47 protein-coding genes and 5 pseudogenes (2 of these 52 cut by a window edge) are annotated in these 57,234 nt (G+C 67.0%); 35 read left to right on the top strand and 17 right to left on the bottom strand.

The annotated features are described in order from the left end of the window. Positions 1–201: pseudogene (locus Atro_RS01355) on the top strand (transposase); its annotated part reaches 63 nt to the left of the window's first position; the annotation flags it as partial. A 23-nt stretch (positions 202–224) separates the two neighbouring features. Here the strand turns inward: Atro_RS01355 and Atro_RS01360 are convergent. Next, positions 225–1,363 (bottom strand): annotated as a pseudogene (locus Atro_RS01360) (IS3 family transposase). A 1,075-nt stretch (positions 1,364–2,438) separates the two neighbouring features. Continuing rightward, the gene (locus Atro_RS01365; protein ID WP_497926110.1) at positions 2,439–3,251 is read right to left on the bottom strand and encodes an IS5 family transposase; all 813 of its coding nucleotides are present in this window, start codon (positions 3,249–3,251) and stop codon (positions 2,439–2,441) included. Positions 3,252–3,465: 214 nt separating this feature from the next. On the opposite strand from Atro_RS01365, the gene Atro_RS01370 reads away from it, so the two are divergent. Both Atro_RS01370 and Atro_RS01375 read left to right on the top strand, forming a co-directional pair. After that, the gene (locus tag Atro_RS01370) at positions 3,466–4,581 is read left to right on the top strand and encodes an AraC family transcriptional regulator (RefSeq protein ID WP_497926111.1); all 1,116 of its coding nucleotides are present in this window, start codon (positions 3,466–3,468) and stop codon (positions 4,579–4,581) included. Positions 4,582–4,883: 302 nt separating this feature from the next. Further along, positions 4,884–5,444 (top strand): phasin family protein, encoded by a 561-nt coding sequence (locus Atro_RS01375; protein ID WP_497926112.1) that lies wholly within the window; start codon positions 4,884–4,886, stop codon positions 5,442–5,444. 66 nt (positions 5,445–5,510) lie between these two features. On the opposite strand, the gene phaR is transcribed toward Atro_RS01375, so the two are convergent. From phaR to Atro_RS01415, 8 genes are all read right to left on the bottom strand, one after another. Then, positions 5,511–6,035: a polyhydroxyalkanoate synthesis repressor PhaR gene (gene phaR / locus Atro_RS01380; protein ID WP_497926113.1), complete on the bottom strand. Its 525-nt coding sequence runs from the start codon at positions 6,033–6,035 to the stop codon at positions 5,511–5,513. Between the two features lie 112 nt (positions 6,036–6,147). After that, on the bottom strand, positions 6,148–7,659 hold the full coding sequence (gene tnpC, locus Atro_RS01385) for an IS66 family transposase (protein WP_497927609.1): 1,512 nt from the start codon (positions 7,657–7,659) through the stop codon (positions 6,148–6,150). Between the two features lie 81 nt (positions 7,660–7,740). Further along, positions 7,741–8,076: an IS66 family insertion sequence element accessory protein TnpB gene (gene tnpB / locus Atro_RS01390; protein WP_497923359.1), complete on the bottom strand. Its 336-nt coding sequence runs from the start codon at positions 8,074–8,076 to the stop codon at positions 7,741–7,743. Further along, a complete protein-coding gene (gene tnpA, locus Atro_RS01395) occupies positions 8,073–8,399 on the bottom strand; it encodes an IS66-like element accessory protein TnpA (RefSeq protein WP_497923361.1) in 327 nt (108 codons plus the stop codon). The genes tnpB and tnpA overlap by 4 nt, the downstream gene beginning before the upstream one ends. Before the next feature lie 180 nt (positions 8,400–8,579). Further along, positions 8,580–9,125, bottom strand: coding sequence for a GTP cyclohydrolase I FolE (gene folE / locus Atro_RS01400; RefSeq protein WP_039804438.1), 546 nt, complete (start codon positions 9,123–9,125; stop codon positions 8,580–8,582). Between the two features lie 98 nt (positions 9,126–9,223). Then, on the bottom strand, positions 9,224–9,784 hold the full coding sequence (locus tag Atro_RS01405; protein WP_497926114.1) for a Smr/MutS family protein: 561 nt from the start codon (positions 9,782–9,784) through the stop codon (positions 9,224–9,226). A 52-nt stretch (positions 9,785–9,836) separates the two neighbouring features. Next, the gene (locus Atro_RS01410; protein ID WP_497927734.1) at positions 9,837–10,118 is read right to left on the bottom strand and encodes a hypothetical protein; all 282 of its coding nucleotides are present in this window, start codon (positions 10,116–10,118) and stop codon (positions 9,837–9,839) included. 171 nt (positions 10,119–10,289) lie between these two features. Further along, positions 10,290–10,883 (bottom strand): cysteine hydrolase family protein, encoded by a 594-nt coding sequence (locus tag Atro_RS01415; protein ID WP_497926115.1) that lies wholly within the window; start codon positions 10,881–10,883, stop codon positions 10,290–10,292. 256 nt (positions 10,884–11,139) lie between these two features. Between Atro_RS01415 and prmB the strand changes: the two genes are divergently transcribed. Continuing rightward, positions 11,140–12,060: a 50S ribosomal protein L3 N(5)-glutamine methyltransferase gene (gene prmB / locus Atro_RS01420; protein WP_497926116.1), complete on the top strand. Its 921-nt coding sequence runs from the start codon at positions 11,140–11,142 to the stop codon at positions 12,058–12,060. A 44-nt stretch (positions 12,061–12,104) separates the two neighbouring features. Here prmB and Atro_RS01425 read toward each other — a convergent pair whose 3' ends face one another. Beyond that, positions 12,105–13,049: an alpha/beta hydrolase gene (locus tag Atro_RS01425; RefSeq protein WP_497926117.1), complete on the bottom strand. Its 945-nt coding sequence runs from the start codon at positions 13,047–13,049 to the stop codon at positions 12,105–12,107. Between the two features lie 114 nt (positions 13,050–13,163). On the opposite strand from Atro_RS01425, the gene aroC reads away from it, so the two are divergent. The 8 genes and pseudogenes from aroC to Atro_RS01465 all read left to right on the top strand — a co-directional run bounded on the left by aroC (position 13,164) and on the right by Atro_RS01465 (position 19,335). Continuing rightward, positions 13,164–14,255, top strand: coding sequence for a chorismate synthase (gene aroC, locus Atro_RS01430; protein WP_497926118.1), 1,092 nt, complete (start codon positions 13,164–13,166; stop codon positions 14,253–14,255). A gap of 85 nt (positions 14,256–14,340) precedes the next feature. After that, positions 14,341–15,492: an MFS transporter gene (locus tag Atro_RS01435; RefSeq protein WP_497926119.1), complete on the top strand. Its 1,152-nt coding sequence runs from the start codon at positions 14,341–14,343 to the stop codon at positions 15,490–15,492. Beyond that, positions 15,489–16,109 carry a methylthioribulose 1-phosphate dehydratase gene (locus tag Atro_RS01440; RefSeq protein WP_497926120.1) on the top strand — a complete coding sequence of 207 codons (621 nt, stop codon included), beginning with the start codon at positions 15,489–15,491 and terminating at the stop codon, positions 16,107–16,109. The genes Atro_RS01435 and Atro_RS01440 overlap by 4 nt, the downstream gene beginning before the upstream one ends. 58 nt (positions 16,110–16,167) lie before the next feature. After that, a complete protein-coding gene (locus Atro_RS01445) occupies positions 16,168–16,713 on the top strand; it encodes a 1,2-dihydroxy-3-keto-5-methylthiopentene dioxygenase (protein WP_497926121.1) in 546 nt (181 codons plus the stop codon). Between the two features lies 1 nt (position 16,714). Then, entirely contained in the window at positions 16,715–17,398 is a 684-nt protein-coding gene (gene mtnC, locus Atro_RS01450; protein WP_497926122.1) for an acireductone synthase, read from the top strand. Positions 17,399–17,468: 70 nt separating this feature from the next. After that, positions 17,469–17,669 carry a PLDc N-terminal domain-containing protein gene (locus tag Atro_RS01455; protein WP_497926123.1) on the top strand — a complete coding sequence of 67 codons (201 nt, stop codon included), beginning with the start codon at positions 17,469–17,471 and terminating at the stop codon, positions 17,667–17,669. 249 nt (positions 17,670–17,918) lie between these two features. Further along, positions 17,919–18,764 (top strand): annotated as a pseudogene (gene speE, locus Atro_RS01460) (polyamine aminopropyltransferase); the annotation flags it as partial. A gap of 232 nt (positions 18,765–18,996) precedes the next feature. Further along, the gene (locus Atro_RS01465) at positions 18,997–19,335 is read left to right on the top strand and encodes a ribonuclease E inhibitor RraB (protein ID WP_497926124.1); all 339 of its coding nucleotides are present in this window, start codon (positions 18,997–18,999) and stop codon (positions 19,333–19,335) included. A gap of 75 nt (positions 19,336–19,410) precedes the next feature. Here the strand turns inward: Atro_RS01465 and Atro_RS01470 are convergent, their stop codons facing one another. After that, positions 19,411–20,217, bottom strand: coding sequence for a c-type cytochrome (locus tag Atro_RS01470; RefSeq protein ID WP_497926125.1), 807 nt, complete (start codon positions 20,215–20,217; stop codon positions 19,411–19,413). Between the two features lie 207 nt (positions 20,218–20,424). Between Atro_RS01470 and Atro_RS01475 the strand changes: the two genes are divergently transcribed. Then, positions 20,425–22,032 (top strand): VRR-NUC domain-containing protein, encoded by a 1,608-nt coding sequence (locus Atro_RS01475; protein WP_497927735.1) that lies wholly within the window; start codon positions 20,425–20,427, stop codon positions 22,030–22,032. Between the two features lie 288 nt (positions 22,033–22,320). Beyond that, positions 22,321–23,151: an NAD(+) diphosphatase gene (nudC, locus tag Atro_RS01480; RefSeq protein WP_497927736.1), complete on the top strand. Its 831-nt coding sequence runs from the start codon at positions 22,321–22,323 to the stop codon at positions 23,149–23,151. An 89-nt stretch (positions 23,152–23,240) separates the two neighbouring features. Here the strand turns inward: nudC and Atro_RS01485 are convergent, their stop codons facing one another. Together Atro_RS01485 and metH are read right to left on the bottom strand one after the other, a co-directional pair. After that, on the bottom strand, positions 23,241–23,561 hold the full coding sequence (locus Atro_RS01485; protein ID WP_497926126.1) for a DUF5629 family protein: 321 nt from the start codon (positions 23,559–23,561) through the stop codon (positions 23,241–23,243). 40 nt (positions 23,562–23,601) lie between these two features. Further along, entirely contained in the window at positions 23,602–27,294 is a 3,693-nt protein-coding gene (gene metH / locus Atro_RS01490; RefSeq protein ID WP_497926127.1) for a methionine synthase, read from the bottom strand. A gap of 438 nt (positions 27,295–27,732) precedes the next feature. Here metH and mnxG point away from each other — a divergent pair. The 5 genes and pseudogenes from mnxG to Atro_RS01515 all read left to right on the top strand — a co-directional run bounded on the left by mnxG (position 27,733) and on the right by Atro_RS01515 (position 38,295). Then, a pseudogene (gene mnxG / locus Atro_RS01495) lies at positions 27,733–33,511 on the top strand (manganese-oxidizing multicopper oxidase MnxG). Positions 33,512–33,599: 88 nt separating this feature from the next. After that, positions 33,600–35,488, top strand: a pseudogene (locus tag Atro_RS01500) (cytochrome D1 domain-containing protein). 2 nt (positions 35,489–35,490) lie between these two features. Next, complete coding sequence (locus tag Atro_RS01505; RefSeq protein WP_497926128.1) at positions 35,491–36,153, top strand: SCO family protein; 663 nt, start codon at positions 35,491–35,493, stop codon at positions 36,151–36,153. Then, positions 36,150–36,764 carry an SCO family protein gene (locus Atro_RS01510; RefSeq protein WP_497926129.1) on the top strand — a complete coding sequence of 205 codons (615 nt, stop codon included), beginning with the start codon at positions 36,150–36,152 and terminating at the stop codon, positions 36,762–36,764. Before Atro_RS01505 ends, Atro_RS01510 begins: the two co-directional genes overlap by 4 nt. Positions 36,765–36,960: 196 nt before the next feature. Beyond that, positions 36,961–38,295, top strand: coding sequence for an ABC transporter substrate-binding protein (locus Atro_RS01515; protein ID WP_497927737.1), 1,335 nt, complete (start codon positions 36,961–36,963; stop codon positions 38,293–38,295). Positions 38,296–38,311: 16 nt separating this feature from the next. Here the strand turns inward: Atro_RS01515 and Atro_RS01520 are convergent, their stop codons facing one another. Beyond that, positions 38,312–39,301, bottom strand: coding sequence for a ribonuclease Z (locus tag Atro_RS01520; protein WP_497926130.1), 990 nt, complete (start codon positions 39,299–39,301; stop codon positions 38,312–38,314). Positions 39,302–39,541: 240 nt separating this feature from the next. Here Atro_RS01520 and Atro_RS01525 point away from each other — a divergent pair, with 240 nt between their 5' ends. The 11 genes from Atro_RS01525 (at position 39,542) to Atro_RS01575 (ending at position 49,002) form a co-directional block, all read left to right on the top strand. Then, positions 39,542–41,020, top strand: a complete 1,479-nt coding sequence (locus Atro_RS01525; RefSeq protein ID WP_497926131.1) for an erythromycin esterase family protein — start codon at positions 39,542–39,544, stop codon at positions 41,018–41,020. A gap of 318 nt (positions 41,021–41,338) precedes the next feature. Then, entirely contained in the window at positions 41,339–41,719 is a 381-nt protein-coding gene (locus tag Atro_RS01530) for a response regulator (RefSeq protein ID WP_497926132.1), read from the top strand. 50 nt (positions 41,720–41,769) lie between these two features. Beyond that, the gene (locus tag Atro_RS01535; protein ID WP_497926133.1) at positions 41,770–43,476 is read left to right on the top strand and encodes a GspE/PulE family protein; all 1,707 of its coding nucleotides are present in this window, start codon (positions 41,770–41,772) and stop codon (positions 43,474–43,476) included. Beyond that, positions 43,457–44,233 (top strand): hypothetical protein, encoded by a 777-nt coding sequence (locus tag Atro_RS01540; protein ID WP_497926134.1) that lies wholly within the window; start codon positions 43,457–43,459, stop codon positions 44,231–44,233. The genes Atro_RS01535 and Atro_RS01540 overlap by 20 nt, the downstream gene beginning before the upstream one ends. A 1-nt stretch (position 44,234) precedes the next feature. Further along, on the top strand, positions 44,235–44,777 hold the full coding sequence (locus Atro_RS01545; RefSeq protein WP_165891660.1) for a pilus assembly protein: 543 nt from the start codon (positions 44,235–44,237) through the stop codon (positions 44,775–44,777). Beyond that, a complete protein-coding gene (locus Atro_RS01550; protein WP_497926135.1) occupies positions 44,764–45,312 on the top strand; it encodes a GspMb/PilO family protein in 549 nt (182 codons plus the stop codon). Before Atro_RS01545 ends, Atro_RS01550 begins: the two co-directional genes overlap by 14 nt. Continuing rightward, on the top strand, positions 45,312–45,839 hold the full coding sequence (locus tag Atro_RS01555; RefSeq protein WP_497926136.1) for a hypothetical protein: 528 nt from the start codon (positions 45,312–45,314) through the stop codon (positions 45,837–45,839). The genes Atro_RS01550 and Atro_RS01555 overlap by 1 nt, the downstream gene beginning before the upstream one ends. Further along, positions 45,836–47,683 carry a secretin GspD/PilQ domain-containing protein gene (locus Atro_RS01560; protein ID WP_497926137.1) on the top strand — a complete coding sequence of 616 codons (1,848 nt, stop codon included), beginning with the start codon at positions 45,836–45,838 and terminating at the stop codon, positions 47,681–47,683. Before Atro_RS01555 ends, Atro_RS01560 begins: the two co-directional genes overlap by 4 nt. Further along, entirely contained in the window at positions 47,680–48,162 is a 483-nt protein-coding gene (locus Atro_RS01565) for a type II secretion system protein (protein ID WP_497926138.1), read from the top strand. Before Atro_RS01560 ends, Atro_RS01565 begins: the two co-directional genes overlap by 4 nt. Then, positions 48,162–48,536 (top strand): type II secretion system protein, encoded by a 375-nt coding sequence (locus Atro_RS01570; protein ID WP_497926139.1) that lies wholly within the window; start codon positions 48,162–48,164, stop codon positions 48,534–48,536. The genes Atro_RS01565 and Atro_RS01570 overlap by 1 nt, the downstream gene beginning before the upstream one ends. Further along, the gene (locus Atro_RS01575) at positions 48,511–49,002 is read left to right on the top strand and encodes a type II secretion system protein (protein ID WP_497926140.1); all 492 of its coding nucleotides are present in this window, start codon (positions 48,511–48,513) and stop codon (positions 49,000–49,002) included. Before Atro_RS01570 ends, Atro_RS01575 begins: the two co-directional genes overlap by 26 nt. Before the next feature lie 67 nt (positions 49,003–49,069). Here Atro_RS01575 and fabB read toward each other — a convergent pair whose 3' ends face one another. Then, a complete protein-coding gene (gene fabB / locus Atro_RS01580; RefSeq protein WP_497926141.1) occupies positions 49,070–50,287 on the bottom strand; it encodes a beta-ketoacyl-ACP synthase I in 1,218 nt (405 codons plus the stop codon). Positions 50,288–50,298: 11 nt separating this feature from the next. Further along, a complete protein-coding gene (gene fabA / locus Atro_RS01585; RefSeq protein WP_497926142.1) occupies positions 50,299–50,814 on the bottom strand; it encodes a 3-hydroxyacyl-[acyl-carrier-protein] dehydratase FabA in 516 nt (171 codons plus the stop codon). Between the two features lie 377 nt (positions 50,815–51,191). Here fabA and Atro_RS01590 point away from each other — a divergent pair, with 377 nt between their 5' ends. From Atro_RS01590 to Atro_RS01610, 5 genes are all read left to right on the top strand, one after another. Then, positions 51,192–52,214, top strand: a complete 1,023-nt coding sequence (locus Atro_RS01590) for an NAD(P)H-dependent glycerol-3-phosphate dehydrogenase (RefSeq protein ID WP_497926143.1) — start codon at positions 51,192–51,194, stop codon at positions 52,212–52,214. A 33-nt stretch (positions 52,215–52,247) separates the two neighbouring features. Beyond that, on the top strand, positions 52,248–52,715 hold the full coding sequence (gene sixA, locus Atro_RS01595) for a phosphohistidine phosphatase SixA (RefSeq protein ID WP_497926144.1): 468 nt from the start codon (positions 52,248–52,250) through the stop codon (positions 52,713–52,715). Between the two features lie 292 nt (positions 52,716–53,007). Further along, entirely contained in the window at positions 53,008–54,387 is a 1,380-nt protein-coding gene (locus Atro_RS01600; RefSeq protein ID WP_497926145.1) for a sensor histidine kinase, read from the top strand. 5 nt (positions 54,388–54,392) lie between these two features. After that, positions 54,393–55,811, top strand: coding sequence for a sigma-54-dependent transcriptional regulator (locus Atro_RS01605; RefSeq protein ID WP_497926146.1), 1,419 nt, complete (start codon positions 54,393–54,395; stop codon positions 55,809–55,811). A 362-nt stretch (positions 55,812–56,173) separates the two neighbouring features. Then, positions 56,174–57,234: the 5' portion of a UbiD family decarboxylase gene (locus Atro_RS01610; RefSeq protein ID WP_497926147.1), read on the top strand. The gene runs 454 nt beyond the window's last position; only the first 1,061 of its 1,515 coding nucleotides appear in the window; its start codon is at positions 56,174–56,176; its stop codon lies off the right edge, out of view.

A 57,234-nucleotide genomic window follows, 5' to 3' on the forward strand; every position in this document is an offset into this window, starting at 1 on the left:
GAAGCGCTGGCCTTGGCCGAACGGATTGGCGTCAGCAAAGCGGCCGAACAGCTTGGGCTGCACCCCTCCCAGCTCTATGGCTGGCGGAGCAGGAAACAGCAGGCCCAGACCAGCAGCGAGCGCGAGCAGTTGTTGGCCGACGAAAACGCCCGCCTCAAACGGCTGTTGGCCGAACAGTCCGCGGAGTTGGCCATCGTAAAAATTCTGGACACAGTTTTAGGAGCTCAGGCCGCCAGCGCCTCCATGGCCACCGGCGTCCTGTAGCCGTTGCTGCTGTGCAACCTGATCTGGTTGTAGTAGCAGGTCAGGTAGCGCAGTACATCGGACTCTGCTTCAGCCGGGCTGCCATAGCCGCTGGCAGGTATCCATTCGGTTTTCAGACTGCAAAAGAAGCGCTCCATCGGGGCGTTATCCCAGTAGTTGCCGCGCCGGCTCATGCTCTGGATGATGCCGTGTTTCTGCAGCGTCTGGCGGAACTGCCGGCTGCTGTAGTGACAGCCCTGATCGGAGTGAAACATCAGCTCTTTGGGTTTGTCGCGTGCCTCGAAGGCCATGTTCAGGGCGCGACTAGTCAGTGTTGAGTCCGGGCTGCTACCCAGGGCCCAGCCCACCAGACGTCTTGCGTGCAGATCCAACACTGCTGCCAGATAGATCCAGCGATTTCCACCCCAGATGTACGTCACATCACCACACCAGACCTGATTGGGGACTCTCACATCAAAGCAGCGCTGCAGATGATTGGGTGCAATCACGGACTCCTCCACAGCCAGCCGATAACGATGGCGACGCTGCTGCGTGCTGACCACACCGGCCTCTCGCATCAGGCGGGCCGCCTTGTAACGGCCAACAACCTGGCCTTCACTGCGTAGCGCGGCTGCCAGTGTGCGGGCTCCTGCCGAGCCCCGGCTACGCTCGTGCAGCACGACCAGCCTGGCCCGCAGGCGATCCCGACGGGGATTGCGCCGGGCCTACCGGCTGCGCTGCTGGTAATAGCTGCTACGTCCAACGCCGAAGGTCAGGCACTGCTCGATGACCGGGAATTGTGTGCTCAGCATGCCGATCAGGCTCACCGATCGAGCGAGTCGGACATCAAGAGCGCAGTAGCCTTTTTTAGGATTTCGTTCTCCCGCTCGACCCGGCGAATACGGGCTTCCAGCGCCTGAATGCGCTGCTGCTCCGGCGTCATCGCCTTCGATTTCGGCGTCTGGCCGTCACGTTCGAGCCGGAGCTGTTCGACCCAGCGGCGCATGGCCGTCGGTTCGACACCCATCGCCGTGCAGGCCTCGGTCACGCTGTAGTGGCGATCAAGCACGAGGGCTGCTGCTTCGTGCCTGAACTCAGTGGAGAAAGATCGTTTAGCCATATTCTGTTACCTCGCTGTGTGGCGGTAGCGTACCGCCCTATCGGGGTGTCCAGAATCATTAGGCCATTACATTTCCCTGCTGAGTAGAAGGAAAAGGATGAAAAGGAAAGAAGCAGATTTAATTAAGTCTTTGTTTAATAAGAATTTATTTCTTAATTATGCAAGATTTATCTCCCACCTTTCTCATGGTTTATCTCCCGCCTTTCTGCTATTTCATCTCCCAACCGATACGACTTACTGGGGTTTCATCTCCCGCATGGCTATGTCTCGAGCTAGGGCATAGTAGGGTTGTCGTAAGGTTTCTTGAGTTTCATCTCCCGGCTTCTTAGAACTTTTGTGGGTTTCATCTCCCACTCTGGAGGCTTTTGGGTGTGGATAACTCTGCTTCAGGGCGCTCCAACTGGTTAATTTTTGACTTATTAGTGTTTCATCTCCCATTTGGTGTCTGATCTTGCCCAGCCTATCACTGCCCTGAAAATGGTCGGTGACCGGGCCATAAAGCTGAGGCGGTTCAAAATGGAAAAACTACTAGGACCTGCAGCCGCCGTGGGAGATGAAACCGCAGAATCCCCAGGCTCCAGAACACAACTCATGCCTTGGAGGCTAGCCAGCCCTACAGAGACTCTGTGGCGGGAGATCAAAGCCTCGAAAGTGGCTCTCAGCCATGCAGACCGCTGGTGGCGGGAGACGAAACGGCAAAACCGTCAGGACCTGCGCCTGCCCTGGGAGATGAAACGGCGAAATCCCCCGGCCCCCACGGCACGACACTCGCCCTGATCCGCCCACACAGACTCTGAGCGGGAGATCAAAGCCTCGAAAGTGGCCGCAGCCTCGTAGACCGCTGGCTGCGGGAGACGAAACGGCAAAAACCGCCAGGATCTGCTCTTGCCATGGGAGATGAAACCGCAGAACCCCCCGGGCTCCAGGACACAACTCATGCCTTGGAGGCGTAGCCAGCCCTACGGGGACTCTGGGGGCGGGAGACGAAACGGCAAAAGCAACAGGGCCTGCAGCCGCCGTGGGAGATGAAATCGCAGAATCCCTAGAGCCTGTTATTAACCCGTTCGTTTCTTGATCAGCCGAGTGTTGCCAAGGCCTTGAGAGCAGTCGGCAACATCAGGCAAACAAAGGCTATGAAGTGAAAGCCCGCCAGCGTCGAGGCCAGGCGCTCGTAATCCCGACTCAGTCTTCGAAAGCGGGCCATCCAGCCGAAGCTGCGCTCGACCACCCAGCGCCGGGGCAGCAGGATGAAGCCCTTCTTCGCTTCCGTGTGCTTGATCACTTCCAGCTGGATGCCATGCGCCTCTGCCTGTCGGGCCGCCGACTCGCCGCTGTAGCCCTGGTCGGCGAAGGCAACCTCCACCGCCTCACCGGTCACCCGCTGCACCTGCTCGGCGAGGGCGGCCACCTGGGCGCGGTCCTGTTCGTTGGCGGGCGTCACCCGCAGGGCGAGCAATTGCCCCAGCGTATCCACGGCCATATGCACCTTCGAGCCCTTGCGGCGTTTGGCCCCGTCATAGCCGGCCCGTGCGCCGCTTTCCGGCGTCGACTGCAGGGTGCGGCTGTCGAGGATCACGGCGCTGGGCTGAGCCTTGCGCTTGTCCGCCACCCGGATCAACGCGCGCACATCATGCAGCAGTTCCTCGAAGACGCCGGCCTCGATCCAGCGTCGGGTCTGCTGATACACCACCTGCCACGGCGGCAGATCATGCGGCATCTGCCGCCAGAGCAGGCCGCCGCGGACGATGTAGCGCAGGGCATTGAAGACCTCGCGCAGGCTGTGGACGCGATGGGCGGAGGATTCGGGCATCAGCGCTAGATAGGGCGCCACGAAGGCCCACTCCTCATCGCTGACATCGGTGGGGTAGGGTTTTCGGGTTAACTGCAAACGATAACCAAAGCAGTGGTTAATAACAGGCTCTAAACCTATGTCCACGAATGTATGTGTGGCAAGATCAAGAGGACTGGAAGGGGCGATGAATGGTCACCCTGTCATCAGGCTCATGTGTTTTGATGTCAATCCTTCAGGCATATGATGCATGAGTATTGCTCCCAGCCTGCTCTGGAGGGAGCGAAATTTGCTGTAGGAACTAGAATGCTTGATGCATTGGTTTTACCACATGCGTTTGGTTTCTTGGCCCATGGAAGAGAGCGTGGAAAGGGATATGTTTACAGTCAGTGTGAGTTATGCACGGCTCGTCGAGGAGACGCTTAGGGCGGAGGGTTTGAAAATTGAAAATCTACTTAAGGAGTTGAATCTAAACCTCGAAATTTTTAATGACGTGGGAGGCTGCCAAGTCAAGGATCTTTCAAGGATTTTGAGTCGAGCTGTGGTGCAGACTGGCAACCCAGATTTAGGGCTCAAAGCCTATGGACTGGTCAAGCCTGGGATCTACGATGTAGTGGGCTATGTAATGATGTCTAGCCCTAACCTGAATTGCGCATTACAGCATTTTGTTCGTTACTATTCATTGATTGACAATGGCGTTGATTTATCCCTGCACCAGGAGGGCACTGTCTATCGCCTGAGCAGCAACCGTCATGGCGGCAGCAAAGGGATACCGAGGCAGTTTCATGATCTTGGAATGGCAGCTTTGATTTCCTATTTGCGTTGGCTGTACGGGAGTTCGCAGTTTACCCCTTTGTGCGTCGAGCTCATGCATCCAGAGCCAATTAATACGGCAGAATATCGTCGCATTCTGCAATGTCCCCTGCATTTCGACTCTCCTAATTATTCTATTTTATTTGACGCTGCTCAGCTGGACTCGCCCCTTAGCACGGCAGATGAAGCTTTAGCGAGTATGCACGAGCGTTTTGCTGAACAACGCTTGCATGAGCAGACGTCTCAAGTGAGTACTTGGCGCGTCCAACAGTTGATCATGGAGCGTCTGGCCGCGGGCGAACCAACGATCGAGGACATTGCGGCAGCGCTTTGTATCAGCAAGCGCACCCTGCAGCGTTGTCTGAAAAAGGAAGGTACTCAGTATAAAGACTTGCTGAATGAGACTCGCCGTGATCAGGCCCACCTGTATCTACGTCATTCCCATTTCAGCCTGCAGCAAGTGGCCTATCTCTTAGGATTCCACGAACACAGTAGCTTTTTCCGGGCCTGCTCGCGTTGGTTTGGTATGACTCCAGGACAGTACCGAGCTCATAGGAGCTTTCTCCGGGGTGACGCTCAAAATCAACAAAATCATACTGTGCCTGCATATGGATAACAAATGAAGAGAGAGCGAAGGGCTCTATCGTTTTGCGGTGCAAAATTGAGGGCTTTGTCGGGACTCTACCCATGGCGATAAGCGCTTCATGTAACCAAATGGATGATAATATTATTCTCAATTTAGCTTGGAGAAATCATTTATCAAGGAGGATTTTCTAAATCTGATCTTTTTTTGCAATGCAAAAATAAAGCTTGCACTGCTGATTTTGCGGTGCAACAATATGCTTGCCCGTTGAATCCAAGAAGTCGTTGCAGCGGCGCGCCAGGCCAGTCCGGCCGTCACTATGCAGGAGATACGTCATGTCTTTTTTTGATCTGGAAAAAATGGAAAGTGCTTCCAAATTCAACCTGGATGCCGTGCAGCAGCTGAACAGCAAGATCTTCGAGAGCGCTGAAGAGCTCTCCAAGCTGCAGTTCAAGACCATTCGGGCTGCGGCTGATGACAATTTCGAGAACCTGCGCAAGCTGCTGTCCGTGCGTGATCCGCAGGCTTTTCTGGAGCTGCAGGCTTCTTTCTTCAAACCCAACGAGCAGGCTGAGCGTCTTGTAGAGTTCAGCCGTCAGACCTATGACTTAATTTCCCGCTTCCAGGCAGAGGTCACCAAACTGACCGAGCGTCAGATTGAGATTGGTACCCAGCAGGCCCAAGAAATCGTCGAGGAGATTTGCAAGAACGCTCCGGCTAGCGCAGAGCCAGTCGTGTCCGTATTCAAGTCTGCCGTTGAAGGGGCAGGCAATGTCTACGAAAGTGCGCAGAAGGCGGCCAAGCAGGCCTCTGAAATCACCGCAAGCGGTATCGAGGCGGCTGCCAACGCTGCAAGTCAGGCTACTACTCAGTCTTCCGGCAAAAAGACTGCCTGACGGCGACTGGAACTGGTTACCGTTGCGCCACAGTTTTACCTTCCTTGAGTCCTTCGGCGATGAAAGTCAGTTCTGGCCTTCATCGCCATCTTTTTTTCCGCCTGTCTTACCGGCAAAGCCAGAGAAAATACCGAACATATTCTGGGTATTCAGGTAGAGCTTTTTGGATTGCTCGACATATTGACGCATAAGATCTTGCATCATTGGGGCTTGGCTCTGCATGAAGTCTGTCCAAGCCTGGGTCGACTGTACTCCTGCCTGCGTCTGCACATCTATGACGCTTTGAATGCTCTTCTCCAAATAGCTGGTAAGTACCCCTTGAAAAGGGCCATAGAAGCGAATGATTCCTTTAAGCATCTCGCTGGAGAAAATTGGCTCACCATCGCTCTCGGCTTCTTGGATTATTTGCAGAAGGATGGTGCGGGTCAGGTCCTCTCCGGTTTTGGCATCGATCACCTGAAAGGGCTCTTCGCTGATTACCAACTGGCGGATGTCGACAAGTGTGATATGACTGCTGGTGTGAGTGTCATACAAACGGCGGTTGGGGTATTTCTTGATCAGACGAATATCGTTCCGGCCATTGGCTGACATGCGTATATCTCATTCTATAGGCGGGGCTGACATGTTAGCCCAAACTGTAGCTACCTGGCTTGCCGAGGGTAAAGGGCTGAAGAGTGGGCAGTTCCGCGTAAGCGGCCGGGCATCACACCTTGCAGGAAGGTTTCCAGTTGTGTGGCAGCAGCTGGGTGATCTCGCTGGCCTTCTGCGTCGGCAGCCGGGTCAGCACATCTTTCAGATAGGCATACGGATCATGCCCGTTCAGGCGTGCCGATTGAATCAGCGTCATCAGGGCGGCCGCACGCTTGCCGCTGCGCAGTGAGCCGGCGAACAGCCAATTTGCGCGGCCGATGGCCCACGGGCGTATCTGGTTTTCGCACCAGTTGTTATCTATCGCCACCATCCCGTCATCGAGATAGCGCACGAGGGCCGTCCAGCGCTTGAGGCAGTAGTCGAGTGCCTTGGCGATGGCCGTGCCTTCATGCACCAACCGGCGCTGGGTGAGCATCCAGCCGTGCAGGGCATCGGCGATGGGCTTGGCTTTTTCCTGGCGTATTCGCCATCGCTCGTCGGGCGGCAGGTCGCGCACCTCGCGCTCGATGTCGTACAGCTGACCGATGTAACGCAGAGCCTGCTCGGCCAGTTGACTCTGGTTGGCGACATGCAGGTCGTAGAACTTGCGCCGGGCATGGGCCAGGCAGCCGATCTCGGTCACGCCCCGCTCGAAGCAGGCCTTGTAACCGGCGAAGTCGTCGCAGACCAGCTTGCCTTTCCAGTCGCCCAGGAAGGTGCGGGCATGCTCGCCGGCACGGCTGGGGCTGAAGTCGTAGACCGTCGCACGCAGCCCGGCGAACGGGCTGGGAACGTAGGCCCAGACGTAGGCGCGCTGGGTCTTCTTCATGCCCGGCGCGAGCATCTGCACCGGGCTCTCGTCGGCATGGACGACGTTCTGCTCCAGGACTATGTCCCGCAGCGCATCGACCAGTGGTTGCAGTTGCACGCCGCAACGGCCGACCCACTGCGCCAGGGTCGAGCGCGGGAGGGCGAAACCGGCCCGGCCGAAGATCTTTTCCTGCCGGTACAGGGGCAGATGGTCGGCGAACTTGGCCACCATGACCTGGGCCAGCAGCCCGGCAGTCGGGATGCCCTTGTCGATCACCTGGGCCGGAACCGGCGCCTGGATCAGCGTTTCGCATCGTTCGCAGACCCATTTGCCGCGGATATGTTGCTCCACCGTGAAGACGCCCGGGGTGTAGTCGAGCTTTTCGCTGACATCTTCACCGATGCGTTTGAGCTGGCAGCCGCAGGAGCACTGCGTGGTGTCCGGCTCGTGATGGATCAGCGTGCGGGGGAACTGCGGCGGCAAGGCCGTGCGCTTGGGCTGCCGGCGTGGCTCGGTAGCGGCGGGAGCTGGAGCCAGTTCCTCGAGCTCGGCTTCGATGGCCGCGATATCGGTATCGAGCAGATCGTCCAGCAGGCTGAGCTGGGCAGCCTTGAGCTGCTCGCTGCGCCGGGCAAACCGATGCCGCTTGAGGACGGCAATTTCGTGAGCCAGCTGCTCGCCGCGGGTTTTGTAGTAATGGACCTGCTGCGTCAACTGCGCCGCCAGTTCGCGCAGTTGCTCGGGAGTCAGATGGTCGAAGCAAGCAGAAGTCATGGCGCCGAGTGTGCCTGCCTTGATCGCCATCGACGATAGACCGTTCGGTCAATTGCGCGGCATGGGGCACCTGACGGCCAACTATAAAAGGCGGATTTCGGCCCCCGATCCGACCCGCTGCCAAGGCAGCCCGACCACCAGTGCCTGAAGCTGCTCGGCGCTCAGTTCAAACTGGGCACCCTGCCAGCTGCCCGGCCAGACGAAGCGACCTCGGTTCAGCTGGCGCGAGGCCAGCCAGACACCGAAACCATCGTGAACCAGTACTTTCATGCGGTTGGCCCGCTTGTTGGCGAACAGGTAGGCGTTGTGTGGCTTCGCCGCACCGAAGACCTCCACCACCCTGGCCAGCGCCGTTTCCGTTCCGGCCCGCATATCCAGCGGTTCGGTGGCGAGCCAGATGGCATCGATACGGATCATTGCAGGATCTCGCGCACGAACCGGGCACAGCCCTGCGCATCGCCCGCAGGCCAGTGAACGGTCAAGGTCGTACGGCGATGAGGAATTTCGATACGGATGTCCGCGCTGGATGAGCACTCCGCTCGCGCCGGCGATTCAAGCGCAAGCGGGATGAACGCCGGCAGGGTTTCAACCGCCTGGCTGCGAGCCGTGCGTATCCATTTATGGACAACGTTGCTGTTGATGCCATGGCTCAGCGCCACGCTGGCGACGGAGGCGCCGGGCTGGCCACACTCCTGCACGATTTGAGCCTTGAAGGCCGTGGAATAGGAACGACGCTGCATGATTTCCCGCTTGAAAGCCTGGAGATGGTGTCCACGATAAATAGGTGGACACCATCTCTTAGCCTGGCGGGCTCAAACCAGATGACTTGGCCGGACGCTTACAGTTCCGCGCCCTAGGGACGCCTCTTCGTCAAGAAGGCACCCTGGTCGTTGCTGGACCAGGGGACATCTGTGTGGTGATCAGTTGATCAGGCTGAGAAATTCGCTGCGAGTGGCTGCATTGCTACGGAAGTGGCCAAGCATGACCGAAGTGACCATGGTGGAGTTCTGTTTTTCCACGCCACGCATCATCATGCACATATGTTGCGCTTCGATCACTACACCAACCCCCGAGGCGCCGGTGACTTGCTCCACGGCTTCGGCAATCTGGCGAGTAAGATTCTCCTGAATCTGCAAGCGTCGTGCATACATATCGACGATGCGAGCAACCTTCGACAAGCCTAGAACCTTGCCGTTGGGCAGATAGGCCACATGTGCCTTGCCGATGAACGGCAGCATGTGGTGCTCACAGAGCGAGTACAGCTCGATGTTTTTCACCATCACCATTTCGCTGTTGTCCGAGCTGAACAGGGCGCCATTGACAACTTCCTCAAGCGTCTGCTGATAGCCGCGGCAGAGGTACTGCATGGCTTTGGCCGCGCGCTTGGGCGTGTCGACCAGGCCTTCACGGGAAATGTCCTCGCCGAGGTGAGCGAGGATCGCGGTATACTGCTGTTCCAAGGACATGGATATTCCTGCGAGAGCTTTTAGCTGCTAGATGAAATACACGAGCGTGCAGGTTAGGGGGGGGCAGCGAGGCTTGCAAGCACGTTGGTAGGGTCAGGCTATTCGTCGCGTCCCTCAAGCATAGTGCGTTTGAGTAGGACATAGACAGCTCCGGTACCACCATGGCGGGACAGGCAGGAGGTAAAGCCAAGCACGTGCGGATGCTGGCGTAGCCAAGTGTTGACGTGGCTCTTGACCATGGGCCGCTTGCCGTCCAGGCGCGCAGCCTTACCATGGGTGACCCGCACGCAGCGCACTTCCAGCTTGGTAGCTTCGGCAAGAAAGTTCCAAAGTGTTTCGCGGGCCTTCTCCACTGTCATGCCATGTAGGTCCAGGCTGCCTTCAAAAGCGATTTGCCCGGCTCGGAGCTTGCGCATCTGTCCCTCTTGGACGCCGTTGCGTGCCCAGTAGAGGTCGTCTTCTGCCGCTACATCGATGACGAATTGATCGGACAAGCCGTCGATTTTCTGTACTTCGACCTGCTGCATGGCTGCCTGGCGGCGGCTGGCGATTTGCTTATAGTCGCGTTGCGGAGCGCCCATATCGGCACGATTATCCTGACGCAAGGGTTTGACGCCCTGAAGAGCTGATTGGAACAAGGCAAAATCGTTATCGGACATGGGCTGGCCTCCACACAGGGCATTTAGTGTAACCAATGGATGCCTTTCGACGTCAGTTGTGTTTTTGCCGACCGGAAGCGAAGGAGGTGCCGGAATGTCGTGCGGAGCGCAAGCTGCGCCGGCAGATACGCCAAGCGCGGATACCTATCCAAAGCAACAGCAGGCCGAGGGCCAGGAGAAGGGCAGCAGTGCCGGAGGAGAGGTTTGGGACGCCGATATCTGTTCCAGGGGCGGGGGCTCGACCAAGAAGCGATGCAGTGCCAGCCATGGCAAGCAATATGCCTAAAGAGGCCAACAATGCCGCAAACGCTGCGCCAAGGTGCCAGCGACCAATTGGGGGCTGTCTGTGGTGGACTTAGGAGCGTTGGATTCGTCCGGCGACTTCATGGAGGGTTCCTCTCGCTGAGGTCTTGGCCTTGAACCGGCTCGGCAACTGGCAGCGTAGTCTGTCGCCGAGCAGCGAATATGCTTCCGTCAGTGTCGCGCTGTGGCTGAGCGGAATGAATTAGGTCAGTGCTTTTGCATCGGAAACTACCGCCGCAAAGTTGTCGGCGAGGCTGGCGATCTCGATGCGGTGCACCTGCTCCGCATTGATGGTTCCGCTTGGGCTGGGCAGGTCGCGGGTGGCGCAGGCACGATCCACCAGGGTGCAGCGATACCCGTAGTCCTTGGTTGCGCGTACGGTGCTACTGACGCTGGAATGGGTCATGAAACCGCAGACGATCAGGTCTAAGCGGCCGATTGCCTGCAGCCGATCATGCAGGTCGGTACCGGAAAAGGCGTTCGGCAGACGCTTCTCCACGACGATTTCTCCTGGCTGCGGGCAGATTTCCGGCATGAGTTGGCCACGCGTTCCCTGTGGGTCGAGAAAGCCCCCGGGAATGCCGAGGTGCTTCACATGCACCACCGGAGTGCCTGCGGCGCGGGCGGCAGCCAGCAGGCTGGCAATCTCCGTAAGCGCAGATTCGAGCCCGGGTAGGCGCAGGATGCCACTGCGATACTCTTCCTGCGCATCGATGATAAGCAGGGTGGCATTCTTCAAGGTGGCCGGTGCAAAGCTACGGCCTGTGATCTGCATCACGGTTTGTGGTTGGGGCATGGTGGCTCCTCCATGGAAAAACGGCGCAGATTGTCTCCTTCCTGCCGGCAGAAGGGAATAAATATCACCTTAAGTCTGAGATCGGGATGACTGCCGGACCCGGGATGCCAATCGAGCCGGCACTCGAGAGGCATAAGCCCAAAGGGGCGAAGGTCCACCAGCCGGGTGTGTCGGTCGCTATGTGGATATGGCCTGGCACTGAGCTGCCAAGCCCAGCTGCCTGCTAAAATGCCCGCTTTTGGGTTTGGAGATTCCCATGGCAGCTATCCCGACTCGCCTGTGCACTCTGCGCGATTATATTCGCTGGGCGGTCAGCCGTTTTCATGCCGAAGGAGTGTATTTCGGTCATGGCACCGACAATGCTTGGGACGAAGCCCGTCAGTTGGTGCTCGGTGCTCTGCATTTGCCTTGGGAAATGGCCGACGGTTATCTGGACTGTCGCCTCGAGGAGGACGAGTGCATGCATCTCGGCGCCTTGCTGCAGCGCCGTATCGAGGAGCGCATCCCGGCAGCTTATCTGCTCGGCGAGGCCTGGTTCTGCGGCCTACCGTTCCTGGTCGACGAAAGAGTGCTGGTACCGCGCTCGCCCATCGCCGAACTGATAGGTCAGCGCTTCGCCCCCTGGTTGCCGCACGAGCCGACGAGGATCCTTGATCTTTGCACCGGCTCCGGCTGCATCGGTATCGCCTGCGCCTACCAATTCCCCGAAGCCGAAGTCGTGCTGGCCGACCTGTCCTTCGATGCGCTTGAGGTAGCCAACCGGAATATCGAGCGTCACGCTCTCGACGATCGCGTCTATACCGTGCAGGGCGATGGTTTTGCCGGTCTGCCGGGGCAGCGCTTCGATCTGATCGTCTCCAATCCTCCCTACGTGGATGCCGAGGATTTCGCCGACATGCCGCAGGAGTACCACCATGAGCCGAGTATGGGGCTGGCCTGCGGCGAGGATGGCCTGGATCTGGTGCGGCGCATGCTGGCCGAGGCGGCCGACCACCTGACCGAGCGGGGTGTGCTGATCGTCGAGGTGGGCAACAGCCAGGTACACGTGGAGGCGCTCTACCCGGAAGTGGATTTCACCTGGCTGGAGTTCACCCAAGGTGGGCATGGCGTCTTCCTGCTGGCCGCCGCCCAATGCCGCGAGTATCAGGCGCTGTTCCGCGCGCGGATTTCCGTCTAGCTCTCCTTGCCCGGGCGGACATGACCGGGTACGGCTTATCTCGGCTATTCGTTCCGCAGAATGAAATCAGCGACTCCCTGGCTCAGGGCACCGGCCAGTGGCAGATCCGGGTCGTTGTAGGAGGGCAGCTGGCTTTGCACATCTGCCGGAACGATGCGTAGCACATGATTCATGCCGTCGATCGCCAGCAGCTTGGCGTCCGGTTTGGCAGCCTTGAGCGCTTCGGCATCCTTCATGCCGACTTGGATGTCGTGGCGCCCCTGGACGATCAGTGTCGGAATGCGCAGCCGGGCGAAGGCCGCCGCCGGTTCCTGGCGAAACAGCGAGATCAGGTAGGGTTGCACGCTGGGGCGAAACAGTACCTCGAGCGGCTCGGGAATCCGCTCGTGGGGGCGTCCAGCCTTGAGCTCCTCGATCAGCGCCGCACTGAAAGCCAGCAGGGGCGGTGGCAGGCGTGTGCTCAGCTGTTCCATCAGCACCTGATCGATCGGTCGGCCGCTGCCGGCGATGCTGACCAGCGCAGCCGCACCGGCCTGTTCGGCTGCCAGGCTGGCGATTAGCGCGCCTTCGCTATGGCCGATCAGCACCAGCCGGGAAAAACGCGGGTCGGCGCCCAGCTTGCGCCCCCAGGCGACAGTATCGGCAACGTAGCCTTCCACGCTCAGCATCCGCTCGTCCGGCGCGGCGGCCAGGCTGGCGGCGACGCCGCGCTTGTCGTAGCGCACGCTGGCGATGCCGCGCTGGGCCAGGGCCTCGGCCAGGCGCCTGAGGCTGTCGTTGCGTCCGGCTGGATTGTTGCCGTTGCGGTCGGTAGGGCCGGAGCCGGCGAGTAGCAGGGCTACCGGTACGGGCTCATCGCTTTGCGGCAGCAGCAGCGAGCCATACAGCACGCCGCTCGGGGTCGCCAGCGCGATAGGCCGGTGCAGAATGGTTCGAGCCTGGACGGAGCCCGTTACGAAGAGCAGGAACAGCAGGAATATTCGCAGCATGCTGGACAGCCGTGACGGCGCGCCGGCTGGCGCGGGGGCGGGAGGATGAACTGGCAGGGCCCCCTAGGTATACTCGCACACCTTCGATCTGGCTGATTGTTCGCGGAGCCCTGCATGTCCGGCAATACCTACGGCAAGCTGTTCACTGTCACCACGGCCGGCGAAAGCCATGGCCCGGCCCTGGTCGCCATCGTCGACGGCTGCCCGCCTGGGCTCGAGCTTGCGGCCACCGATCTGCAGCGCGACCTCGATCGGCGCAAGCCCGGCACCAGCCGCCACACCACCCAGCGCCAGGAGGAGGACGCGGTGGAAATCCTCTCCGGCGTGTTCGAGGGCAAGACCACCGGCTGCCCGATCGGCCTGCTGATCCGCAACACCGACCAGAAATCCAAGGATTATTCGGCGATCAAGGACCTGTTCCGCCCGGCCCATGCCGACTATACCTACCACCACAAGTACGGCATCCGCGACTACCGCGGCGGCGGCCGCAGCTCGGCGCGCGAAACCGCCATGCGCGTGGCGGCCGGGGCCATCGCCAAGAAGTACCTGGCAACCCAGGGGATCGTGGTGCGCGGCTACATGAGCCAGCTCGGTCCGATCGAGATTCCCTTCAAGACCTGGGAGTCGGTGGAGCAGAACGCCTTCTTCAGCCCCGATCCGGACAGGGTGCCGGAGCTGGAGGCCTACATGGACCAGCTGCGTCGGGACGAGGATTCGGTCGGTGCCAAGATCACCGTGGTTGCCGAAGGCGTACCGCCGGGGCTCGGCGAGCCGATCTTCGACCGCCTCGATGCCGAGCTGGCCCATGCGCTGATGAGCATCAACGCGGTCAAGGGCGTGGAGATCGGCGCCGGATTCGCCAGCATTGCCCAGCGCGGCACCGAGCATCGCGACGAGCTGACCCCGGACGGCTTCCTGTCCAACAACGCCGGCGGCATCCTCGGCGGGATCTCCTCGGGCCAGCCGATCGTCGCCCATCTGGCGCTCAAGCCGACCTCCAGCATCACCACGCCCGGCCGCTCCATCGACATTCAGGGCAATCCGGTCGAGGTGGTCACCAAGGGCCGTCACGATCCCTGCGTCGGCATCCGCGCCACGCCGATCGCCGAGGCGATGACGGCGCTGGTGCTGATGGATCACCTGCTGCGCCACCGGGCACAGAATGCCGGAGTGCAGGTGACGACTCCGGTGCTGCCGCAACTGTGAGCCTGCGCGCAGGTCGGGTGGATCGCTGCGCTACCCGGCGTTGGGTGGCGCCCGGGACCTCGACCCCGCTGGCGGCCGAGTGAACATGTCGTCCGCATTGCCTTACTGGCGCCTTTCCGGCTTCTACTTCTTCTACTTTGCTTTGCTCGGGGCGACGGCGCCGTTCTTCTCGCTGTATTTCGACCATCTGGGCTTTTCTGCCGCGCGTATCGGCGAGTTGCTGGCGATTCCCATGCTGATGCGTTGTCTGGCGCCGAACCTGTGGGGCTGGCTGGGCGATAGAAGCGGCCGGCGACTGGCCATCGTGCGGCTCGGCGCGGTCTGTACCCTGGGCTCCTTCGCGCTGATCTTCGTCGACCAGAGCTATGCCTGGCTGGCGTTGGTGATGGCTCTGCATGCCTTCTTCTGGCATGCCGTGCTGCCGCAGTTCGAGGTGATCACCCTGGCCCACCTGCGCGAACAGTCGGCACGCTACAGCCAGTTGCGGCTGTGGGGCAGCATCGGTTTCATCGCCGCCGTGGTCGGGCTCGGCCAACTGTTCGAATGGGTCGGCCTAGCCGTCTTCCCCTGGGTGATCGTGCTGATCATGGGCGGCATCGTCCTCGGCAGTTGCTGGGTGCCCAATGCCCAGCCGGAGCCGCGGGCGGGCCTGGAGGGACAGGGCGGCTTCCTCGCCCAGCTGTGCCGTCCGGGGGTAGTGGCCTTCTATGTCGGCGCCGCTCTGATGCAATTGAGCCACGGCCCCTACTACACCTTCCTCAGCATCCATCTGGAGAGCCTGGGTTATGGTCGCGGGCTGATCGGCCTGCTCTGGGCCCTGGGCGTGCTGGCGGAGATCCTGTTGTTCCTGGCGATGCCGGCACTGCTGCGCCGTTTCTCCCTGCGCCAGCTGCTGCTGGCCAGCTTCCTGCTGGCCGCACTGCGCTGGCTGCTGCTGGGCAATCTGGCCGGGCACCTGCCCGTCCTGCTGCTCGCCCAGGCGATGCACGCGGCGACCTTCGGCTGCTTCCATGCCTCGGCCATCCATTTCGTGCAGCGCAGCTTCGGTGCTCGCCAGCAGGGGCAGGGCCAGGCCCTGTATGCGACCCTGTCGGGCGTCGGCGGCGCCTTCGGGGCGCTGTATTCCGGCTACAGCTGGACGAGTCTCGGCCCGGCCTGGACCTTCGCCCTGGCCAGCCTGGCGGCGCTGGCGGCTGCCGTCATCATTGCCACCCGTTTGAGAGAGGAGAGGCCATGAGCCTGACCCGTGCACAACTTGCCCAGCAGATCATCGAGGCCGGGCGCTTCCTGTACGGCCGCGGCTGGTCGCCGGCGACCAGCAGCAACTATTCGGCGCGGCTGTCGCCCAGCGAGGCGCTGCTCACCGTTTCCGGCAAGCACAAGGGCCAGCTCGGCGAGGACGACGTGCTGGCCACCGACATGGCCGGCAACAGTCTGGAGCCGGGCAAGAAGCCCTCGGCCGAGACTCTGCTGCACACCCAGCTGTACACCTGGAGGGCGGAGATCGGTGCGGTGCTGCACACCCATTCGGTGAACGCCACCGTGCTCTCCCGGCTGGCCCTGAGCGACTCCCTGGTGTTCGCCGACTACGAGTTGCAGAAGGCCTTCGCCGGCATCACCACCCACGAGTGCCAGGTCTGCGTGCCGATCTTCGACAACGATCAGGACATCGCCCGCCTGGCCGGCCGCATACAGCCCTGGCTGGACGAGCATCCCGACTGCGTCGGCTACCTGATCCGCGGCCATGGCCTCTATACCTGGGGCGCGAGCATGAGTGATGCCCTGCGCCAGGTGGAGGCTTTCGAGTTCCTCTTCGACTGCGAACTGAAAATGCGTGCCCTGCAGCGCGTCTGAGCCGACTGGCCTCCGGCGCGATCCGCCCGGCCGGCCCCACGAACAAGGAGATCTGCCCATGAGTTCCCTGAGCGTCTATCGCGACGACCATCCCGCCCAGCCCTACAAGATCCTCAACCATGGCGAGGACATCGCCGCCACGCTGGCCAAGGTTGGCGTGCGTTTCGAGCGCTGGCAGGCCGAGGCGCCGATCGCTCCCGGCGCCGGCCAGGAGGAGGTGCTCGCTGCCTACCGCACGCAGGTCGAGCGGCTGAAGGCCGAGGGCGGCTACGTCGCCGTCGACGTGGTCAGCCTGACCGACAAGCATCCGCAGAAGGACCAGTTGCGCGCCAAGTTCCTCGACGAGCACACCCACGGCGAGGACGAGGTGCGCTTCTTCGTCGCCGGTCGCGGGCTGTTCTCGCTGCATGTCGGCAACGAGGTGTACGCCGTGCTCTGCGAGCGCAACGACCTGATTTCGGTACCGGCCGGCACGCGCCACTGGTTCGACATGGGCGAGCACCCCCACTTCGTCTGCATCCGGCTGTTCAACAATCCGGAAGGCTGGGTCGCCCAGTTCACCGGCGATAGCATTTCCCACCGCTTTCCCGAGCTGGAGGACTGACATGCCGATCCGCGCCATTCTCACCGACATCGAGGGCACCACCAGCGCGGTCAGCTTCGTCTTCGACGTGCTGTTCCCCTATGCCCGCGAGCACCTGCCGGCGTTCGTCCGCGAGCATGCCGGCGAAGAACGGGTCGCCGCCCAGCTCGCTGCCGTGCGCGCCGAGAGTGGCGAGGCGGACGCCGATGTCGAGCGGCTCATCGAGATCCTGCTCGGCTGGATCGCCGAGGACCGCAAGGCCACGCCGCTCAAGGCGCTGCAGGGCATGGTCTGGGTGCAGGGCTACCGTGCCGGTCAGCTCAAGGGGCATGTCTATCCGGATGCCGTGGCCGCGCTGCGGCGCTGGAAAGCCGAGGGCTATGGCCTCTACGTCTACTCTTCCGGCTCGATCCAGGCGCAGCAGCTGATCTTCGGCTGCTCGGAGGTCGGCGACCTGTCGCCGCTGTTCTCCGGCTACTTCGACACCACCAGCGGGCCCAAGCGCGACGCGGCGTCCTATGCGCGCATCGCCGAGGCCATCGGTCTGCCGGCGGGGGAGATCCTGTTTCTCTCCGACGTGGTGCAGGAGCTCGACGCCGCCCGCGCGGCCGGCCTGCGCACCTGCGGCTTGGCACGCGAGGGCGGCGAGCTGGCCGGGCATCCGAACGTGGCCAGCTTCGCGGCGATCGATCCGGCGGCTTTTTGAATGGGGGCTGAACCAACGCCAGGCTGTGCCATCCTAACTGGGTAACCGATCCTGGAAAGGAGTGCATCCGATGGATGTCCTTCGCGGCCTTTTGAGTCTGATCATTCTGGCGCTGGATATCTGGGCCATTGTCCATGTCGTGCGCAGCCGAACCGACACGACCAAGAAAGTGCTCTGGGTGCTGCTGATCGCCGTTCTGCCGGTCCTCGGCTTGATCATCTGGGTACTGATGGGGCCGCGCAGCGACGATACCGGCGCCCGTCTGCGTTGACCCGGCGGCTCTGGGCGGACTCCAGCGCTCCGAGCCGCGTCGCTGCCTCTCGGCTGCCAGGCGCTGCCCGCCGGCCGGCAGCTCCTGCGCAGCCGCTCGGTTCGAAAGGAAGCCCCCCTGCAGACCGGCGCCGGGGCCGCAAGGTTCCAACTGTCATCCCGGCCAACGTAGAATGCGCGCCTTTGCGCAAGCCCGGTCCGCAGAGCCCGGTGCGCGCGCTCCAGTCAGCCAGCTTCAGGGAACAGTGCCATGAGCGACTATCAGGAAACCCTCTACGACGGCTATGGCCAGCGTTTTCGCATGGACAAGCTGCTCCATGAGGTCCGTACCGAGCATCAGCATCTGGTGATCTTCGAGAACGTCCGGATGGGCCGGGTGATGGCTCTGGACGGGGTGATCCAGACCACCGAGGCCGACGAATTCATCTACCACGAGATGCTCGCCCACGTGCCGATCCTCGCCCACGGCGCGGCGCGGCGCGTGCTGATCGTCGGCGGCGGCGACGGCGGCATCCTGCGCGAGGTGTGCCGGCATCGCAGCGTCGAGCAGATCACCATGGTCGAGATCGACGCCACCGTGGTGGAGATGTGCAAGGAGTTCCTGCCCGGCCACTCCTGCGGCGCCTTCGAGGACCCGCGCCTGAACCTGGTGATCGACGACGGCATGCGCTTCGTCGCCACCACCGAGGAAAAATTCGATGTCATCATCTCCGACTCCACCGACCCCATCGGCCCGGGCGAGGTGCTGTTCTCGGAGAACTTCTACCAGGCCTGCCGGCGCTGCCTGAACGATGGCGGCATCCTGGTCACCCAGAACGGCACGCCCTTCATGCAGCTGGGCGAAGTGCAGACCACCGCGCAGCGGATGAACGGCCTGTTCGCCGACTGGCACTTCTACCAGGCCGCGGTGCCGACCTACATCGGCGGTGCCATGACCTTCGCCTGGGGGGCCTGCGACGACGCCTCGCGCCGGGTGCCGCTGGACATCCTGCAGCAGCGTTTCGCCGGCAGCAGCATCGTGACCCGCTACTACAACCCGGAAATCCATCAGGGCGCCTTCGCCCTGCCGCAGTACGTGCTGCAGGCCATCGGCAAGCCCGTAACTGCTGAGCCCTCATCGTCGCCTTGCCGGGAAGGCTTGCCGAACCACTGGGCCGATGGCCGGCGATGGAGCTATCCTAGGAGGACGGCGGCGAACTTTTGCTGCCGTGTCTTCTCATGCCGGACAAAGGCATGGCGAACCGCTTGGATCGCCTTCCGTATTCCTGACCGGCTCCCGTGACAATAATCTTTATCCATCGATTCATCATTGAGAGGGGGTCGTTTTCATGAGTAACAACACCTTCCCGGATGATGTAAGCGGCGTCGTGTTGCGCCGCATGAAGGAGGGCGGGTTCGATTTCACCCGTTTCCATCCCATCGAGTTCTACGCCATCTTTCCCGACGAGGAGCGGGCCCGCATGGCAGCTAGAAAGTTTCGTGGCGAATCCCTGAGGACCGAGGTTTCCGCTCGCGACGACGGTGCCTGGCATCTGCAGGTGAGCAAGGTGATGTACGCCACCTATGCCGGCATCGACACCTTCGAGCATGACCTCGAGTCCGTGGTGCTGCCCCTGGGCGGCGTGCTCGATGGCTGGGGCGTTACCCAGGAAGCCAGCCATCCGTAGGTAGATCCTCCGCACCGGTCGGTTTCCGGCCGGTGCTCCCGCTTCCCCCACGTGTTCCCGTGCCTGCCCGCCCGTTCAGGGGGCTGTGGCCTTGCGCCCGGCCATGTGGCGCAGGTAGGCCAGCAGGCGATCCAGTTCCCGTTCGCCGAGCACCTCCGCGGAAAAGCCCGGCATGCGCCCCTGCGGCCACTGGCGCAAGGTCTGCGGATCGCGAATGTAGCGGCGCAGAAAGGCCTCGTGAAAGTACTCGGTGGGGTTGTACGGCAGGTTCAGATCCGGGCCGAACCGCGCATCGCCCTGATCGTTCAGGCGGTGACAGGCCAGGCAATGCTTCTGGAACAGCGCGAAGCCGGCCTGAACGTCGGCACCGGCGTCGGCGGCCGGCAAAAGTGCCGGGAAGCGCTCGGCGAGCGGAGCGAGGAGGCGAATCCGGGCGATCTGGAAGGGCCACTGCTCGGGGCCGATGCCGCCCGCTTGGGGATCGCTCCAGACCAGATAGAAGGGGCCGGCGCTGGGTTTGCCTTCGCCCAGTGCCGGCCAGGGGTTGGCCGGGTCCTCGATGGCCAGCCAGGCGCGGGCACCCTCCTGGCGCAACAGGGGAGCGGTGGGCAGCTCGGCCGCGAAGCCGTCCAGCGCCTGAGCCTGCAGGTGATCGCCGGGCCCCACGCCCTCCAGGAGCACGACCAGCGGCAGTGCGCGATAATGCATGTCCCGCCGGTAGGTGGGGTCGGCGGGAATCGACAGGCTGCGGGTCTGCGGATGGGCGAGCAGCGCGGCGCTGGACCAGCGGCGCGTGCCGCCGGGCAATTCGAGGCTCAGCTCGGCGGCGGCCAGCGGCAGGCTGGCCATCAGCAGGAAGGCGAGAGTGGCGAGAGGGCGCATGGGGACATCCTTGAAGTGGCAGCCGTCTCCGGCAGGCAAGGGGCGGTATGCTCGATGGGCATGAGCGGCAATCGGAGCTGCCGGCAAACGAGATGATAGCGGCCTTCTGCCGGCCGTCGGATAGAGACAGAAACTTCGGAGCCGTTCGAACCGCATGGCCGATCCTCATGCCGGCTTACCCGGTCCCTCGCCGATCCCTTCTACTACCTGGCGAATTTCCAGCAGGTGCTCGACTGGGTAGGTAGCTGCCACGGCGATCTGCTCGACGGGCCGGAGCGAGCCTTCCTCGAAGGCTTTGCGCAGCTGCCACGCGCCTCGCGAGCCCTGCTGGTGCGCATGACGATGCGCAAGGGCACGCGGTTTCGCACGGGTAGGCTGCGCTACGAAGAGATCGGTTGTCCCTTGCAGGCGGCAGGGCCGCTGATCGAGCTGGGCTGGGTCGACGATGCTCCCCAGCTCGGGCTCGAGGAACTGTTCGACCTGTTGACCAAGGACGAGATCGCCCGGGCCTTCGGCCTCCCGGCCAGTCTGAGCAAGGCGGCATTGCTGGCGCGCCTGCGTCCGCAGCACGAGACGGCGCGCCCGCTGGCCGAATGGTGTCCGCAACTGGACGAGCGGGTGCTGCAGGTGCGGGTCGACGAATTGTGCGAGCGGCTGCGGCTGATGTTCTTCGGCAATCTCCGCCAGGACTGGAGCGAGTTCGTCCTCGCCGATCTGGGCATTCACCGCTACGAGCGGGTGGCCTTTTCGCGGGCCTCGAGAGCGTTCGACAGCCGCGGGGACGTGGACGCCTACCTGCACCTGCAGCGCTGCCGCGAGCGCTTCGAGGCCGGCGAGACGGCCAGCGGGGTATTGGCCGACATGCCGCCTGCGCCCTACGCCAATGCCTGGCTGGAGAGCCGGCGCGGCCAGTTGCTGCTGCAACTGGCCCGGCAGCTCGAGCGCGAAGGGAATCTGCCGGAGGCCCTGCGCCTGCACGCCGGCAATCGCCATCCCGGCGCGCGGGAGAGGGCCATCCGGGTGCTGGAGCGTTATGGGCAAGCCACCGTGGCGTTCGAGCTGGCCCTGTCCGCCGCCGCCGCGCCCGAGAGCGAGGAGGAGAGCCAGCAACTGGAGCGCATCCTGCCGCGCCTGCGCCGCACGCTCGGACTGGAGGCACTACCGCGCCGCAAGGCTGCCGCGTGCGAACGGCTCGATCTGCTTCTACCGAGGTCGGAGGGTCCTGTCGAGCAAGCGGTGAGCGAGCGGCTGAGCCGGCCGCAAGCACCGGTTCATTATGTGGAGAACGCGCTGATCGGCTCGCTGTTCGGCCTGCTCTGCTGGGAGGCGATCTTCGCCCCGCTGGCGGGGGCTTTCTTCCATCCCTTCCACGGCGCCCCGGCCGATTTCGGCCGTGCGGATTTCCTCGTGCGCCGCGCCGATCGCTTCGCCCGCTGCCTGGAGGCTCTGGATCGCGACGAGCATGTCAGGGCGATCCGCCGCACCTTCCGGGAGAAACATGGCCTGCAGTCGCCCTTCGTCGCCTGGGAGCGGCTCGACGAAGCCTTGCTGGAGCAGGCCCTGACCTGCATTCCCGGAGCGCACCTGCGACTGTTCTTCGCGCGTATCCTGTGCGACATCCCGGCGAACCGCTCGGGACTGCCGGATCTCGTCCAGTTCTGGCCGGCCGAGCGGCGCTACCGGATGATCGAGGTGAAGGGACCTGGCGATCGCCTGCAGGACAACCAGCGCCGCTGGCTGGACTATGCGCTGGCCCATGACCTGCCGGTGGCGGTGTGCCATGTACGCTGGACGGAGGCGGGGACAGCACATTAGCGTTGCAGAACGTGCCTCGATCCGGAGCGGCCCCGAGCGATCTTGGTCGGTGGGATGCAATTGCCCGCGCGCCGAACATCCGGCCCAGCAGAGGCTTCAATCGGAAATGTCCGCTCGCAGTGGTGACGGAGGCCGTGGCGATGCCGCATGATGCGTCCACTTCGATCTAGAAACCCCGCCGCACCCCGCTTCGTATCCGCCCCGCACAGGCCGGGGGCTGCCCCTGAAATCCGGATTGCCGGCGCCTGCAAGCGAGCGCGGAAACTGGCATGAGGAACTTTTGAAATGATGAGCCCACGCTGGACTCCTGGCGTCGCTGTCGATCTCTCGTCCGACGGGATGGCCTTGGCGCATTGCCGACAGCATTTCCTGGCCGGCTCGCAGGGAGCGCTGCTTTCCTATCGCTGGTTGAGGGAGCAGGGGCTGCCGGTGCTGGCCGAGCATGCGATCGGCACGTTCGATGACCGGCCGCTTCACCTGTTCGAGCTGGAGAGCCCGGTCGAGATCGCCGATTTCGCCTGGCAGACCTTGCGTCGACTGATGCTCGAAAGCGACCCCGAGACCTTCAGGTTGCTCGGCTATGCGTCGCAGATCGGCACCTGGGCCCGGCAGCATCGTTTCTGCGGCAGTTGCGGAGAGAGGACCCTGCTGCTGACGGGAGAGCGTGCGATGCACTGCCGGACGTGCGAGACAAGTTACTACCCGCAGCTGTCGCCGAGCATGATCGTGCTGGTCACGCACGGCGACCAGGTGCTCCTGGCGCGTTCGCCGCGTTTCGCCAGTGGCGTCTACAGTACGCTGGCCGGTTTCGTGGAGCCGGGCGAGACCGTCGAGCAATGCGTCGCGCGCGAGGTGCGGGAAGAGGTGGGTGTCGAGATCCGCAACCCGAGATACATCGCCAGCCAGTCCTGGCCTTTTCCCCATTCGTTGATGCTGGGATTCCACGCCGAATACGCCGGCGGCGAAATCGTGCTCCAGCCCGAAGAGATCGAGGACGCCCGCTGGTTCGGTCTGGACGATCTGCCGACGCTGCCTTCGAACTACTCGATCGCCCGTTATCTGATAGAGCTTTACCGGGCGCAGCGCCTCGGGCTCGTGGAGCCGGGTTTGCCGGGCTGAGTGGGTACGCCCATCTCGACTTCACGGATCTGAATGCGTTCCCACACGGGAGCATGGAAACGATCGGAGCGCCTGCGAACCGTTTCGCCTCAGTCATCGCCCTCGGCGCTGATAGCGGCGAAGCATTTCAGCCGGTGGCCGCCCTCCAGTTGCCAGCTGTCGTCGGCAGGCTGGTAGGCGGCTTCCATCACCTGGTTGTAGCTGAACTGCCAGTGGCGGCGCTCGCGGCCGTCGAGGGCTTCGATGCGCAGGACGATGCCCTCGCTGGCGAAGGGCAGGTCGGCCTTGGCGGCCGCGTCGGCTTCGTCCAGCAGGGCGTCGTCGAGGCTGAAGTCGCTGGCGTGGAGGCCGTCGATCTCCAGCATGTCGGCGGCTTCCAGCTGGTCGAGCAGATAGGGGGTGTCGGTCATATGAACTCCTGGCGCGGTACGGGCACCGCGCCTCGTGTGGTCAGGCTTCGTAACCCAGATTCGGGGCCAGCCAGCGTTCGCTCACCGCCAGGTCCTGCCCCTTGCGCTCGCTGTAGCTTTCCACCTGGTCCTTCTCGACCTTGCCCACGGCGAAATACTTCGCCTCGGGATGGGCGAAGTACCAGCCGCTCACCGCCGCGGCGGGGAACATGGCGTAGTGTTCGGTGAGGGTCACGCCGCTGGCGCCTTGCGGGTCGAGCAGGGCGAAGAGGCTGGCCTTCTCGGTGTGGTCCGGGCAGGCCGGGTAGCCGGGGGCCGGGCGGATGCCCTTGTACTGCTCCTTGATCAGCTCTTCGTTGGAAAGCTGCTCGTCGGCCGCATAGCCCCAATGCTCCTTGCGCACCCGCTCGTGCAGCCATTCGGCGCAGGCTTCGGCGAGGCGGTCGGCCAGCGCCTTGACCATGATCGAGTTGTAGTCGTCGCCCTTGTCCTGGTAGGCCTTGGCCAGCTCCTCGGCGCCGATGCCGGCGGTGACGATGAAGCCGCCGACGTAGTCGGTGACGCCCGAGTCCTTCGGCGCGACGAAGTCGGCCAGCGAGTAGTTGGGCTTGCCGTCGGGCTTGGCAGCCTGCTGGCGCAGGTGGTGCAGGGTGGCCAGGCGCTCGCCGTGGTCGCCGTAGACTTCCAGGTCGTCGTCGTTGATCTGGTTGGCTGGCCAGAAGCCGAATACCGCCTTGGCCTTGATCAGCTTCTCGTCGATCAGCTTCTTGAGCATGGCCTGGGCGTCGTTGTACAGGTTGGTCGCCGCCTCGCCGACTACCTCGTCGGTGAGGATGCGCGGGTACTTGCCGGCCAGGTCCCAGGACATGAAGAAGGGCGTCCAGTCGATGTACTCGGCGAGCACCGCGAGGTCGATGTCTTCCAGCACCCTGACGCCGGTGAAGCCCGGCTTCGGCGGCTGGTAGCCGGTCCAGTCGAGCGGCGGCTTGTTGGCCACGGCCTGGGCATAGGACAGGCGCTCGGCGCGGGCGCTGCGGTTGGCGGTGCGCTCGCGCACCTCGGCGTATTCCTCGCGCAGCTTGGCCACGTAGGCCGGCTTGAGCTCCTTGGACAGCAGGGTGGTGGCCACGCCGACGGCGCGCGAGGCGTCGGTGACGTAGACCACCGCGTCGTTGCCGTACTGCGGCTCGATCTTCACCGCAGTGTGCGCCTTGGAGGTGGTGGCGCCGCCGATCATCAGCGGCAGGGCGAAGCCCTGGCGCTGCATTTCCTTGGCGACGTGGACCATCTCGTCCAGCGACGGGGTGATCAGCCCGGACAGGCCGATGATGTCGCACTTCTCCGCGATGGCGGTCTGCAGGATCTTCTCCGCCGGCACCATCACGCCGAGGTCGACGATGTCGTAGCCGTTGCAGCCCAGCACCACGCCGACGATGTTCTTGCCGATGTCGTGCACGTCGCCCTTCACCGTGGCCATGAGGATCTTGCCCTTGGCTTCCGGCTTGTCGCCCTTTTCCGCCTCGATGAACGGGATCAGGTGGGCCACCGCCTGCTTCATCACCCGGGCGGATTTCACCACCTGGGGCAGGAACATCTTGCCGGCGCCGAACAGGTCGCCGACCACGTTCATGCCGCTCATCAGCGGGCCTTCGATGACCTCGATGGGCCGTGCGCACTGCTGGCGGCACGCCTCGGTGTCCTCGACGATGTAGGTGGTGATGCCCTTGACCAGCGCGTGCTCGAGGCGCTTGTCGACCGGCAGCGAGCGCCACTCCTCGGTTTCCGCCTCCTTGGCCGCGCCGTCGCCGCGGTACTGGTCGGCGATGGCCAGCAGCGCCTCGGTGGCGCCGGGGTGGCGGTTGAGCACCACGTCCTCGACCTTCTCGCGCAGCTCGGCCGGGATCTCATCGTAGATCTCCAGCTGGCCGGCGTTGACGATGCCCATGGTCAGGCCGTTGCGGATGGCGTGGTAGAGGAAGACCGAGTGGATCGCCTCGCGCACCGGGTTGTTGCCGCGGAACGAGAAGGACACGTTGGACACCCCGCCCGAGGACAGGGCATAGGGGAGGTGGTCGCGGATGTAGGCGCAGGCCTCGATGAAGTCCACCGCGTAGTTGTTGTGCTCCTCGATGCCGGTGGCCACGGCGAAGATGTTCGGGTCGAAGATGATGTCTTCCGGCGGGAAGCCCACCTCGTTGACCAGGATGTCGTAGGAGCGCTGGCAGATCTCGCGCTTGCGCGCGGCGGTGTCGGCCTGGCCGACCTCGTCGAAAGCCATCACCACCACCGCGGCGCCGTAGCGCTTGCACAGGTGGGCGTGGTGCTTGAAGGGCTCGACGCCTTCCTTCATGGAGATGGAGTTGACGATGCCCTTGCCCTGGATGCATTTCAGGCCCGCCTCGATCACTTCCCACTTGGAAGAGTCGATCATGATCGGCACGCGGGAGATGTCCGGCTCGGAGGCGATCAGGTTGAGGAAGGTGACCATCGCCGCCTTCGAATCCAGCATGCCCTCGTCCATGTTGATGTCGATCACCTGGGCGCCGGCTTCCACCTGCTGGCGGGCCACGTCCAGGGCTTCCGCGTAGTTCTCCTCGCGGATCAGCCGGGCGAACTTGGCGGAGCCGGTGATGTTGGTGCGCTCGCCGACGTTCACGAACAGCGACTGGCGATCGATGGTGAACGGCTCCAGGCCCGATAGGCGGCAGGCCTTGGGAATCTCCGGGATAGCGCGCGGCGGGTACTTGGCCACCGCCTCGGCGATCGCCCGGATGTGCGGCGGGGTGGTGCCGCAGCAGCCGCCGACGATGTTCAGAAAACCGCTGGCGGCGAATTCCTCGACCACCTTGGCCATCTCCGCGGGCGTTTCGTCGTACTCGCCGAAGGCATTGGGCAGGCCGGCGTTGGGGTGGGCGGAGACGTTTGTCTCGGCCTTGGTCGCCAGCTCCTCCAGGTACGGGCGCAGATCCTTGGCGCCGAGGGCGCAGTTGAGGCCCACGGAAATCGGCTGGGCGTGGCGCACCGAGTTCCAGAACGCCTCGGTGGTCTGCCCAGACAGGGTGCGGCCGGAGGCGTCGGTGATGGTGCCGGAGATCATGATCGGCAGTGAAACGCCGTCTTCCTCGAACACCTGCTGCACGGCGTAGATCGCCGCCTTGGCGTTGAGGGTGTCGAAGATGGTTTCGATCAGGATCAGGTCGGCGCCGCCCTCGATCAGGCCGCGGGTGGCCTCGGTGTAGTTCTCCACCAGTTCGTCGAAGGTGACGTTGCGATAGCCCGGGTTGTTGACGTCCGGGGAGATCGAGCAGGTGCGGCTGGTCGGGCCGATCACCCCGGCGACGAAGCGCGGCCTGGCCGGGTTCTCGGCGGTCTTGGTGTCGGCCACCTGGCGGGCCAGGCGTGCGCCCTCGACGTTCAGCTCGTAGACCAGCTCTTCCATGCCGTAGTCGGCCTGCGACACGCGGGTGGCGTTGAAGGTATTGGTCTCGAGGATGTCGGCGCCGGCATCCAAATAGGCCTGTTCGATGGCCTGGATCACGTCCGGGCGGGTCAGCAGCAGCAGGTCGTTGTTGCCCTTGACGTCCTGCGGCCAGTCGGCGAAGCGCGTGCCGCGGTAGTCGGATTCCTCCAGCTTGTAGCTCTGGATCATGGTGCCCATGCCGCCGTCGAGGATCAGGATGCGTTCCTTGAGGGCTTGCTGGAGGGCCTGGAGACGGGCGGCGCGGTCGGACATGAACGAAATACCTGGGTAAAGCCGGGGGAAAGGCTGCAGATAATAGCAAAGCTGCATGGCTTTCGCGGCGGCCGAGGGTTTGCATGAGCAGCGCTCATGTTGCCGGGGCTGCCGGTGCCTTGCCGGTATCCGGGGCCGCCCGTGGGGGGATGGCATATCCCCAGCTCTGGGGTTGCGCTTCCCCCACCTTCGGGGAGGCCCGCGCCTGTCGGGCGCCGTGGCTAATGGCAGAACCCTTTTATTTTGCCAGCACGTTTGCCGAAGAAGCTCTGGAAAAGCTGCGGCAAGTTTTCCGGATCCCGGCTGATGGCAATAGGCAGCCAATTGAATTTCCGGGAGTTTCGTCATGGCACGGCGGTTGCTGAGGGGCTGCTGCGCCCCCGGCAGTGGCGCCCGGACCCGAAGCCAAGGTGAGCCATGATGAACAGGAACGACATCATGGCCAGCATCGCTCTCCGTCGAGACGACGACGCAGTCAGGTTTTTCGTGCGCCTCGGTGGCCTGCTGGTGCTGGCCGCTGCAGGACTGTTGCCCGCCCGCCCGGCCGAAGCCGCGATCGGTTGCGCGCGCACGCTGGTCGCCGACGTGGTGGCGATCGACCAGCCTCTGATGTTCAACCGCCTCGGCGCGCAGAACGTCAACGGCATGATGTTCGCGCTGCGCCAGGATGTGGTCGACGACAACGGTACGCCGCTGCACAAGGGCGGCACGGCGCTGCCCGGGCGGGTCGCGCTGCGCCCGGACAAGCGGCCGCGGCCGCTGGTGCTGCGGGTCGCCGAGGGCGACTGCCTGAAGGTCAACCTGCAGAACCTACTGGCCGCACAGGCCAACCCGAACAACGCCGCGGAACCCGAGCTGCAGGTCGACGACCAGGTGCGCGGCCGGCAGATCGGCTTCAAGGTCAACGGCCTGCAGGCGGTCGGCGGCATCGGCGACATCGCCGCGAACAGCGGGCGCAACGGCAGCAGCCTGCTGGCGCCGGGCGCCAGCCGCAGCTACACCCTGTTCGCCGAACGCGAAGGCGCCTTCGTCGCCAGCAGCGACGGCGCGGCCTTCGGCGGCGAGGGCACGGCCGGCAATACCGGCAACGGCCTGTTCGCCCAGGTGGTGGTGGTGCCCAGGGGCGGACGGATCTACCGCAACACCCTGACCGAGGAGGAGATGCGCCTGGCCAGCCGCGGCCGCACGCCGACCGGCCAGCCGATCGTCGACTACGAGGCGCGCTACCCGGACGTCGAGCCCTGGCGCAGCGAGGGCAGGGCCGGTGCGCCGATCCTCAACATGATCGACGGCAACCAGATCGTCGCCAGCTACAGCGATGCCATCGTCATGGGACCGAACGCGGACGGCAGCTTCCCGGCCTCCACCTATCCGCTGGAGCGCATCGGACTGCGCAACCCGGCGCTGCCCAACCGGCTGGAGCCGTTCCGCGACTTTTCCGTCGCCTTCCAGGACGAGGCGGTGGCCGCCCAGGCCTTCCCCGGCTACTGGGCCGATCCGCAGTTCGGCCATGTGCTGGAGCCGACCCGCGACGCCTTCATGATCAACTACGGGGCCAACGGCGTCGGCGCCGAGGTGCTCGCCAACCGTCTCGGCGTCGGGCCGATGCACGACTGCCTGACCTGCCACTACGAGGAGTTCTTCCTCAGTGCGCACACGGTCGGCGATGCCGCCATGCTGGTCGACGTGCCGGCCAACGTCGGCCTCGAATCCCTGCAGCCGGGGCAGACGCCGCCGGCCGAGGCCACCGGCATCAAGGCCTCCATGGCGCTGTATCCGGCCGAGCCGTCGAACGTCAACCACAGCTACATCGGCGACTTCGTCAAGTTCCGCAACACCCACGTCGGCCACGAGCAGCACGTCTTCCACCTGCACGGCCACCAGTGGCTGTTCAACCCCAACGACGACAACTCCGACTACCTGGACGCCCAGGGCCTCGGGCCGGGCGCCGGCTACACCTACGAGATCGCCAACGGCGGCTCGGGCAACCGCAACCGGGTGGCCGGCGACGCCATCTACCACTGCCACTTCTACCCGCACTTCGCCCAGGGCATGTGGAGCCTGTGGCGGACCCACGACGTGTTCGAGGAGGGCACCCGGCTGGCGGTCAGCGAGGAAGGCGAGGGCGGCTTCCACGCGGAACCCTTCGCGCTGCGCAGCGGCCTGCCGGCCGAGGGCGCGCGCGCCCTGCCGGACGGCGAGATCGTCGCCGGCACGCCGATCCCGGCGGTGGTGCCGCTGCCGGGCAAGGCGCTGGCGCCGATGCCGGGCAAGGTCCGGGTGGTGACGAAGATCGGCCGGAACTCGGCCGACGACGGCGGCGGCAGTGAAGAGGACGACGAGGGGCGGATCGTCGGTTCGGTGGCGCTGGTCGACCGCAGCGAGGCCAACCGCAACGCCGACGGCAGCCTGAAGAACTCCGGTTTCCCGTTCTGGATCGGCGGCATGGAACACACCATCGGCCAGCGCCCGCCGACCCCGCCGCTGGACATGCTCGACGCCGACAAGGCGAGGGCGCTGCGCGACAGCGGCAACGCGCTGTGGACCAACATCGACCCGGCCCAGGCCGGCGGCTGGGACGGCGGCCTGCCGCGCAATGCGCTGCTCGGCTGGTCGGCCGGCGGCGAGGCCACGGTCGTCACCAGCGCCCTGGACTTCAGCAAGTTCGTGAAGAAGGCCAGGCCGGTCTACTTCCCGAGGAGGGCACCGACGTCGAGCAGGCGGCCATGGCCTTCCACGCCAGGAGCGAGCACCCGAGCCATGCGGTGCTGCCCGACGGCAGCGTGCAGCAGAAGAACTTCCGCACCAACGGCGCCCCGCCGGTGGCCGGCGCGCCCTTCTTCGAGCCGTGCATGGACGACCGCCAGATGCGCCTGACCGCCGCAGCCGGACGCGGCCAGTTCGCCGGCGGCAGCGGCCTGTCGTTCGGCGGCGCCTCGGCCTTCAGCGCCGACCGGCCGCGGGTCTACAAGGGCGCCAACATCCAGTTCGACGCGGTGTTCAACAAGGTCGGCTACCACTTCCCGCAGACCCGCATCCTCACCCTGTGGGAGGACGCCGTGCCGACCATCGACAAGCGCAAGCCGCCGGAGCCGTTGGTGATGCGGATGAACACCTTCGACTGCACCATGTACCACCACACCAACCTGGTGCCGGCGTTCTACGAGCTGGACGACTACCAGGTGCGCACGCCGACCGACGTGATCGGCCAGCACATCCACCTGCCGAAGTGGGATCTGACCGCCGCCGACGGCTCGGCCAACGGCTGGAACTACGAGGACGGCGTGCTCTCGCCGGCGGCGGTGGTCGAAACCATCCACGCGATCCGCGAGTACAACCACTGCACGGCGGGCGATGCGCGCGACGGCACGCCGGACTGCCCGCGGGCGAAGACCCATCCCTACTTCGGCCAGTTCGGGCGCGCCGACTGGCTGGGCGCGCGGACCACCCTGCAGCGCTGGTTCGCCGACCCGGTGGTCAACACCCACGACGTCGACCGCGGCCTGGGCAACATCTTCACCCACGACCACTTCGGTCCCTCCACCCACCAGCAGGTCGGCCTCTACGCCACGGTGCTGACCGAGCCGGCCGGATCGAACTGGTACCACGCGGAAACCGGCGAGCCGCTGTACACCCGCGCCGACGGCGGGCCGACCTCCTGGCAGGCGGTGATCGCCACCAGCGACTACGACGGCGATGGCAAGAACGACAGCTTCCGCGAGTTCTTCCTCGAATACAGCGACTTCCAGCATGCCTACGAGGCCGGCGTCTACGTCGGCGCCGGTCCCGACGGCGTTCCCAACCCCTCGGCCTATCCGGCGACGGCCGAAACCTTCCGCCATGCCATCAGCCCGCCGGTGCGCCGCAACGCCGCCACGCTGCTGGAGTCGGTGCTGGAAGTCGCCGGCGGCCAGGTGCCGGGCTGTCCGGCGCGGCCCTGCCCGCAGGCGATCTCGGTCGACGATCCGGGGATCTTCGTCGTCAACTACCGGCACGAGCCGCTGGGACTGCGCATCTACGACCCGAACCGCAGCGGCCCGGACGGCAAGCCGGGGATGCAGGCCGCGGGACTGGCCGGGGACCTGGCGCACGCCCTGCAGAGCCGTACCGACCGGGTCATCGCGCCGCTCAACCTGGCGCCTTCGGCGCTCCGCGAAGCCGAGGGGCCGGCCGGCGGCAGCACGCTCTTCCCGCCGCACGTCAACGTCGCCGGCGACCAGCCGGGCGACCCCTTCACGCCGCTATTGCGCAGCTATTCCGGCGACAACGTGCGCCTGCGGGTGCATGCCGGCGGTCACGAGGAGGCGCACAACGTCACCCTGCACGGCGTGAAGTGGCTGCAGAACGGCACCGGCTACGGCGCAGGCTACGGACGCAGCCCCAACTCCGGCTGGAAGGCCGCGCAGATGGTCGGCATCTCCGAGCAGTTCGGCTTCGTCGCACCGGTGGCGATGATGTCCGACGCGGCGGCGGAAACCGCCGACTACCTGTACAGCATGGACGCCTCGCTGGAGGGTTACTGGAGCGGCCTGTGGGGCGTGATGCGCAACTACACGGTCAGCCGCAGCGACCTCCACGCGCTGCCGAACAACCTGCGGCCGGTGGCGGCGCGCAATACCTCGGCCTTCGACGGGGTATGCCCGCGCGTCAGTCCCAACCCCAGCGGCAAGGGCACCCAGTCGACGCCGCTGCGCAGCTACGAGATCGTCGCGGCGCTGGCCAACGACATCCTCGGCAATCCCCAGGGATTGACCATCGGCGATCCGGCGGGCGAGGGCCAGCACGTCGGCGCGCCGCTGAACCCGGCCGGCGGCACCCTGGTGTTCAACCCGCGGGCGACCACCGTCGCGCAGACCACGGTGGTCGACGAGGAGACCGGCGAGAGCGAAACCATCGGCGGCCAGTCCGGACCGCTGCACGATCCCACCGCGATCCTCTTCGTGCACAAGGCCGACCTCGATCCGGACACCGGCAAGCTCAAGGCCGGCGTGCCGGTCGAGCCGCTGGTGCTGCGCGCCGCGGCGGGCGACTGCATCGACGTCATCCTGGAAAACCGCCTGCCCGAGCAGATGCCCGACCTGCCGACCTACGCGATCATGGCCGGCACCGTGAAGCGCGACCGCGACGGCGCCGAGGGTTCGACCACCTTCAACAACAACCTGATGCGCCCCTCCGCCCATGTCGGCCTGCACGCCCAGCTGCTGGCCTACGACGTGACCCGCGCCGACGGCTTCAACGTCGGCATTAACCCGAGCAGACGGTGCCGCCGCGGGTCGCCGGCGGGCAGTACCAGAGCCGCACCTACCGCTTCTACGCCGGGCACCTGGAGCGCGAAGGCAAGCCGGTCGAGGACGCCCAGCGCAACCTCGACAAGATCCTCGCCACGGCCGTCGAATTCGGCGGGCTCAACCTGCTGCCGGCGGACCCGATCAAGCAGGGCCAGAAGGGCCTGGCCGGAGCGATGAGCGTGCTGCCGCCGGGCGCGACCTGGAGCACGGATGCGGCGACGCGTGCGGCCGCCACGGTGAAGGCCTCCGGGCAGACCGACTACCGCGACTTCTCGCTGGTCTGGCACAAGGCGCTCAACCTGCGCTGGGCGAACGGCCGGCCGGTAGAGAACATGGCCGCCGAAGGTTTCGGCATTCCGGTCGATCCGGAGGACAACTCCGGCATGGCGGTCAACTACCGGAGCGAGCCGCTCTGGTACCGCTTCGGCCTGCCGCCCGACGCGCCCTTTGGCCACGGCGGCTGGGGCGACATCGACAACGTCCACATGGCCTACAGCAACGACCTGGTCGGCGGCGACCCGGTGACCCCGGTGCTCACCGCCAGTCCTGGCCAGCCGCTGCGCATCCACGTGACCCTGCCCTCGGGCGGCAGCCGGACCGCCTCCTTCGGGCTCGATGGCCACCTGTTCCCGCAGGAGCCCTTCCTCGCCCAGTACACCGAGAACGGCTATCCGAGCCTCGATGCCGGCGTCGCCTCGGTGCGCTTCGGCAACAACCCGCTGAGCCGCTATGCCGGAGCCCAGGAGAGCGTGCTGCCGGCGGCGCACTTCAACCTCCTGTACCCCGGCGCCGGCGGCGGCAACGCCGTGCCGGGCGACTACCTGTACCGGGACCAGGCCGCCTTCGGCAACGCCGGCGGCATCTGGGGCCTGCTGCGGGTGCAGCAGGCGCCGGGCAAGGGCAACAACGGCAAGGGCAACTCGCGCTGAGCGAGGTGCGCGGCCCGCAGGTGGGCCGCGCGCATGACGAGAACGAACAAGAGGGATCGACCGTGAAAGCCGTGTACAAGGGGGGGCGCTGCTGTTCCCGTTCGGCCTGGCGTTCGGCGCCGGCCTGCTGCTGTTCGACAGCCGCCCGCCGGCGCCCGGAGCGCCAGCCGGCAACCGGCTGGTGCGCAACGGCATCGCCGTCGACTTCACGGTGCTGCCGGTGGAGGGCGCGCAGCCGACCGAGGGACGCTTCGCCGACCTGCGCTTCCGGCTGAGCGACGCGGCCAGCGGCCAGCCGCTGGCCGGCCAGGTGCCGGGCGCCTGGCTCGACCTGGCGGCCGGCAACGACGACCCGCAGACCGCCTGCCGCAGCCGCATCGGCCTCTACCTCAAGGGGCTGCCCGGCGTGCGCCCGCTGCTCGACCTGACCAACTACCACCTGCTGATCCTCAACCGGGACCCGAGCATTACCGTGGTCGACCCGCTGACCTCGGTCGGCGGGACGACCAGCATGCTCACCCGCATTCCCCTGCGCCGCGCGCCGATGGACTGGGCGCGCAGCGCCGACGGCACGCGGCTGTACGTGTCCATGCCGGACGCCGGCGAGGTGGCGGCGATCGACGCCGAGCGCTTCCAGGTGCTCGCCGGCATTCCCGCCGGGCGCCGGCCGGTGCGCCTGGCCCTGCAGCCCGACGGCCGCTACCTGTGGGTCGGCAACGACGCCGACGGGGAGGCCGGCAGCGGGGTGACGGTGATCGACACCGCCACCCTCAAGCCGGTGCTGCAGGCCGATACCGGGCGCGGCCATCACGAGATCGCCTTCAGCGCCGATTCGCGGCATGCCTTCGTCAGCAACCGCGAGGCTGGCAGCCTGACGGTGTTCGACGTGGCGAACCTGGGGCGGGTCCGCGAGATCCGCACCGGGCCGCAGCCGCTCGGCGTGGCCCTCTCGCCGCTGTCCGGGGCGGTCTACGTCAGCGACGGCGAGGCCGGCACGCTCAGCGTGATCGACGCCGCCAGCCTGGAGACCCGCAAGACCCTGCAGGTCGGCCGCGGCATCGGCCCGCTGGCGTTCGCCCCGGACGGCCGCTACGGCTTCGTCCTCAATACCGCGGAGAACCGGGTGACGGTGATCGACGCCGCCAGCGACGAGCTGGTGCATGTCCTGGAGGTCGCCGCCGAGCCCTACCAGATCGCCTTTACCCGCGCCTTCGCCTACGTGCGAGGGCTGGCTTCGCCCAAGGTGTCGATGATCGACCTGGCCTCGCTGGGCAAGGGCCGCGAACCGGGCGTGCTCGGCTTCGAGGCCGGACCGGCGGCGCCCAGGCTGGCCGGCGACCTGCCGCTGGCCAGCAGCCTGGCCCCGGCCGGCGACGACGCCGCGCTGTTCGTGGTCAACCCGGTGGACAACACCACCTACTTCTACATGGAGGGCATGAACGCGCCGATGTCCGGCTACCTCAACCGCGGCCACACGGCGCGCGCGGCGACCGTGGTGCCGCGCAGCCTGCGCGAGCTGGAGCCGGGGCTGTTCGGCGCGCGGGTCCGGCTGCCGGCCGCCGGGCGTCTCGACGTCGCCTTCCTGCTCAACCAGCCGCAGATCGCCCACTGCTTCGCCCTCGAGGTGCAGGCCAATCCCGAACTGCATCGCCAGCGGGCACGACTGCAGGTGGAATACCTGGTCGACGGCCACGGCGTGGTCGCCGGCGCGCCCCTCAGGCTGCGCTTTCGCCTGTCGAGGGGCGCAAAGGCGCCGCAGACCGGCGTGGCGGACCTGCGCGTGCGCTACTTCCGCGCGCCGTCCTCGCCGCCGCGCGAGGTCGCCGCGCGGGAGGTGGGCGAGGGGATCTACGAGGCGCCGGTCGAGCTGGCGCAGGCCGGCGCCTACTACCTGCACCTGGGGCGGCCTCGCTCGGGCTGGCGTTCGGCGAGCTGCCCTATCTCGGCCTGCGGGCGCGGCCCGCCGGAGGACAGTGAGCATGGAGCGATTGCGCAAGACCCTCGCCCTGGCGCTCTGCGTCCTGGGCCTGGCCGGCGGCATGGCGCCGGCCGGAGCGTCGGACGGGCACGCCGGACACCGGCAGGCGGTGCCGGCGGTTCCGGCGGAAAGCGCCCGGGTGCGCTTCGCCGACGTGCCGCTGCGCGACCAGCACGGCCGCGAGCTGCGCCTGGCGGAGGCGGTGGACGGGCGCATCGTGGTCATCGGCTTCGTCTACACCCGCTGCACCACGGTCTGCCCGGTGCTCTCGGCGATCATGCAGAAGGTCCAGGCGCAGCTGGGCGGGCGGGCCGGCGCCGAGGTGGGGCTGCTGTCGATCAGCGTCGACCCGCTGCGCGACACCCCGGCGCGGCTGCTGGAGTATTCCCGCGCCTACCAGGCCGGTCCCGGCTGGCGCTGGCTGACCGGCGAGGCCGCGGCGGTGGACGAGACCCTCCGGGGCCTCGGCGTCTGGTCGGCGGACTTCGCCAGCCACCCGCCGACCCTGCTGGTCGGCGACGCCCGCAGCGGGCAGTGGACGCGCTACTACGGCTTCACCGCCCCGGCCGTGCTGGTCGCGCGGATCGAGGCGCTGGCCGCGGCGCGCGAGCACGCCGGGCACGCACACGTGGCCCGGCACGCGATACAGGAGGGCCGGCCATGAGGCTCTTCTCCGGCATCGTCCTGGCGCTGTTCGCCACGCTCGCCCTGGCCCACGAGGGCCATGCCCCGGAATCGACCGCCGGGCCGGCGGCGCAGGAGCTCAAGGGTGGCGTCCCGGACGCGCGCAGCTACTTCACCGACACCCCGCTGCGCGACCAGGACGGCCGCGAGCGGCGCTTCTACAGCGACGTGCTGGCCGGGCGGGTGGTGCTGCTCAACGTGATCTACACCCGCTGCAAGGACGCCTGCCCGCTGATCACCCGCAAGCTGCGCGAGGTGCGCGCGGCCCTCGGCGCGCAGGCCGGCCGGGTGCATTTCGTCTCCCTCAGCAGCGATCCCGAGCACGACTCGCCCCAGGCGCTCAAGGCTTTCGCCGCCAGGCAGGGCGCGGACGATCCGAACTGGACCTTCCTCGGCGGCGACAAGGCCGACATGGACTTGGTCCTCGCCCGGCTCGGCCAGCTCGCGCAGACGCCCGAGGGGCATTCGACCCTGCTGATCGCCGGCGACGTGCCGAACAAGCGCTGGAGCAAGATCCGCCCGGACGCGCCGCCTGCCGCCATCGCCCAGCGCCTGCTGCTGCTCGCCGAGCCGCTGGCGGGGCGCCGATGAGGCGCCCGCGTGGGAGACGCCGCCGACGGGCCTGGCTGCTTGCCATGCTGCTCGGCTGGACCGGTCTGGCCGGGGCGCTCGAACTGACGCCCGAGGAGGCCGCCGGGCGGCGCCTGTTCCGGGAAGGATCGGCGCCGGCGACGCTCTGGTCGAGGCGCGCGTCGGGCCGGCCGGCACGCCGCTGCCGGCCAGCGTACTGCCCTGTGCCGGTTGCCATGGGCGCGACGGGCGCGGCCGCCCGGAGGGCGCGGTCCGCCCGCCGGACATCACCTGGCGGCGGCTGGCCACGGCCCGCCCCGCCTACGACGCGGCGAGCCTGGCCCGCGCCTTGGGCGAGGGGCTCGATTCGGCCGGCGCGCGCCTGGACCCGGCGATGCCGCGCTTCGTCATGAGCCGGGCCGACCTGCGCAACCTCACCGCCTATCTCCAGCGCCTCGAGGCAGACCGCGACCCCGGCCTGCACGAGACGCGCCTGCGCCTCGGCACTCTGCTGCCGTCCGCCGGGCCGCTGGCCGCGGCGGGGAAAACCGTCGGCGCGCTGCTGCAGGCGGCGCTCGACGAACTGAACCGGGCCGGCGGCATCCACGGCCGCCGTCTGGAGCTGGTGATCGCCGATCCCGGCCCGGACCGGGCCTCGGCCGAGGCGGCGCTCGCCGGGCTGCTCGACGGCGGCGACGTCTTCGCCCTGCTGGCGCCGCTGGCACCGGCGCTGGACAGCCGTTACGGCGAGCTGCTGGCACCGCGCGGGGTGCTGCTGATCGGGCCGTTGCCGGAAGCGGACGAGGAGGACAGCCCGCTGGTCTTCGCCCCGCTTCCGGGGTGGCGCGAGCAGCTGTTCGCCCTCGCCGAGTTCGCCGCCGGCGAGTCGCCGCCCGCCACCAGCCCGGCGCTGATCGTCCATCCGCCGGAGGAGGCCCGGCAGGCCGCGGCGCTGGCCGGGCGCCTGCGCGCGCGCGGTTGGCAGCGGGTGCGGCTGCTCGATTACGGCGCGCAGGCGGCGGACGACGAAGCGGCGCTGACGGCGGACCTGGAAGCGCTGTTCTTCCTCGGCTCCGGGGAGGCGCTGCTCGCCCTGGGCCGCGTGCTGGACGAGGCCGGGCTGGCGCCGCGGCTGTACGCCAGCGCCCGGCAGGCGGCCGGTGCGGCGCTGCGTCTGCCGGCCGTCTTCTCCGGACGGCTGTTCCTCGCCTATCCGCTGCTGCCGGCGGACGTCACGCCCGCCGGCGCGCAGGCGCTGGAGGCCTTGCGCCGGCGCGCCGGCCTCGACGGCCAGCAGCCGGCGCTGCAGATCGGCGCCTACAGCGCGGCGCTGCTGCTCGCCGAGGGACTCAAGCGCGCCGGCCGCGACGCCAGCCGCGAACGCCTGCTGCAGGAGCTGGAGAACCTGCACGCCCTGCACACCGGGGTGACGCCGCCGCTGGGCTTCGGTCCGGGCCGCCGGGTGGGCACGACCGGGGTGCACATCGTCGGCGTGGATCTGGCCGTCGGGCACTTCGTGTCGACCGGACGCTACGTGCGCATCGAGCCATAGAGCCCGCATTGCCGCCTCAGCGTGCGCCCGTCGGCGCTCCATGCCCGGGCTCGACCCGCTGCAACGCCCCGTCGCGTCCCAGCCGGAAGCGGGCGAAATCCTCGGCCAGAAACAGCCGGCCCCGGTAGGCCGCCGCGGCCTCGGCACGGATGTCCTCGATGCACGGCCGGCGTTTCGGATCGGCCTGGTAGCGGGCGCTGAAGTGGGTCAGGACCAGGTTGGCGAGGCCGGCCGCCTGGGCGAAGGCGGCGACCGCGCCGGCGGTGCTGTGGCCGAAGCCGGCCCTGGCGTCCTCCGCGACGGCTTGGGTGTAGGTGGCCTCGTGGACCAGCACCTGGGCGCCGCGGCAGGCCTCGGCCAGCAGCTCGGGACGGTCGTTGTCGCCGCCGATCACCAGGCGGCGGGGCGCTCGGCCGAAGATCAGGTAGTCGTCGCTATGCAGCGTGCGGCCCTCGTGCTGCACGTCGATGCCGCGCGCCAGCTGGCCCCAGAGCGGGCCGCGGGGAATGCCGTGGCGGTCGAGCCTGTCGATGTCCAGGCGCGGGTCCGGGCGGGCCTCGCTGAAGCGGTAGCCATAGCAGGGCACCCGATGGGAGAGGGCGACGGCGGCGACGCGCAGGTTGCCGCCGCGCCATTCGCCCAGGGACTCGACGGCCTGGAAGTTCAGCTCGAACGCCAGCCAGGTCCGGGTCAGGCGCAGCGTGGTGCGCAGCCATTCCTCGATGCCGTCCGGGGCGACGATCTCCAGCGGCGCCGTTCTGCCCTGCATGGCGGCGCTGGCCAGCAGGCCGGGCAGGCCGTAGCAGTGGTCGCCGTGCACATGGGTGATGAAGATCGCGCGCAGCTCGTGCAAGGAGAGCGGCGTGCGCAGCACCTGGTGCTGCGTGGCCTCGCCGCAGTCCACCAGATACCAGCCCTTGCCGGTCTCCTCCTGCAGCGCCAGTCCGGTGACGTTGCGGGTTTTGGTGGGGGTTCCGGAGGAAGTGCCGAGAAATATCAGGTCCACACCCATGCTCCCGTGGTCTGCTGTCGCGGGCGTTCGCCGGCGGCCGGTCGGTCCGCCGCTTCGCCAGGCGGTCTCGGTGCAGATTACCGCTGCCGGGCCCGAATCGCGCACGGTCGCCGGAAACCGGCCGGCCATCGTTGCCATCGCCTGCGCTCCGGCATGACGCGCCGGGCGCGGCGGATGGATACACGAATGGACCCGCCGGCCGCTGCATCGTCCCGCTGAAGCGGCGCCGGCCCGATGAGCTGCAATGGCACGGCGGCGTCACGCCGGTCGCCCGCCCGGAACCTGGCCGCTGCCGGCCAGTCTCCTGCCTGTAGGCATTGCAATCGGCCACCTTCTTTCGCGAGGCGCTCACATGTCTTCGTCCGCCGGGGAGCCGCAGCAGCGCTCCCCGGGCGCTCCGCCGGGGAACCCCGGAGCGACCTGCCGCAACTGCTGCGCCGCTACGCCGAAGCGCTGCCGGACCCGGACAGCGCCGCCTTCGGCGAGCTGTTCGACCGCTACGGCGACGCCCGCGTCGTGCTGATCGGCGAGGCGAGCCACGGGACCGGCGATTTCTACCGGATCCGCGCCGCCATCACCCGGCGCCTGATCGAGCGTCACGGCTTCGCCATCGTCGCCGCCGAGGCCGACTGGCCGGATGCGGGACGGATCGACCGGTACGTGCGCGGGCTGGGTCCGTCGGTCTGGAGGCAGCGGGCCTTCACGCGCTTCCCCGCCTGGATGTGGCGCAACACCGAGGTGGATGCCTTCGTCCGCTGGCTGCGGGCCCACAACCATGCCCTGGCGCCCGCACGGCGCGTGGAGTTCCGCGGGCTGGACCTGTACAGCCTGGCCAACTCGATCCACGAGGTGCTGCGCTACCTGGGCCGTACCGATGCGGAGCTGGCGCGACAGGCGCGCGAGCGCTACGCGTGCCTGTTCCCCTGGCAGGACGATCCGCTGGTCTACGGCCATCTGGTCGAGCGCGCCGGCAAGGCGTCGTGCGAGGAGGCGGTGGTCGAGCAACTGAACAGCCTGCTGGCCCGGCGGCTGCAGCATCTGGCCGGCGACGGCGAGGGTTTCTTCAGCGCGACGCAGAACGCCCGCGTGGTGCGTGCCGCCGAACACTACTACCGCGCCATGTACCACGGCCGGGCGGAGTCCTGGAACCTGCGCGACCGGCACATGTTCGACAGCCTGCAGGCGCTGCTCGAGCATCGCGGCCCCGGAGCGAAGGCGGTGGTCTGGGCGCACAACTCGCACATCGGCGACGCGAACGCCACGGCCATGGGCTGGGGCGGGCGCTTCAACATCGGTCAGCTGTGCCGCACGGCCTACGGCGGGGAGGCGGTGCTCATCGGCATGGGCACCGACCGCGGCCAGGTCGCCGCCGCCGACCACTGGGACGGCGCGATGCACATCAAGGACGTGCTTCCGGCCCGCGAGGACAGCTGGGAGCGGCAGTTCCTCCGCGCCGGCATTCCCGCCTCGCTGACCGACTGGCGCGCGCCGGAGCGCGGGGAACTGCGCGCGGCCCTTGCCGGGCCGCTGCTGGAGCGGGCGATCGGGGTGATCTATCGGCCGCAGACCGAGCGGCAGAGCCATTACGCCCGGGCCGTGCTGGCCGAGCAGTTCGATGCGTACGTCTGGGTCGAGGAAACCCGGGCGCTGACGCCCTTGCCCGCCGGCAAGCGTTCCGGCCGGGAGGACGACACCTATCCCTTCGGCGTCTGAGCGCGAGCCGCCGCTTCCCTGTGCGAACCCCCGGATGGCCGGGGCAGCGCCGCTCCGGCGGGCGGCTCCCCGGGCCGGTTCGCCAGGCCGCTCCGGCGGCTGGCCAGCTGACACGCAAGGCGCTCGGCCATCCCCCGGAGTGGGGAACCGGCGAGTTTTTCCCCGAATCTGGGGAACCCTCCGCATGGAAAAAATTTTGAAAAATCAATCGTCTATTTAATAGGGGACGACTGGCGCGGGCTGTGCATGAAGCACATCGGGTACGTGTTTTTGCGACTCGGTAGTGGGCATGGATTTCTGAAACGGGAGTCAGTCGTCGTGGCGATCAGAAAAGTCTTGCTTGTCGAGGACGAGCCGGTCCTTGCGGAGAACCTCAAGGCCTATCTCGAAACGAGGCACTGCGAGGTGCGTGTCGCCCATGACGGCGCCGGCGCCATCGCCCTGACGGCGAGCTTCGGGCCGGACATCCTGGTGCTCGACTACTGCCTGCCGGACATGGACGCCTTCCAGCTGCTCGATGCCCTGCGCGGCCGTTACCACGGCGAGCGGGTGCTGATGACCGGCCACCCGAGCGGGGCGCTCTGCGACGACGCGGCGCGCCGCGGTATCGTCAACATCCTGCTCAAGCCCTTTCCGCTGGCGGATCTGGGCCGGGTGGTGTGCAAGCCGCAGGTCGTGCGGCGGATGTGCGGCGAGTAGCCGCTGTTGTGTCGCCCATGAGGGGCGAATGCGTTGAAAAAGGAGTGCGCATGGACAGTCTTTCCCCAGGGAGCGCCACTGGCGGGGCGGCGCCGGAGCCGGCCCGCTTCGGCGCCGCGCTGCTGCGCGAGGCCCGCGAGAGGGCGGCGGGCGAGGGCGGGCGGCTGCTCGAGGCGCTGGAGACGCTGGCCGGGCTGGCGCCGGACGAGTTCGTCCGCCGCCTGGGGGCGACCCTGCATTACCCGGTGCTCGACGGCGAGACGCTGTTCGCCTGCCGGCCGGCGTTCGAGCGGCTGGCGCTGGCCCAGGCGCTCAAGCGCGAATTCGCCGTGGTGCGTCTGGACGAGCGCGAGGTCGGGGTGTTCGCCGACCCCTTCGACGACGCCCGGCTGGCCTGGATCGACGCCTGTCTGGAGGGCGCGCCGCTGTACCTGGTGCATCCGGCCGATCTGGCCGGCTATCTGGCGCGCCACGAGGAGGCCTTCCACGCCGTCGCGTCGCTGGGCGCCGACGCCGCCGGGGCGGTCGAGACCGAGGCGGTGGAGACCCTGTCGCTGGCGCGGATCAGCGAGGACTCCAGCGTGGTGGTCAAGCTGGTCAACTCGACCCTCTACGACGCGCTGAAGATGCACGCCAGCGACATCCACCTGGGCATGACCGGCAACGGGCTGGCGATCAAGTACCGCATCGACGGGGTGCTCAACTCCATCGGCCGGGTGCAGGGCAGCGAGATCGCCGATCAGGTGATCTCGCGGGTCAAGGTGCTCGCCGAGCTGGACATCGGCGAGAAGCGGGTGCCCCAGGACGGTCGCTTCAAGGTCGGCATCCACGGCCGGCAGATCGACTTCCGGGTGTCGATCATGCCGAGCATCTTCGGCGAGGACGCGGTGCTGCGGGTGCTCGACAAGCAGGACCTGGCCGACCGGGTCAGCGGCGTCAGCCTGGAGGCGCTGGGCTTCGAGGAGGCGACCCTGCGCAGCCTGCGCCGGCTGGCCGCCGAGCCCTACGGCATGGTGCTGGTGACCGGCCCCACCGGCAGCGGCAAGACCACCACCCTGTACGCGATGATCACCGAGATCAACCACGGGGTGGACAAGATCATCACCATCGAGGATCCGGTGGAGTACCAGTTGCCCGGCGTGCTGCAGATCCCGGTCAACGAGAAGAAGGGCCTGACCTTCGCCCGCGGCCTGCGCTCGATCCTCCGCCACGACCCGGACAAGATCATGGTCGGCGAGATCCGCGACCCGGAAACCGCACAGATCGCCGTGCAGTCGGCGCTCACCGGCCATCTGGTGTTCACCACCATCCATGCCAACAACGTGTTCGACGTGATCGGCCGCTTCGTGCAGATGGAGGTCGACCCCTACAGCTTCGTCTCCGCACTCAACGCGGTGCTCGCCCAGCGGCTGATCCGCCTGGTCTGCCCGGACTGCGCCGCGCCGGTCGAGCCGAGCGCGGAGGAACTGCTGACCTCCGGGCTGGACCCGGCCGGGGTCGGCGACTTCCGCTTCGTCCACGGCAGCGGCTGCGGGCGCTGCCGCGGCTCGGGCTACCGCGGGCGCAAGGCGATCGCCGAACTCCTGCTGCTCGACGACGAGATCCGCCAGCTGATCGTCGAGCGCCAGCCCATCTCGCAGATCAAGGAACTGGCCCGCCGCCGCGGCCTGCGCCTGTTGCGCAGCTCGGCGGTGGAGCTGGTGCGCAGCGGACGGACCACCCTGGAGGAGATCAACCGTGTCACTTTCGTGGGCTGAACGGCGCATCGCCGTGCTCGGCGCCACGCGCCTGGCGCTGTTCCGCCGCAAGCGCGGCGAGCTGGAACTGCTCGGCGGCGTCGAATACGGTCCGGCCGAGGGGCCGGCCTGGAGCGCTGCGGCGCAGGCGCTGGAGCGCATTCTCGGCGAGCAGGGCCGCGGGCGGGCCAGCCTGGATCTGGTGCTGTCCAGCCGCTTCGCGCGTTTCGCGCTGATTCCCTGGAGCGATGCGATCGCCGCGCCGGAGGAGCTGGAGGCTTATGCACGCTTCCGTTTCCAGGAGATCTACGGCGCGCTGGCCGACGACTGGCTGCTGCGCCTGTCGCCGGCTCCGGCCGGACAGCCGCGGCTGGCGGCGGCCCTTGAGCGGGGCCTGCTCGAACGCCTGCAGGCCGTGTGCAAGGCGGCCGGGCTGCGCCTTGCCTCGGTACAGCCCTACCTGATGAGCGCCTTCAACCGCTTCGCCGGACAGTTGCCGGCGGACGATTTTCTCTTCGTGCTTGCCGAGCCGGGGCGCAGCAGCCTGCTGCTGGCCCGCCAAGGCTGCTGGGCCGGCGTGCGTTCGGTGAGCGGCGGCGACGATGCGGCGCTGCTCGCGTTGGTCGAGCGGGAGCGCGAGCTGCAGGGGCTGGAGGACGCGGCGCTTTACCTGCACGCGCCGGGGCGCACGGCGCCGCCGCCGGCCGGGTTGCAGGCCCTGGAGCTGCCACGGACCTCGGCGGACGCCCTGCAGGCCATGGCCCTGGCGGTGAACTGAGATGCGCCCGCTCGATCTGGATTTCCAGCGCAAGGCCATCGCCAGCCCGCTCGGCTGGGCGCTGCTGGCGGCCGGCTTGCTGCTGGCCGGGGCGCTCTGGGCGCTGCAGCAGCGGGTCGACGCACGGACGGCGCATGATGCACAGGAACTCGCCCAGCTGCAGCAGGGGCCGGGCGGCGAGGTGCGCCAGGCGCCGCTGTCGAAGGCCGACAGCCAGGCCCAGCAGGCCAGCCTGGCGGAGATGCGCCGGGTTTCGGCGGCGCTGAACCTGCCCTGGGAAGGCTTGTTCGCCACCCTGGAGGCGCTGCCGCTCAAGGACGTCGCCCTGCTCGGGCTGATCCCGGATGCGCGCAAGCGGCTGCTGCGGATCAGCGCCGAGGCGCGCAACCTGGAAGCCATGCTGGAGTTCCACCAGCGCCTGGAGGACAGCGACGGGCTGAGCGACGTGTCCCTGCTCGACCACGAGGTGCTGGTCCAGGTGGCCGAACGGCCGATCCGCTTCAACCTGCTGGCGACCTGGGAGGTGCCGGATGGCCGTCCATAGGCTGATCCTCCGCGAGCGGCTGCGGCGGCTGGGCTGGCCGGGCGCCGTCGGCGCCGCGCTGCTGGCGCTGGCCGCCGCCCACGGGCTGCTGGTCCTGTGGCCGGCCTGGCAGGCGCGCGAGGCCCTGGCGGCGCAGATCGTCGCGGCCCGCGAGCGCCAGGCGCGCATCGAGCGCGGCGTCGAGCTGCCGGCGCAGGGACCGGGCCAGCAACTGGCCGACTTCCACCGCCAGCTGCCGGCGCAACCGGCGGCGAGCAGCGCCATCGATCGGATCTACGCGGCGGCCCGGGCGCAGAACCTGTCGCTGGCGCGCGGCGAGTATTCCCTCGGCATCGACCCGAAGACCCGCCTGGCGCGCTACCGCATCCTCCTGCCGGTGCGCGCCGGCTATCCGCAGCTGCGCCGTTTCCTGCACAGCCTGCTGAGCGAGGTGCCGGCGCTGGTGCTGGAAGATGTCGAGTTCAAGCGCAAGGCCATCCAGGAAACCGAACTCGAAGGGCGCATCCGCATGACTCTCTATCTGTCGAGGTGGTGATGGAAAGGCGACGGCTGCTGGGCTGGCTGGTGTTTCTCGGCAGCGCGGGGCTGCTGGCGCTGCTGCCGGAATTCTTTCCGCCGCAGGAGGCCGAGCCTCTGGCGGTGGCGCCGCGCAGCCGGCCGGCGCCGGCGGCGCAAGGCCCGGCCGTCGCCGCGCCGGAGGCCCGGGCGGTGCGGGACGGAGCGGCGAGCCGGGCGGTGCCGCAGACGGATCTGTTCGCCGCCCGCAGCTGGCGCGCGCCGCCTGCGCGCCGTGCGCCCGATGCCGCGGCGCCGGTCGCGGCCGCCGCCTTGCCGCCGCCGCCACCGGCCGCGCCGCCGCTGCCCTTCGAGTTCATCGGCCGGCTGGACGACAGCGTCCACCTCAGGGCCTTTCTGCTGCGCGACGAGCGTGTGCACACGGTGCAGGCCGGCGACGTGATCGACGGCACCTACCGGGTGGAGAAGATCGCCGGCGACGAGCTGACCCTCGTCTATCTGCCGCTCAACCAGACCCAGTCGCTGTCCGTGGGGGACCGTCCATGACCATCGCAATGCGCAAGGATGCACGCGCTTTCTGCCTGCCGCTGCTGCTGGGCGGCTTGCTGCTGGCCGGCTGTGCCGGGCAGCCGACCCAGGAGGGCATCGACCTGATCGACCAGGGCAAGTACGAGGAGGGCCTGGTGAAGCTGGCCGAGGCGGCCCACGAAAATCCGCAGGACCCCAGCGCGCAGATCGCCCTGACCACCCAGCGGGCCAGGGTGGTCACCCGGTTGCTGGCCCAGGCCGACCAGGCGCGCAATGCGGGCAACCACGAGGCCGCGCAGGCCGCCTACCAGCAGGTGCTGGGCGTCGAGCCGGGCAACGCCCGGGCCAGCGAGGGCATGCGCCAGATCGTCCAGCGGCGCAACGTCGCCGAGCAGTACCGCCAGGCCGAGCTGGCGCTGGGCCGCGGCGACCTGGCCGGGGCCGAGCGGCTGGTGCGCGCGATCCTTACCCTGGAGCCGCGGCACGAGAGGGCGCTGGCCCTGCAGGCGGGCATCGAGGGCACCCGCGCGCAGACCGCCGTCGCCTACCCGCAGTTGCGCTCCAAGCTGCGCCAGCCGGTGAGCCTGGAGTTCCGCGAGGCCAACCTGAAGCTGGTCTTCGAGGTCCTGGCGCAGACCGCGGGAATGAACTTCATCTTCGACCAGGACGTGCGCCCGGATCTCAAGGCGACCATCTACGTCCGCCAGGTGGCGATCGAGGACGCGGTGGACCTGCTGCTGCAGCAGAGCCAGCTCAAGCAGAAGGTGGTCAACGACAACACCATCATCATCTACCCGAACACCCCGCAGAAGCTCAAGGACTACCAGGAACTGGTGCTGAAGACCTTCTACCTGACCAACACCGACGCCAACACCGCGCTGAACATGGTCAAGACCCTGCTCAAGACCCGCGACGTGTTCGTCGACGAGCGCCTCAACACCCTGACCATGCGCGACACGCCGGATGCGGTGCACCTGGCCGAGCGGCTGTTCCAGGCCCAGGACCAGGCCAATCCCGAGGTGGTGCTGGAGCTGGAGGTGATGGAAGTCTCGCGCAAGCGCATCCTCGACCTCGGCCTGCAGTGGCCGAACACCTTCGGCATCCTCACCGAGGACGGCACTAGCGCGGTGAGCATCCTCGGCCAGCTGCGCGGGATCAATTCCGACCGCATCAACTTCTCGCCGTCGCCGACCCTGAAGATCAACGCCAACGACAGCGACATCAACACCCTGGCCAGTCCGGTGCTGCGGGTCAGCAACCGCGAGCAGGCGCGCATCCACATCGGCGAGCGGGTGCCGGTGGTCAGCGCCACCTCGACGCCCTCGACCCAGGGGCCGGTGATCACCGAGAGCATCACCTACCTGGACGTGGGCCTGAAGCTGGAGGTCGAGCCGACCATCCACTTGAACGACGAGGTGGCCATCAAGGTGGGGCTGGAGGTGAGCAATGCGACCCAGCTGGCGCGCACCGAGGCCGGGACCATCCCGATCCAGGTGGACACCCGCAACGCGGTCACCACCCTGCGCCTGCGCGACGGCGAGACCCAGGTGCTCGCTGGGCTGATGCGCAACGATCACGGCAAGTCGGGCGACAGCATTCCCGGCCTCGGCGACATCCCCGGCCTCGGCCGGCTGTTCGGCAGCAACAAGGACACCCTGAGCAAGTCCGAACTGGTGCTCTCCATCACCCCGCGCATCGTGCGCAACCTGCCGTACCAGAATCCCTACGACATGGAGTTCGAGTCCGGTACCGAGACCGGTCTGCGTCTGCGTCCGGCCGCGCTGCCCCGCGAGGGCGAGGTCGGTCTGCGGCCGGCGAAGAAGCCCGTGCCGCTGGCCGCCGCCGAGGTCGAGCGGCGATGAGCGGCGGGCCGCGGCGGGCGCGCGGCTTCTCGCTGCTCGAACTGGTGATCGCCCTGGCGATCCTCGGGCTGCTGGTCGGCATGGCCGCGCCGCTGACCGAGACGGTGATCCGCCGCGGCAAGGAACAGGAGCTGAAGAGCGCGCTGTACCGCATTCGCGACGCCATCGACGCCTACAAGCAGGCGGCCGACGCCGGCTTCATCGAGAAGTCCGCCCTGGGCAGCGGCTACCCGCCCTCGCTGGAGGTGCTGGTGGAGGGCGTGCGCGACCTGCGCAACCCGTCGGGCAGCAAGCTGTATTTCCTTAGGCGGATTCCCCGCGATCCCTTCGCCGCGCCGGACACGAGCGCGCTGGAGAGCTGGGGACTGCGCAGCTACGACAGCTCCGCGGAGAACCCGCAGGAGGGCGAGGACGTCTTCGATGTCCATTCGCTGTCCGCCGGCCGCGGGCTCAACGGCATTCCGTACCGGGAGTGGTAATGAAACGACAGGCCGGATTCACCCTGATCGAGCTGCTGGTGGTCATGGCGATCATCGCCAGCCTGCTGACCATCGCCGTGCCGCGCTACTTCTCCAGCCTGGAGTATTCCCGGGAGACCACCCTCAAGCAGAGCCTGGCGGTGATGCGCGATGCCCTGGACCAGTACTACGGCGACACCGGCAGCTATCCGGAGAGTCTCGAGGCGTTGGTGGAGCAGCGCTACCTGCGCAACCTGCCGGTGGACCCGATCGTCGAGCGCAGCGACCAGTGGGTGGTATTGCCGCCGCCGGAGGGCATTCCCGGCGGCGTCGCCGACGTCAGGAGCGGCGCGGGCGGGCGGGCCAAGGATGGCAGCCTGTATGCCGACTGGTGAGGCGATGCGCGGCCAGCGGGGCTTCACCTACCTGGGCGTGCTGTTTCTCGTCGCGCTGATGGGCGGCGCGCTGGCCGCGGCCGGCCAGCTGTGGTCGACCGCCAGCCAGCGCGACCGGGAGCGCGACCTGCTGTGGATCGGCAACCAGTACGCCATGGCGCTGCGCAGCTACTACCGCAACTCGCCGGGCATCGCCCAGTATCCGCAGAGCCTCGAGGAACTGCTGGAGGACCGCCGGCAGATCAAGCGCCAGCGCCATCTGCGCCGGCTCTATGCCGATCCGGTCGGCGGCGGCGAGTGGGGGCTGATCCGCTCGACCGACGGACGCATCGCCGGGGTCTACAGCCTGTCCGAGCGGCGTCCGCTGAAGAGCGCGAACTTTCCGCCGGGCTGGGAGGGTTTCGAGGGGATGACCCGCTATGCCGACTGGCAATTCGTCGCCGAGCCGTCGTTCCGCCAGAAATAGGGCGCCGCACAGCAAGACGCCCCGGCGGAGCGGGGCGTCTGCATCTGCGTCATGGGCGAGGCGGGATTCAGCCCTGCCAGCGCTTGAACACCAGAGTGGCGTTGGTGCCGCCGAAGCCGAAGCTGTTGCTCATCACGGTGTTCAGGGTGACGTTCTCGCGGGTCTGCTGGACGATCGGCAGATCGGCGACTTCCGGGTCCAGTTCCTCGATGTTGGCCGAGCCGGCGATGAAGTTGCCTTCCATCATCAGCAGGCTGTAGATCGCCTCCTGCACGCCGGCGGCGCCCAGCGAGTGGCCGGACAGGCTCTTGGTCGAGCTGATCGCCGGGGCCTGGTCGCCGAACACGGTGCGCACCGCCTTGGCCTCGGCCACGTCGCCGACCGGGGTCGAGGTGCCGTGGGTGTTCAGGTAGTCGATCGGGGTGTCGACCGTGGCCAGCGCCAGCTGCATGCAGCGCACCGCACCTTCGCCGCTCGGCGCGACCATGTCGTAGCCGTCGGAGGTGGCACCGTAGCCGACGATTTCGGCGTAGATCTTCGCGCCGCGCTTGAGCGCGTGCTCCAGTTCCTCGACCACCACCATGCCGCCGCCGCCGGCGATGACGAAGCCGTCACGCTTGGCGTCGTAGGCGCGCGAGGCCTTTTCCGGGGTGGCGTTGTACTGGGTGGACAGGGCGCCCATGGCGTCGAACAGGAAGCTCTGGCTCCAGTGTTCCTCTTCGCCGCCGCCGGCGAAGACCATGTCCTGCTTGCCCATCAGGATCTGCTCCATGGCGCTGCCGATGCAGTGGGCGCTGGTGGCGCAGGCCGAGGAGATCGAGTAGTTCACGCCCTTGATCTTGAAGGGGGTGGCCAGGCAGGCGGAGACGGTGCTGCCCATGGTGCGCGGCACGCGGTACGGACCGACGCGCTTGACGCCCTTCTCGCGCAGGGTGTCCAGGGCTTCCATCTGGTTGAAGGTGGAGGCGCCGCCGGAGCCGGCGATCAGGCCGACGCGCGGGTTGGAGATCTCTTCCGCGGTCAGGCCGGCATCCTTGATCGCCTGCTCCATGGACAGGTAGGCGAAGGCGGCGGCATCGCCCATGAAGCGGTAGACCTTGCGGTCGATCAGCGCCTCCAGGTCCAGGTCGACGGAACCGGATACCTGGCTGCGCAGACCCATTTCGGCGTAGGAGGGGTTGTAGCGAATCCCTGGCCGGCCGGCACGCAGGTTGGCGGATACGGTGTCCTTGTCATTGCCCAGGCAGGATACGATGCCGAGGCCAGTGATCACGACGCGACGCATGTGGGTGTCCTTCAGAAGCTGTCGGTAGAGGTGAACAGGCCGACGCGCAGGCCTTCGGCACTGTAGATCTCGCGGCCATCGACGCTGACGGTGCCATCGGCGATGCCGAGGATCAGCGAGCGGCTGATGGTGCGCTTGATGTGGATGTTGTAGGTGAGTTTCTTCGCCGTCGGCAGCACCTGGCCGAAGAATTTGACTTCTCCCGAGCCCAGGGCCCGGCCACGTCCCGGATTGCCCTGCCAGCCCAGGTAGAAGCCGACCAGCTGCCACATGGCGTCGAGGCCCAGGCAGCCCGGCATGACCGGATCCCCTTCGAAGTGGCAGGCGAAGAACCACAGGTCCGGGTTGATGTCCAGTTCGGCGACCATTTCGCCCTTGCCGTACTTGCCGCCGGTTTCGCTGATATGCGTGATGCGATCGACCATCAACATATTGGGGGCGGGCAGTTGCGCATTACCCGGACCGAACAGCTCGCCGCGAGCGCAGCGCAGCAGGTCTTCCCGGGTATAGGCGTTTTGTTTGGTCATGCAAGTTCCTCAATGGTCCGTTCGTGAAGGGCGGACGATAACGTCTGGTGGCCGCAGGCAACGGGGATATGCTTCGGCAGCCTAGTCATAGACTGTTGCCTGATGTTGAAAGTCACAGTGCCGGGCCGAGTGCGATCATCCCTGCCATGGCGTCGCAGCCAGCGGCACAGGGCATGGGAGCGGAATGACGAAGGTCGGCCGTAATTGTCTAGTTTATCACTTGTTGACGGAGGGAAGGACCGTCAGGCGGCCTCGGGGAGCTTGCATATCTAAAAATACTTACGCCAGTGCCGGAGCCCACGCAAGGGACAACCGATGACTGGTCGTCGCGGCCTTGCCCCGTATAATGCCGCCCATTGCCGTACTGGAGGAACGAGATGACTGCAAGACAACCCATCGCGGTGCTCGGCGGCGGCAGCTTCGGCACGGCGCTCGCCAATCTGCTGGCGGAGAACGGCCACGCCGTGCGGCTGTGGATGCGCGATCCGGAGCAGGCCGAGGCGATCCGCACGCAGCGCGAGAATCCGCGCTACCTGAAGGGCGTCAAGGTGCTCCCCGGCGTCGAGCCGGTCACCGACCTCGCCGCGACGATCGCCGGCAGCGAGCTGATCTTCGTCGTGCTGCCCTCCGGCGCCTTGCGCCAGGTGCTGCAGCCGGTGTCCGCGCTGCTGGCCGGGAAGATGCTGGTCAGCACCACCAAGGGGATCGAGGCGCAGACCTTCAAGCTGATGAGCCAGATCGTCGAGGAGATCGCCCCCGCGGCGCGCATCGGCGTGCTCTCCGGGCCGAACCTGGCACGGGAGATCGCCGAGCATGCGCTGACCGCCACGGTCATCGCCAGCGAGGACGAGGCCCTGTGCCGGGCGGTGCAGGCCGTGCTGCACGGGCGCACCTTCCGCGTCTACGCCAGCGGCGACCGCTTCGGCGCCGAGCTGGGCGGGGCGCTGAAGAACGTCTATGCGATCATGGCCGGCATGGCCGCCTCGCTGGGCATGGGCGAGAACACCAAGAGCATGCTGATCACCCGCGCCCTCGCCGAGATGACCCGCTTCGCCGCGCGGCTCGGCGCCAACCCCATGACCTTCCTGGGCCTGGCCGGGGTCGGCGACCTGATCGTCACCTGCACGTCGCCGAAGAGCCGCAACTACCAGGTGGGCTACGCGCTCGGCCAGGGCCTCAGCCTGGACGAGGCGGTGGCGCGCCTCGGCGAGGTCGCCGAAGGGGTCAACACCCTGCGGGTGCTCAAGGCCAAGGCCGAGGAGCTCGGCGTCTACATGCCGCTGGTCGCCGGCCTGCACGCCATTCTCTTCGAGGGGCGCACCTTGGCGCAGGTCATCGAGGCGCTGATGAGCGGCGAGCCGAAGACCGACGTGGACTTCATTTCCACCAGCGGCTTCTGATTCCCGGCCCCGCCCGTCAAAAAGGAGGTTGCCATGAAACTCTGGCTGCTGCGGCATGGCGAAGCCGAGCCGCATGCCCACACCGATGCCGCGCGCGAGCTGACCCGGCACGGCCGCCAGGAGGTCCGCCAGGCGGCGGTCCACCTGATCGGCCGGCCGTTGCGGACGATTCTCTGCAGCCCCTATGCGCGCGCCCGGCAGACTGCCGAACTGATGGAGGATCTTCTCGATGGCAAGCCGCACCTGCAGGTGGCCGACTGGTTGACCCCGGACGACGATCCGCGCCAGGCCCTCGACCGCCTGGCCGAGCGCAACGAGGCGGAACTGCTGCTGGTCAGCCACCAGCCGTTCATCGGCGCGCTGGCCGGCCTGCTGATCCACGGCTACCTGCAGGATCCGCTGCCGATGCAGACCGCCAGCCTGGCCGAGCTGGACGGCGAGCTGCCGCTGGCCGGCGCCATGGATCTGCGGGCGCTCCGTCATCCGCGGCACGGCTACTGAGGGGCGCGCACAGGTCTATCCCATGCGCGCCAGCGGCCGCTTTCCGATGCTTTACTGTCAAGGCGGTGCCGACAGGTCTCGTGCTGTCCAAGGGAGTGGGCCGGCGCTGACCCGAAGCTGACACATGGGGCCGCTAGGCTGGCGGTCCTTGTATGAGCACCGACGTCCGCGATCGCCAATCGTGCTTAGGCGCCGATAGCGATGGGCTGCAAGAGCCACCTCAGAAAAACAAGAACAGGATGAGCCAGTCGGGGTCCCAGAGGCATCCTTCTTCGCATGGAGGCGAACAACCTTGGGCGCGGAGATCCCGAAGCGGTTCAACCTGATCAGATGGTTTTCCCTGGCCAGCTTCGCCGTCATCACGACGGTCGTCGTCTTGCTGGCCATTCTTTCCACGCGTTTCCTGCTGGTCGAGAGCGTGCGGCGCGACGGCCTGCTGACCGCCCAGTCGATCCGCTCGATCGCCGCCCTGGAGTGGCAGCGTGCCGGGGGCGAGCCGGACGGGCTCGAGCCGGGGCGGGGAGGCGAGGATTCCGCCGCACTGCCGGGGATGGTCGGGCGCGGCGAGCTGCTCGCGCACATCATCAATTTTCCCGATGTGCGGCTGGTCAACCTGTACGGTCCCGACCGGACCATCCTCTGGTCGAGCGATCCGCAGCTGATCGGCCGCAAGGGCGCCAGCCCGAGCCTGGAGGAGGCCTTCGGCAGCGGCGATACGGTGACCGCCAGTCATTTCCGGGCCGGCGGTGCGGGCTTTCTCGGCCCGCCGGCGAGTCTCCAGGTCGAGCACTACATTCCGCTCGACGACGGCACGGGCCGGGTGGCGTCCCTGCTGGAACTGCACAAGGAGCCGGTCGACCTGCTCGCCCACCTGCAGCGCAGCTACCTGGTGTTCTGGCTGGCGGCCGTGCTCGGCGGCCTGCTGATCTATCTCGGCCTGTTCTGGATGATCTGGCGGCTCTCGGGACGGCTCGCCGCCCAGCAGCGGCAACTGGTCGCCAACGAGACGGTGGTGGCCCTCGGCGAAATGTCCACGGCGGTGGCCCACAGCCTGCGCAACCCGCTCGCGGCGATCCGCTCCAGTGCCGAGCTGGCCCTGGATGCGCAGGCCGAGGCCTTGCCGCTGCGCAAGAACATCGAGGACATCATCGGCCAGGTCGATCGCCTGTCCAAATGCGTCAGCGAGCTGCTGATTTCCTCCCGCCCGCTCTGCGGCGACCGCGAGGCGGTGGACCCGGTCGCCGCGGTGGACGAGGTGCTGCAGGCCTTCGCGCGGCAGATCCGCGCCGCCGACATCCGGGTCGACTGGCAGGCGCAGCCGGCGCCGGCGGTGGTCAGCCACCGGGTGCTGTTCGCCCAGGTGCTCAACAGCGTGATTTCCAATGCCATCGAGGCCATGCCGCGGGGCGGCTCGCTGCGCATCCGCATCGCCGTCGACACGCTGGAGCGGCGCCTGCGCCTGACCATCGGCGACAGCGGCAACGGCATGACCCAGGAGCAGATGGCGATGGCCTTCCGGGCCTTCTACACCACCAAGCGCGGCGGCCTCGGCGTCGGCCTGGTGCTGGTGAAACGGATCATGGAGCGCTTCGGCGGCTCGATCCGGCTGGACAGCCGGGAAAAGGAGGGAACCGACGTGTGCCTGGCTTTCAGGATCGCAGAGAGGGGATAGACACGATGGAGCACAGCATTCTGATCGTCGAGGACGACGCGACGCTGGCGGGCAACATTCAGACGTATCTCGAACGCAAGCAGTACGAGGCGCGGGTCTGCGGTTCCGCCGAGGAGGCCCTGGCCGTCCTGGAGACCTACCGTCCCGACGTACTGCTGACCGACCGCTCGCTGCCGGGCATGAGCGGGCTGGAGCTGATCGCCCGGGTACGCGCCAGCGATCCGCAGATCAAGCCGATCGTGATGACCGGCTACGGCAACGTGGAGGACGCGGTGGCGGCGATGAAGGCCGGCTCCTACCACTACCTGACCAAGCCGGTGGTGCTGGCCGAGCTCAGGCTGCTGATCGACAAGGCGCTCGAGGCCCAGCGCCTGGAGCACACGCTGTCCTTCTACCAGGCGCGCGAGGCCAGGGACGCCGGGCTCGCGGCGCTGCTCGGCGAGTCGCCGGCGATGCGGACCATGAAGGCGACGGTGCGCCAGCTGCTGGAGGCGGAAAGCCGGATGACCGACGCCGACCTGCCGGTGGTGCTGATCCAGGGCGAGACCGGCACCGGCAAGGAACTGATCGCCCGCGCCCTGCATTTCGACGGCAGCCGGCGCCACGGCCCCTTCGTCGAGGTCAACTGCGCCTCGATCCCGGCGCACCTCTTGGAGGCGGAGCTGTTCGGCCACGAGCGGGGCGCCTTCACCGACGCCAAGGAGCGGCGCGTCGGCCTGGTCGAGGCGGCGGACGGCGGCACCCTGTTCCTCGACGAGATCGGCGAGATCGAGCTGTCGCTGCAGGCCAAGCTGCTCAAGCTGCTGGAGGACCGCAGCATCCGCCGGCTGGGCGCGGTCAAGGAGCGCCGGGTCGACCTGCGCATCGTCGCCGCCACCAACTGCAACCTGGAGCGGATGGTCCAGCAGGGCCGGTTTCGCCGCGACCTGTTCTTCCGCCTGCGGATCATCGAGATCAGGGTGCCGCCGCTGCGCGCCCGCGGCGACGACGTGCTCGCCCTGGCCGAGCATTACCTGGCCCTGCACGGCCGGCGCTACGGCAAGCCCGGCCTGACCTTCAGCGCCGAGGCCCGGGCGCTGCTGAAGAACTACAGCTGGCCGGGCAATGTGCGCGAACTGCGCAACATGCTGGAGCAGACCGCGCTGCTGGCGCCGGGCAACCTGGTCGGCGCGGCCCAGCTGGCGCTCTGCCCGGAGCTGATGGACGGCGGCGAGGCGCGCCCGGCAGCGTCCCGGGACTATGCGCCGGGGTTGCCCGAAGAAGGACTCAACCTGCCCGAAGTGGAGCGCGACCTGGTGCTGCGCACCCTGGACAGGACCGACTGGAACGTGACCAAGTCGGCGCGCTTGCTGGGCCTGACCCGCGACATGCTGCGCTACCGGATCGAGAAGCTCGGGCTGGCGCGGCCGGACCGTCGGCATTGATCTGCGTTTCGGCAAGGCCTCTCCCTTCGAACCGGGGCGGAGCCCTGCCTCAGGCAGGCGCTGCCGGCCCCGGGGCAGCGAGGATGCGCCCGTCGAAAACGCCGTGAAATGCCAGGGGCGGGGCTTGAGCTGCAGGAAGACGGGGCTATCTTTACAACTCGTTGTTGAGAACGGCAATCGAATGCGCGAATGCAAAACCGTCTGGCTTGCCGGTACGACCATCATGACCGCCAGCCATGACACGGGTAGGCCTGTGCGAAGACGTTCCCGCGCCGGCTCAAGGTCCAGGGCATTCCCAGCGAGAAGTTCAGCGTGTACGCCAGGAGGCATGGATACATCTTCTGAAAACGGATTTTTCGACCATGGAACAGCCATTTCCGCGGCTCACCGACGCTCCCCCCATCAATGACCTGCGCAGCGCCCTGGCGCGTCTGGAGACAGTGCCGGGTCAACTCCTGCACACCGACCATCCCGTCGATCCGCATGCCGAGCTGGCCGGCGTCTACAAGCGCGTCGGGGCGGGTGGCACCGTCCGGCGGCCGACCCGGCTGGGGCCGGCGATGATGTTCGAGAACATCAAGGGCTATCCGGATTCGCGGGTGCTGGTGGGCGTGATGGCCAGCCGCGAACGGGTCGCCCTGCTGCTCGACAGCACGCCCGAGCGACTGGCCGAGCGCATGGGCGAGGCGATCGAGCAGGCCCTCGACCCGGTGCTCGTGCCCCGCGAGCAGGCGCCCTGCCAGGAAGTGATCCACCGTGCCGAAGACCCCGGCTTCGACCTGCGCAAGCTGCTGCCGGCACCGACCAACACCGACGAGGATGCCGGCCCGTTCTTCTGTCTCGGCCTGGTGCTGGGCAGCGATCCGGAGGAGGGCCATACCGACGTCACCATCCACCGCCTGTGCGTGCAGGACCGGGACCGGCTGTCGATCTTCTTCGCCCCGGACCGGCACATCGACAAGTTCCGCCAGAAGGCCGAGGCAGCCGGCCAGCCGCTGCCGGTGACCATCAACATGGGCCTGGACCCGGCGATCCACATCGGCTCCTGCTTCGAGGCGCCGACCACGCCGCTGGGCTACGACGAGCTGAAGATCGCCGGCGGCCTGCGCGGCAGGCCGGTGGAGCTGGTCGAGGCAGTCAGCATCCGCCAGCGGGCGATCGCCCGCGCCGAGGTGGTGATCGAGGGCGAGATCCTGCCCCACGAACGCCTGCGCGAGGACATCAACACCGACAGCGGCCGCGCCATGCCGGAGTTTCCCGGCTACACCGGGCCGGCCAATCCGTCGCTGCCGGTGATCCGCGTGACCGCCGTCACCATGCGCCGGCAGGCGATCTTGCAGACCTTGGTCGGCCCCGGCGAGGAGCACACCAACCTGGCGGGGATTCCCACCGAGGCGAGCATCCGCAACGCCGTGGAGCGGGC

Source organism: Azotobacter tropicalis (assembly GCF_059739045.1).

Bases quoted from the DNA above. Each gene is read 5' to 3' on its own strand.
- Atro_RS01550 (WP_497926135.1), top strand. From the start codon at position 44,764: ATGGCCGTCCATAGGCTGATCCTCCGCGAGCGGCTGCGGCGGCTGGGC.
- Atro_RS01545 (WP_165891660.1), top strand. From the start codon at position 44,235: ATGCGCCCGCTCGATCTGGATTTCCAGCGCAAGGCCATCGCCAGCCCG.
- tnpB (WP_497923359.1), bottom strand. From the start codon at position 8,076: ATGATCCGTATCGATGCCATCTGGCTCGCCACCGAACCGCTGGATATG.
- Atro_RS01535 (WP_497926133.1), top strand. From the start codon at position 41,770: ATGGACAGTCTTTCCCCAGGGAGCGCCACTGGCGGGGCGGCGCCGGAG.
- Atro_RS01425 (WP_497926117.1), bottom strand. From the start codon at position 13,049: ATGCTGCGAATATTCCTGCTGTTCCTGCTCTTCGTAACGGGCTCCGTC.
- mtnC (WP_497926122.1), top strand. From the start codon at position 16,715: ATGCCGATCCGCGCCATTCTCACCGACATCGAGGGCACCACCAGCGCG.
- metH (WP_497926127.1), bottom strand. From the start codon at position 27,294: ATGTCCGACCGCGCCGCCCGTCTCCAGGCCCTCCAGCAAGCCCTCAAG.
- Atro_RS01370 (WP_497926111.1), top strand. From the start codon at position 3,466: ATGCATTGGTTTTACCACATGCGTTTGGTTTCTTGGCCCATGGAAGAG.
- Atro_RS01525 (WP_497926131.1), top strand. From the start codon at position 39,542: ATGAGCTGCAATGGCACGGCGGCGTCACGCCGGTCGCCCGCCCGGAAC.
- Atro_RS01505 (WP_497926128.1), top strand. From the start codon at position 35,491: ATGGAGCGATTGCGCAAGACCCTCGCCCTGGCGCTCTGCGTCCTGGGC.
- tnpC (WP_497927609.1), bottom strand. From the start codon at position 7,659: ATGACTTCTGCTTGCTTCGACCATCTGACTCCCGAGCAACTGCGCGAA.
- Atro_RS01445 (WP_497926121.1), top strand. From the start codon at position 16,168: ATGAGTTCCCTGAGCGTCTATCGCGACGACCATCCCGCCCAGCCCTAC.
- Atro_RS01415 (WP_497926115.1), bottom strand. From the start codon at position 10,883: ATGCCCCAACCACAAACCGTGATGCAGATCACAGGCCGTAGCTTTGCA.
- Atro_RS01575 (WP_497926140.1), top strand. From the start codon at position 48,511: ATGGCAGCCTGTATGCCGACTGGTGAGGCGATGCGCGGCCAGCGGGGC.
- Atro_RS01570 (WP_497926139.1), top strand. From the start codon at position 48,162: ATGAAACGACAGGCCGGATTCACCCTGATCGAGCTGCTGGTGGTCATG.
- Atro_RS01565 (WP_497926138.1), top strand. From the start codon at position 47,680: ATGAGCGGCGGGCCGCGGCGGGCGCGCGGCTTCTCGCTGCTCGAACTG.
- Atro_RS01590 (WP_497926143.1), top strand. From the start codon at position 51,192: ATGACTGCAAGACAACCCATCGCGGTGCTCGGCGGCGGCAGCTTCGGC.
- Atro_RS01405 (WP_497926114.1), bottom strand. From the start codon at position 9,784: ATGTCCGATAACGATTTTGCCTTGTTCCAATCAGCTCTTCAGGGCGTC.
- Atro_RS01560 (WP_497926137.1), top strand. From the start codon at position 45,836: ATGACCATCGCAATGCGCAAGGATGCACGCGCTTTCTGCCTGCCGCTG.
- Atro_RS01605 (WP_497926146.1), top strand. From the start codon at position 54,393: ATGGAGCACAGCATTCTGATCGTCGAGGACGACGCGACGCTGGCGGGC.
- folE (WP_039804438.1), bottom strand. From the start codon at position 9,125: ATGTCCTTGGAACAGCAGTATACCGCGATCCTCGCTCACCTCGGCGAG.
- Atro_RS01375 (WP_497926112.1), top strand. From the start codon at position 4,884: ATGTCTTTTTTTGATCTGGAAAAAATGGAAAGTGCTTCCAAATTCAAC.
- fabB (WP_497926141.1), bottom strand. From the start codon at position 50,287: ATGCGTCGCGTCGTGATCACTGGCCTCGGCATCGTATCCTGCCTGGGC.
- tnpA (WP_497923361.1), bottom strand. From the start codon at position 8,399: ATGCAGCGTCGTTCCTATTCCACGGCCTTCAAGGCTCAAATCGTGCAG.
- sixA (WP_497926144.1), top strand. From the start codon at position 52,248: ATGAAACTCTGGCTGCTGCGGCATGGCGAAGCCGAGCCGCATGCCCAC.
- phaR (WP_497926113.1), bottom strand. From the start codon at position 6,035: ATGTCAGCCAATGGCCGGAACGATATTCGTCTGATCAAGAAATACCCC.
- Atro_RS01470 (WP_497926125.1), bottom strand. From the start codon at position 20,217: ATGCGCCCTCTCGCCACTCTCGCCTTCCTGCTGATGGCCAGCCTGCCG.
- Atro_RS01455 (WP_497926123.1), top strand. From the start codon at position 17,469: ATGGATGTCCTTCGCGGCCTTTTGAGTCTGATCATTCTGGCGCTGGAT.
- aroC (WP_497926118.1), top strand. From the start codon at position 13,164: ATGTCCGGCAATACCTACGGCAAGCTGTTCACTGTCACCACGGCCGGC.
- Atro_RS01465 (WP_497926124.1), top strand. From the start codon at position 18,997: ATGAGTAACAACACCTTCCCGGATGATGTAAGCGGCGTCGTGTTGCGC.
- Atro_RS01440 (WP_497926120.1), top strand. From the start codon at position 15,489: ATGAGCCTGACCCGTGCACAACTTGCCCAGCAGATCATCGAGGCCGGG.
- prmB (WP_497926116.1), top strand. From the start codon at position 11,140: ATGGCAGCTATCCCGACTCGCCTGTGCACTCTGCGCGATTATATTCGC.
- Atro_RS01510 (WP_497926129.1), top strand. From the start codon at position 36,150: ATGAGGCTCTTCTCCGGCATCGTCCTGGCGCTGTTCGCCACGCTCGCC.
- Atro_RS01485 (WP_497926126.1), bottom strand. From the start codon at position 23,561: ATGACCGACACCCCCTATCTGCTCGACCAGCTGGAAGCCGCCGACATG.
- fabA (WP_497926142.1), bottom strand. From the start codon at position 50,814: ATGACCAAACAAAACGCCTATACCCGGGAAGACCTGCTGCGCTGCGCT.
- nudC (WP_497927736.1), top strand. From the start codon at position 22,321: ATGAGCCCACGCTGGACTCCTGGCGTCGCTGTCGATCTCTCGTCCGAC.
- Atro_RS01555 (WP_497926136.1), top strand. From the start codon at position 45,312: ATGGAAAGGCGACGGCTGCTGGGCTGGCTGGTGTTTCTCGGCAGCGCG.
- Atro_RS01435 (WP_497926119.1), top strand. From the start codon at position 14,341: ATGTCGTCCGCATTGCCTTACTGGCGCCTTTCCGGCTTCTACTTCTTC.